This is a genomic window from Variovorax sp. Varisp53, from assembly GCF_059491555.1.
The window spans coordinates 5,116,437-5,170,335 of the sequence record NZ_CP168512.1 but is presented as its reverse complement, the minus strand read 5'-3'; the positions used below and the strand labels follow the sequence as shown (position 1 = coordinate 5,170,335).

At 62.1% G+C, this 53,899-nt stretch carries 64 protein-coding genes (2 of these 64 only partly in view); 39 read left to right on the top strand and 25 right to left on the bottom strand.

From position 1 onward, the window contains the following. On the bottom strand, positions 1-12 hold the beginning of the coding sequence (locus ACEOAB_RS24245; RefSeq protein WP_413747698.1) for a porin. Its footprint begins 1,107 nt before the window's first position; 12 of the gene's 1,119 nt are visible here — the first part of the coding sequence; the start codon lies at positions 10-12; its stop codon lies beyond the left edge, outside the window. Between the two features lie 142 nt (positions 13-154). Next, the gene (locus ACEOAB_RS24240; protein WP_413747699.1) at positions 155-1,189 is read right to left on the bottom strand and encodes a glycine betaine ABC transporter substrate-binding protein; all 1,035 of its coding nucleotides are present in this window, start codon (positions 1,187-1,189) and stop codon (positions 155-157) included. Between the two features lie 349 nt (positions 1,190-1,538). On the opposite strand from ACEOAB_RS24240, the gene ACEOAB_RS24235 reads away from it, so the two are divergent. From ACEOAB_RS24235 to kynB, 5 genes are all read left to right on the top strand, one after another. Continuing rightward, positions 1,539-2,063: a MarR family winged helix-turn-helix transcriptional regulator gene (locus ACEOAB_RS24235; RefSeq protein ID WP_413747700.1), complete on the top strand. Its 525-nt coding sequence runs from the start codon at positions 1,539-1,541 to the stop codon at positions 2,061-2,063. Between the two features lie 154 nt (positions 2,064-2,217). Continuing rightward, positions 2,218-3,441, top strand: a complete 1,224-nt coding sequence (locus tag ACEOAB_RS24230) for an amino acid aminotransferase (RefSeq protein ID WP_413747701.1) — start codon at positions 2,218-2,220, stop codon at positions 3,439-3,441. Next, a complete protein-coding gene (gene kynA / locus ACEOAB_RS24225) occupies positions 3,438-4,310 on the top strand; it encodes a tryptophan 2,3-dioxygenase (RefSeq protein ID WP_413747702.1) in 873 nt (290 codons plus the stop codon). Before ACEOAB_RS24230 ends, kynA begins: the two co-directional genes overlap by 4 nt. A gap of 28 nt (positions 4,311-4,338) precedes the next feature. Then, positions 4,339-4,719: a RidA family protein gene (locus ACEOAB_RS24220; RefSeq protein WP_413747703.1), complete on the top strand. Its 381-nt coding sequence runs from the start codon at positions 4,339-4,341 to the stop codon at positions 4,717-4,719. A 1-nt stretch (position 4,720) separates the two neighbouring features. Continuing rightward, positions 4,721-5,368 carry an arylformamidase gene (kynB, locus tag ACEOAB_RS24215; protein WP_413747704.1) on the top strand — a complete coding sequence of 216 codons (648 nt, stop codon included), beginning with the start codon at positions 4,721-4,723 and terminating at the stop codon, positions 5,366-5,368. Positions 5,369-5,452: 84 nt separating this feature from the next. On the opposite strand, the gene ACEOAB_RS24210 is transcribed toward kynB, so the two are convergent. From ACEOAB_RS24210 to ACEOAB_RS24170, 9 genes are all read right to left on the bottom strand, one after another. Next, positions 5,453-6,787, bottom strand: coding sequence for an NAD(P)/FAD-dependent oxidoreductase (locus tag ACEOAB_RS24210; RefSeq protein WP_413747705.1), 1,335 nt, complete (start codon positions 6,785-6,787; stop codon positions 5,453-5,455). A gap of 35 nt (positions 6,788-6,822) precedes the next feature. After that, positions 6,823-7,161 (bottom strand): hypothetical protein, encoded by a 339-nt coding sequence (locus ACEOAB_RS24205; RefSeq protein WP_413747706.1) that lies wholly within the window; start codon positions 7,159-7,161, stop codon positions 6,823-6,825. 81 nt (positions 7,162-7,242) lie between these two features. Beyond that, on the bottom strand, positions 7,243-8,070 hold the full coding sequence (locus ACEOAB_RS24200) for a betaine/proline/choline family ABC transporter ATP-binding protein (protein ID WP_413747707.1): 828 nt from the start codon (positions 8,068-8,070) through the stop codon (positions 7,243-7,245). Beyond that, positions 8,067-8,972 carry an ABC transporter permease gene (locus tag ACEOAB_RS24195; protein ID WP_413747708.1) on the bottom strand — a complete coding sequence of 302 codons (906 nt, stop codon included), beginning with the start codon at positions 8,970-8,972 and terminating at the stop codon, positions 8,067-8,069. The genes ACEOAB_RS24200 and ACEOAB_RS24195 overlap by 4 nt, the downstream gene beginning before the upstream one ends. 35 nt (positions 8,973-9,007) lie before the next feature. Continuing rightward, positions 9,008-10,258 (bottom strand): aromatic ring-hydroxylating oxygenase subunit alpha, encoded by a 1,251-nt coding sequence (locus tag ACEOAB_RS24190; RefSeq protein WP_413747709.1) that lies wholly within the window; start codon positions 10,256-10,258, stop codon positions 9,008-9,010. A 433-nt stretch (positions 10,259-10,691) separates the two neighbouring features. Beyond that, on the bottom strand, positions 10,692-12,248 hold the full coding sequence (locus tag ACEOAB_RS24185; protein ID WP_413747710.1) for a carotenoid oxygenase family protein: 1,557 nt from the start codon (positions 12,246-12,248) through the stop codon (positions 10,692-10,694). Positions 12,249-12,290: 42 nt separating this feature from the next. Further along, positions 12,291-13,190 carry an alpha/beta hydrolase gene (locus tag ACEOAB_RS24180; protein WP_413747711.1) on the bottom strand — a complete coding sequence of 300 codons (900 nt, stop codon included), beginning with the start codon at positions 13,188-13,190 and terminating at the stop codon, positions 12,291-12,293. 253 nt (positions 13,191-13,443) lie between these two features. Continuing rightward, positions 13,444-14,730: an MFS transporter gene (locus ACEOAB_RS24175; RefSeq protein WP_413747712.1), complete on the bottom strand. Its 1,287-nt coding sequence runs from the start codon at positions 14,728-14,730 to the stop codon at positions 13,444-13,446. A gap of 127 nt (positions 14,731-14,857) precedes the next feature. After that, positions 14,858-15,865 carry a DUF8021 domain-containing protein gene (locus tag ACEOAB_RS24170; RefSeq protein WP_413747713.1) on the bottom strand — a complete coding sequence of 336 codons (1,008 nt, stop codon included), beginning with the start codon at positions 15,863-15,865 and terminating at the stop codon, positions 14,858-14,860. Between the two features lie 212 nt (positions 15,866-16,077). On the opposite strand from ACEOAB_RS24170, the gene ACEOAB_RS24165 reads away from it, so the two are divergent. Beyond that, entirely contained in the window at positions 16,078-16,992 is a 915-nt protein-coding gene (locus ACEOAB_RS24165) for a LysR family transcriptional regulator (RefSeq protein WP_413747714.1), read from the top strand. A gap of 108 nt (positions 16,993-17,100) precedes the next feature. Beyond that, positions 17,101-17,865: a substrate-binding domain-containing protein gene (locus ACEOAB_RS24160; RefSeq protein WP_413747715.1), complete on the top strand. Its 765-nt coding sequence runs from the start codon at positions 17,101-17,103 to the stop codon at positions 17,863-17,865. Between the two features lie 75 nt (positions 17,866-17,940). Here the strand turns inward: ACEOAB_RS24160 and ACEOAB_RS24155 are convergent, their stop codons facing one another. The 3 genes from ACEOAB_RS24155 to ACEOAB_RS24145 all read right to left on the bottom strand — a co-directional run bounded on the left by ACEOAB_RS24155 (position 17,941) and on the right by ACEOAB_RS24145 (position 21,085). Then, entirely contained in the window at positions 17,941-19,350 is a 1,410-nt protein-coding gene (locus tag ACEOAB_RS24155) for an amino acid permease (RefSeq protein WP_413747761.1), read from the bottom strand. Between the two features lie 20 nt (positions 19,351-19,370). Continuing rightward, positions 19,371-19,697: a cupin domain-containing protein gene (locus ACEOAB_RS24150; protein WP_495653152.1), complete on the bottom strand. Its 327-nt coding sequence runs from the start codon at positions 19,695-19,697 to the stop codon at positions 19,371-19,373. Positions 19,698-19,759: 62 nt separating this feature from the next. Then, positions 19,760-21,085 carry an NAD(P)/FAD-dependent oxidoreductase gene (locus ACEOAB_RS24145; protein WP_413747717.1) on the bottom strand — a complete coding sequence of 442 codons (1,326 nt, stop codon included), beginning with the start codon at positions 21,083-21,085 and terminating at the stop codon, positions 19,760-19,762. Between the two features lie 231 nt (positions 21,086-21,316). Here ACEOAB_RS24145 and ACEOAB_RS24140 point away from each other — a divergent pair, with 231 nt between their 5' ends. Then, positions 21,317-21,958 carry a TetR/AcrR family transcriptional regulator gene (locus ACEOAB_RS24140; RefSeq protein ID WP_413747718.1) on the top strand — a complete coding sequence of 214 codons (642 nt, stop codon included), beginning with the start codon at positions 21,317-21,319 and terminating at the stop codon, positions 21,956-21,958. Positions 21,959-22,149: 191 nt separating this feature from the next. Here the strand turns inward: ACEOAB_RS24140 and ACEOAB_RS24135 are convergent, their stop codons facing one another. The 3 genes from ACEOAB_RS24135 to ACEOAB_RS24125 all read right to left on the bottom strand — a co-directional run bounded on the left by ACEOAB_RS24135 (position 22,150) and on the right by ACEOAB_RS24125 (position 24,561). Further along, complete coding sequence (locus tag ACEOAB_RS24135) at positions 22,150-23,094, bottom strand: MBL fold metallo-hydrolase (protein WP_413747719.1); 945 nt, start codon at positions 23,092-23,094, stop codon at positions 22,150-22,152. A gap of 96 nt (positions 23,095-23,190) precedes the next feature. After that, the gene (locus ACEOAB_RS24130) at positions 23,191-23,670 is read right to left on the bottom strand and encodes a PaaI family thioesterase (protein WP_413747720.1); all 480 of its coding nucleotides are present in this window, start codon (positions 23,668-23,670) and stop codon (positions 23,191-23,193) included. 3 nt (positions 23,671-23,673) lie between these two features. After that, the gene (locus ACEOAB_RS24125) at positions 23,674-24,561 is read right to left on the bottom strand and encodes a beta-keto acid cleavage family enzyme (RefSeq protein ID WP_413747721.1); all 888 of its coding nucleotides are present in this window, start codon (positions 24,559-24,561) and stop codon (positions 23,674-23,676) included. Positions 24,562-24,801: 240 nt separating this feature from the next. Between ACEOAB_RS24125 and ACEOAB_RS24120 the strand changes: the two genes are divergently transcribed. The 5 genes from ACEOAB_RS24120 (at position 24,802) to ACEOAB_RS24100 (ending at position 29,417) form a co-directional block, all read left to right on the top strand. Then, positions 24,802-25,800, top strand: a complete 999-nt coding sequence (locus tag ACEOAB_RS24120; protein ID WP_413747722.1) for a fumarylacetoacetate hydrolase family protein — start codon at positions 24,802-24,804, stop codon at positions 25,798-25,800. Positions 25,801-25,811: 11 nt separating this feature from the next. Further along, entirely contained in the window at positions 25,812-26,813 is a 1,002-nt protein-coding gene (locus ACEOAB_RS24115; RefSeq protein WP_413747723.1) for a fumarylacetoacetate hydrolase family protein, read from the top strand. 36 nt (positions 26,814-26,849) lie between these two features. Beyond that, positions 26,850-27,962 carry an FAD-dependent monooxygenase gene (locus tag ACEOAB_RS24110; protein WP_413747724.1) on the top strand — a complete coding sequence of 371 codons (1,113 nt, stop codon included), beginning with the start codon at positions 26,850-26,852 and terminating at the stop codon, positions 27,960-27,962. A gap of 38 nt (positions 27,963-28,000) precedes the next feature. Then, a complete protein-coding gene (locus ACEOAB_RS24105) occupies positions 28,001-28,567 on the top strand; it encodes a cupin domain-containing protein (RefSeq protein WP_413747725.1) in 567 nt (188 codons plus the stop codon). A 247-nt stretch (positions 28,568-28,814) separates the two neighbouring features. Beyond that, positions 28,815-29,417 (top strand): TetR/AcrR family transcriptional regulator, encoded by a 603-nt coding sequence (locus tag ACEOAB_RS24100; protein ID WP_413747726.1) that lies wholly within the window; start codon positions 28,815-28,817, stop codon positions 29,415-29,417. Between the two features lie 21 nt (positions 29,418-29,438). Here the strand turns inward: ACEOAB_RS24100 and ACEOAB_RS24095 are convergent, their stop codons facing one another. From ACEOAB_RS24095 to ACEOAB_RS24080, 4 genes are read right to left on the bottom strand one after another with little or no spacing between them, the layout of a single operon-like run. Continuing rightward, entirely contained in the window at positions 29,439-30,290 is an 852-nt protein-coding gene (locus ACEOAB_RS24095; protein ID WP_413747727.1) for an ABC transporter substrate-binding protein, read from the bottom strand. 5 nt (positions 30,291-30,295) lie between these two features. Then, positions 30,296-30,661 carry a Rieske (2Fe-2S) protein gene (locus ACEOAB_RS24090; RefSeq protein ID WP_413747728.1) on the bottom strand — a complete coding sequence of 122 codons (366 nt, stop codon included), beginning with the start codon at positions 30,659-30,661 and terminating at the stop codon, positions 30,296-30,298. 2 nt (positions 30,662-30,663) lie between these two features. Then, positions 30,664-31,602: a VOC family protein gene (locus tag ACEOAB_RS24085; RefSeq protein ID WP_413747729.1), complete on the bottom strand. Its 939-nt coding sequence runs from the start codon at positions 31,600-31,602 to the stop codon at positions 30,664-30,666. Positions 31,603-31,641: 39 nt separating this feature from the next. After that, a complete protein-coding gene (locus tag ACEOAB_RS24080) occupies positions 31,642-32,826 on the bottom strand; it encodes an MFS transporter (protein WP_413747730.1) in 1,185 nt (394 codons plus the stop codon). A gap of 277 nt (positions 32,827-33,103) precedes the next feature. Between ACEOAB_RS24080 and ACEOAB_RS24075 the strand changes: the two genes are divergently transcribed. The 9 genes from ACEOAB_RS24075 to ACEOAB_RS24035 all read left to right on the top strand — a co-directional run bounded on the left by ACEOAB_RS24075 (position 33,104) and on the right by ACEOAB_RS24035 (position 42,291). After that, the gene (locus ACEOAB_RS24075; RefSeq protein ID WP_413747731.1) at positions 33,104-34,606 is read left to right on the top strand and encodes an NAD-dependent succinate-semialdehyde dehydrogenase; all 1,503 of its coding nucleotides are present in this window, start codon (positions 33,104-33,106) and stop codon (positions 34,604-34,606) included. Positions 34,607-34,627: 21 nt separating this feature from the next. Continuing rightward, the gene (locus ACEOAB_RS24070) at positions 34,628-35,632 is read left to right on the top strand and encodes an ornithine cyclodeaminase family protein (protein WP_413747732.1); all 1,005 of its coding nucleotides are present in this window, start codon (positions 34,628-34,630) and stop codon (positions 35,630-35,632) included. A 32-nt stretch (positions 35,633-35,664) separates the two neighbouring features. Further along, positions 35,665-36,675, top strand: coding sequence for a dihydrodipicolinate synthase family protein (locus tag ACEOAB_RS24065; RefSeq protein ID WP_413747733.1), 1,011 nt, complete (start codon positions 35,665-35,667; stop codon positions 36,673-36,675). Further along, complete coding sequence (locus tag ACEOAB_RS24060) at positions 36,672-37,691, top strand: Bug family tripartite tricarboxylate transporter substrate binding protein (RefSeq protein WP_413747734.1); 1,020 nt, start codon at positions 36,672-36,674, stop codon at positions 37,689-37,691. The genes ACEOAB_RS24065 and ACEOAB_RS24060 overlap by 4 nt, the downstream gene beginning before the upstream one ends. Before the next feature lie 157 nt (positions 37,692-37,848). Then, on the top strand, positions 37,849-38,784 hold the full coding sequence (locus ACEOAB_RS24055; RefSeq protein ID WP_413747735.1) for a Bug family tripartite tricarboxylate transporter substrate binding protein: 936 nt from the start codon (positions 37,849-37,851) through the stop codon (positions 38,782-38,784). Positions 38,785-38,861: 77 nt separating this feature from the next. Continuing rightward, positions 38,862-39,815 carry an MBL fold metallo-hydrolase gene (locus ACEOAB_RS24050; RefSeq protein ID WP_413747736.1) on the top strand — a complete coding sequence of 318 codons (954 nt, stop codon included), beginning with the start codon at positions 38,862-38,864 and terminating at the stop codon, positions 39,813-39,815. Positions 39,816-39,832: 17 nt separating this feature from the next. Next, on the top strand, positions 39,833-41,506 hold the full coding sequence (locus ACEOAB_RS24045; RefSeq protein ID WP_413747737.1) for an FAD-dependent oxidoreductase: 1,674 nt from the start codon (positions 39,833-39,835) through the stop codon (positions 41,504-41,506). Between the two features lie 11 nt (positions 41,507-41,517). After that, positions 41,518-41,709, top strand: a complete 192-nt coding sequence (locus ACEOAB_RS24040) for a DUF2783 domain-containing protein (RefSeq protein ID WP_413747738.1) — start codon at positions 41,518-41,520, stop codon at positions 41,707-41,709. Between the two features lie 81 nt (positions 41,710-41,790). Then, positions 41,791-42,291, top strand: a complete 501-nt coding sequence (locus ACEOAB_RS24035) for a MarR family winged helix-turn-helix transcriptional regulator (protein ID WP_413747739.1) — start codon at positions 41,791-41,793, stop codon at positions 42,289-42,291. 24 nt (positions 42,292-42,315) lie between these two features. Here the strand turns inward: ACEOAB_RS24035 and ACEOAB_RS24030 are convergent, their stop codons facing one another. Further along, on the bottom strand, positions 42,316-42,462 hold the full coding sequence (locus ACEOAB_RS24030; protein WP_413747740.1) for a hypothetical protein: 147 nt from the start codon (positions 42,460-42,462) through the stop codon (positions 42,316-42,318). Between the two features lie 235 nt (positions 42,463-42,697). Here ACEOAB_RS24030 and ACEOAB_RS24025 point away from each other — a divergent pair, with 235 nt between their 5' ends. The 4 genes from ACEOAB_RS24025 (at position 42,698) to ACEOAB_RS24010 (ending at position 45,445) form a co-directional block, all read left to right on the top strand. Then, on the top strand, positions 42,698-43,114 hold the full coding sequence (locus tag ACEOAB_RS24025; RefSeq protein WP_413747741.1) for a hypothetical protein: 417 nt from the start codon (positions 42,698-42,700) through the stop codon (positions 43,112-43,114). A 60-nt stretch (positions 43,115-43,174) separates the two neighbouring features. Continuing rightward, positions 43,175-43,522, top strand: coding sequence for a DUF2958 domain-containing protein (locus tag ACEOAB_RS24020; RefSeq protein WP_413747742.1), 348 nt, complete (start codon positions 43,175-43,177; stop codon positions 43,520-43,522). A 97-nt stretch (positions 43,523-43,619) separates the two neighbouring features. Next, entirely contained in the window at positions 43,620-44,612 is a 993-nt protein-coding gene (locus ACEOAB_RS24015; RefSeq protein ID WP_413747743.1) for a DUF932 domain-containing protein, read from the top strand. A 122-nt stretch (positions 44,613-44,734) separates the two neighbouring features. Further along, complete coding sequence (locus ACEOAB_RS24010) at positions 44,735-45,445, top strand: YqaJ viral recombinase family nuclease (protein ID WP_413747744.1); 711 nt, start codon at positions 44,735-44,737, stop codon at positions 45,443-45,445. Positions 45,446-45,457: 12 nt separating this feature from the next. Here the strand turns inward: ACEOAB_RS24010 and ACEOAB_RS24005 are convergent, their stop codons facing one another. Beyond that, positions 45,458-45,691 (bottom strand): hypothetical protein, encoded by a 234-nt coding sequence (locus ACEOAB_RS24005; RefSeq protein ID WP_413747745.1) that lies wholly within the window; start codon positions 45,689-45,691, stop codon positions 45,458-45,460. A 202-nt stretch (positions 45,692-45,893) separates the two neighbouring features. Between ACEOAB_RS24005 and ACEOAB_RS24000 the strand changes: the two genes are divergently transcribed. The 7 genes from ACEOAB_RS24000 (at position 45,894) to ACEOAB_RS23970 (ending at position 48,569) form a co-directional block, all read left to right on the top strand. Then, positions 45,894-46,418 (top strand): hypothetical protein, encoded by a 525-nt coding sequence (locus tag ACEOAB_RS24000; protein WP_413747746.1) that lies wholly within the window; start codon positions 45,894-45,896, stop codon positions 46,416-46,418. Continuing rightward, on the top strand, positions 46,415-46,555 hold the full coding sequence (locus ACEOAB_RS23995; RefSeq protein ID WP_413747747.1) for a hypothetical protein: 141 nt from the start codon (positions 46,415-46,417) through the stop codon (positions 46,553-46,555). Before ACEOAB_RS24000 ends, ACEOAB_RS23995 begins: the two co-directional genes overlap by 4 nt. Next, the gene (locus ACEOAB_RS23990) at positions 46,552-46,812 is read left to right on the top strand and encodes a hypothetical protein (protein WP_413747748.1); all 261 of its coding nucleotides are present in this window, start codon (positions 46,552-46,554) and stop codon (positions 46,810-46,812) included. The genes ACEOAB_RS23995 and ACEOAB_RS23990 overlap by 4 nt, the downstream gene beginning before the upstream one ends. Beyond that, positions 46,793-47,053, top strand: a complete 261-nt coding sequence (locus ACEOAB_RS23985; RefSeq protein WP_413747749.1) for a hypothetical protein — start codon at positions 46,793-46,795, stop codon at positions 47,051-47,053. Before ACEOAB_RS23990 ends, ACEOAB_RS23985 begins: the two co-directional genes overlap by 20 nt. A gap of 222 nt (positions 47,054-47,275) precedes the next feature. Beyond that, positions 47,276-48,061: a DUF7227 family protein gene (locus tag ACEOAB_RS23980; RefSeq protein WP_413747750.1), complete on the top strand. Its 786-nt coding sequence runs from the start codon at positions 47,276-47,278 to the stop codon at positions 48,059-48,061. Further along, positions 48,058-48,285: a hypothetical protein gene (locus tag ACEOAB_RS23975; protein ID WP_413747751.1), complete on the top strand. Its 228-nt coding sequence runs from the start codon at positions 48,058-48,060 to the stop codon at positions 48,283-48,285. The genes ACEOAB_RS23980 and ACEOAB_RS23975 overlap by 4 nt, the downstream gene beginning before the upstream one ends. Before the next feature lie 146 nt (positions 48,286-48,431). After that, positions 48,432-48,569, top strand: a complete 138-nt coding sequence (locus ACEOAB_RS23970; RefSeq protein WP_413747752.1) for a hypothetical protein — start codon at positions 48,432-48,434, stop codon at positions 48,567-48,569. Positions 48,570-48,599: 30 nt separating this feature from the next. Here the strand turns inward: ACEOAB_RS23970 and ACEOAB_RS23965 are convergent, their stop codons facing one another. Beyond that, positions 48,600-48,929 (bottom strand): helix-turn-helix domain-containing protein, encoded by a 330-nt coding sequence (locus ACEOAB_RS23965; RefSeq protein WP_413747753.1) that lies wholly within the window; start codon positions 48,927-48,929, stop codon positions 48,600-48,602. A gap of 300 nt (positions 48,930-49,229) precedes the next feature. Here ACEOAB_RS23965 and ACEOAB_RS23960 point away from each other — a divergent pair, with 300 nt between their 5' ends. The 6 genes from ACEOAB_RS23960 (at position 49,230) to ACEOAB_RS23935 (ending at position 52,939) form a co-directional block, all read left to right on the top strand. Then, entirely contained in the window at positions 49,230-49,601 is a 372-nt protein-coding gene (locus ACEOAB_RS23960) for a hypothetical protein (protein ID WP_413747754.1), read from the top strand. A 29-nt stretch (positions 49,602-49,630) separates the two neighbouring features. Beyond that, positions 49,631-50,041: a hypothetical protein gene (locus ACEOAB_RS23955; RefSeq protein ID WP_413747755.1), complete on the top strand. Its 411-nt coding sequence runs from the start codon at positions 49,631-49,633 to the stop codon at positions 50,039-50,041. 53 nt (positions 50,042-50,094) lie between these two features. Next, positions 50,095-50,301 carry a hypothetical protein gene (locus ACEOAB_RS23950; protein WP_413747756.1) on the top strand — a complete coding sequence of 69 codons (207 nt, stop codon included), beginning with the start codon at positions 50,095-50,097 and terminating at the stop codon, positions 50,299-50,301. A gap of 13 nt (positions 50,302-50,314) precedes the next feature. Further along, entirely contained in the window at positions 50,315-50,653 is a 339-nt protein-coding gene (locus ACEOAB_RS23945) for a hypothetical protein (protein WP_413747757.1), read from the top strand. A 108-nt stretch (positions 50,654-50,761) separates the two neighbouring features. Next, on the top strand, positions 50,762-51,874 hold the full coding sequence (locus ACEOAB_RS23940; protein ID WP_413747758.1) for a J domain-containing protein: 1,113 nt from the start codon (positions 50,762-50,764) through the stop codon (positions 51,872-51,874). Positions 51,875-52,177: 303 nt separating this feature from the next. After that, positions 52,178-52,939 carry a MobA/MobL family protein gene (locus ACEOAB_RS23935; protein WP_413747759.1) on the top strand — a complete coding sequence of 254 codons (762 nt, stop codon included), beginning with the start codon at positions 52,178-52,180 and terminating at the stop codon, positions 52,937-52,939. 401 nt (positions 52,940-53,340) lie between these two features. On the opposite strand, the gene ACEOAB_RS23930 is transcribed toward ACEOAB_RS23935, so the two are convergent. Next, positions 53,341-53,899: the end of an AAA family ATPase gene (locus tag ACEOAB_RS23930; protein ID WP_495653151.1), read on the bottom strand. 1,304 nt of this gene lie beyond the right edge of the window; the window shows 559 of its 1,863 coding nt (coding positions 1,305-1,863); its start codon lies off the right edge, out of view — the gene reads right to left on this strand; the stop codon is at positions 53,341-53,343.

Genomic DNA, 53,899 nt, shown 5'->3' with positions numbered 1-53,899 from the left:
CAAAGTGTTCATGACGAATCTCCTCGAGTTGTTGCTTTGGTGGGGCAAGGCATTTGGCGACGGGCACGGCTGCGCCCTCGCTCGGTCAGCAAGCGGATTGACAAGAGCGGGGGAGGGCGAGCGCGACGCCGTTCGTTCGCGCTCGATCAGGCGGTTACTTCAGCGAGGACTGGACCTTCGCCGCGACTGGTGCAGGCACCCACTGTGTCCACACCTCGCCGTGCTGGCGAAGGAATGCCACCGCCATCTTGTCGGCGCCGGTCTTCTTGTCGGACATCTCAGCGATCACCCCATTGAGCAGCGGCATCTGGAGCCTGACCTTGCCAACCAGGGATGCGACGTCCGGATTCGTGCGCGCGAAGGCACTTGTCATCGCCACGCTCAGATTGGTGGCCGGCGATGCGGATCCGCAGGGACTGGGAACAGTCGACTCGTGGATGGTTTTCCAGCATTTCTCCGAGAACGCCGGCTCCTCCAGGCGAATGGCTTTGAACTTGCCGAGAATGCTGGATGGCGCGAAGTAGCTGAAAACGATGGGCTTGCCCCGTTGAAATGCGGAACTGATCGCGGACTCCAAGGCCGCGCCTGTGCCGGGACGGAAGTTGTTGTAGGTCGCCTCCAGGCCGTACGCCTTCATCCTCTGATTGTTGTCCTTCTCGCAGGCCCACCCTGTAGGGCAGTTGTAGATGCGGCCCTTGGAAGGGTCTTCCTCGTCCTTGAAGATTTCCTTGTACTTGGCCAGGTCGGACACTGTTTTCAGATCGGGCGCCAGCGCCTTGATGCCGCGCGATGCGTCACCCTTGACGACGAGCTCGGGCACGTAGAAGCCCTCGAGCCCCCCGCCTTCGACCAGTTCGCCGACGACCTGGATGCGACCCTCCTTGGCGCCGGTCTCGAAGGACTCCGTGCGGCCTTGCCAGTACTCGACGAAGACATCGAGATTTCCGGAAAGCAGCGCGGCCTGCGTGATCGGGCTCGAGCCGGTCACCGTGTCGGTCTTGCAGCCATAGCCTCGCTCGAGGATGGCGCGGATGATCTCGGTGTAGAACTTCCCGCTGTCCCAGCCGATCTCCGCGAATCGGATGGGATTGCCGCCGTTGCAGGCGGCCGGGGTCGAAGTCTGAGCAGAGGCGCCGAAAGCAGCGACTGCCATTGAACAGTAGGAAATCAATCGGACTAGCTTCTTCATGACGGTGGTGCCGGTACATTGAAAGTAGCCGCAAAAGTGAGCACGTCACCTCGCGGGCCCTTGAGGGACGTCGGGCATCGCTTGCCTGCGCCCAGCCATTCCTCGAATCGTGGTTGAAACTCTCGATGCCACGACCTGAGCGCAATGTAAGAATGGGCTAGACAGTTGACTAAATCAATTCTGCATAGTGAGCCCTGATCGCGGCGGCGCGATCACACGACGCGCATGCACCAGCCTGCGCGAAGAGGCGAGCTCAGGGTCAATCCTGATTCCGAAGCACCGGATTTGAACCAAACTTGAATGCTAAAGAACGCTGTCTATCGACAGGGTAGTACATCTCTCGTTTCTCTTGCTGGTCCGCACGATGAAAAACCCTCGGTCGATTGATATGGTCAAGACCGAGCCTTTGCGACGGCTTGCGTCATTGGATCCTCGCTGCTTGGGTGAGATGCTCGACTATCGTCTGTATCTGACCTATCGAGATTGCGGCTACGTCACCGAACGACTTCTTCGTACCGAGTTTGGTGTCAACCGTAGGCGGTGGCGGATCATCGCGATCGTGCATCAGTTGGAAGGCGCGACGCTGAGCGACATCGCCGAGGGCGCTGAATTGGACAAGGCCCAGGCGTCGAGAACGGTGGGAACCATGGTTCGGGAAGGCTTCCTCAAGCGGCTGTCGAACCCTGACAATGCTCGTTTCGCGAAGATCATTTTCACGGACAAGGGGCGCGAACTGTACGACGCCATACTGGCGCGCTACAGAGAGGCCAATATTTCGCTGGTGGCGTCGCTCACCTATGACGAGATTGCCATGCTGGACGGCATCCTCGAGAAACTGCGCCAGCATTCCACCCTGTTGATGTCTCCCCATTAGCTCCGGCGGTGTCCGAAGCGCGCGGCGCCTGGGCGATGCAATGCTGAATCCGGGCTGCCAGGGTTGACCCCGTCCAGTTCGCGCCTGCCGCGCCGGCGACTGCATTGCCGAGGTTTGATTTAGTCAACTGAACGACAGGCTCTTACGATGAGCCATGCCCTCTGCAAAGTCCCTATTCGCCCATGTCTTGCCGTTCCCCGGCGATCCCATTCTGTCGCTCATGGAAGCCTTCGAGCAGGACCCGCGTCCTGCCAAGGTCAGCTTGAGCATTGGCCTGTATTTTGACGAGGCGGGTCGCCTGCCTGTGCTGGACTCGGTGCGACAGGCCGCTCAGGCCCTTGCACAAGCTGGCGGCCCCTGCGGCTATTTGCCCATCGAGGGCATCGCAGCCTATCGGCAGCTGGTGCAGAACCTGGTGTTTGGCGACGACCACGAGGCCGTACGCGCGCAGCGCATCGCCACCGTGCAGACCCTCGGCGGCTCGGGTGCGCTCAAGGTCGGCGCGGACTTTATCAAGCATCATTTCCCCGATGCTGAAGTCTGGATCAGCGACCCGACTTGGGATAACCACCTTGCAATCCTGGAGGGCGCGGGCCTGCGCGTGCAAAACTATCCCTACTACGACGAGGTCACCGGAGCGCTGCGTTTCGACGCCATGCTGCAGACACTGCAGCGGCTTCCCTCGGGCAGCGTGGTGCTGTTGCACGCGAGTTGCCACAACCCGACGGGTGTGGATCTGTCGCGTGCTCAGTGGGAGGCGCTGATCCCTGTGATCGTCGACCGCGGCCTGATTCCCTTCGTTGACATGGCTTACCAGGGCTTCGGCGACGGCCTGGACGAGGACGCCTGGTCCGTGCGCGCCCTGGCCGACGCGGGAGCCCAGGCCCTTGTGGCGAATTCGTTCTCCAAAAACTTCTCGCTGTACGGCGAGCGCGTGGGCGGCCTCAGCGTGGTTTGCAACGATGCAGCCACGGCGAGCCGTGTACTGGGTCAGCTCAAGGCCGCAGTGCGCCGCAACTACTCATCGCCGCCGGCTCAGGGGGCGCGCCTGGTGCAGCAGGTCCTGCAATCGCGCGAGCTGAAGGAAGGCTGGGCCGAGGATCTGGCCCGGATGCGCGAGCGCATCAAGGCCATGCGCGCAAGCCTCCATGAAGCGCTGCACGAGCATTTTGGGGATCGGCGCGACTTCCGCTTCCTGCTGACTCAGCGTGGCATGTTCAGCTACACCGGCATCACCGAGGCGCAGGTCAACCGCTTGCGCGATGAGCACGGCGTCTACTTGGTGCGCTCAGGCCGCATGTGCATGTCGGGGCTGTCGCGCGCCAACGTGCGTTACGTTGCCGACGCCATCATCAAGGTGCTGGGAGAGAACCAATGAACATGACTCGAGTACCTGGAGTAGATGTAGTCGGTGTGACGGAACGCATCGTCGCCGAGGAGAGGGCGAAGCTGGACTTTAGCCAGGCCATGAGCTACGGCGACTATTTGCACCTGGATCAAGTCCTCGGTGCCCAGCATCCGCTATCGCCCGCGCACGACGAGATGCTGTTCATCATCCAGCACCAGACAAGCGAACTCTGGATGAAGCTGATGCTGCACGAACTCGATGCTGCTACCGCAGCGGTGGTGAACGACCAGTATGCTGCCAGCTTCAAGATGCTGGCGCGCGTCTCGCGCATCATGGAACAGCTGGTCAACGCGTGGACGGTGCTCTCGACGATGACGCCTCCCGAATACACGGCCATGCGCCCCTATCTCGCCAATTCCAGCGGTTTCCAGAGTGCGCAATACCGATGCATCGAGTTCGCGCTGGGCAACAAGAATGCCGCCATGCTCCAGCCTCATGCGCACCGGCCCGACTTGCTGGCCCGGGTTGAGGCCGCCTGGCGCGCGCCCTCGCTCTACGACGAATCGCTCCGGTTGCTGGCGCGGCGCGGACTGGCCATTCCTGCAGACCATCTCGATCGCGACTGGACTCAGCCCTACAGCGCCAGTCCCGACGTCGAGGCCGCCTGGCTGGTCGTCTATCGCGAGCCGCATGCGCACTGGGATCTCTACCAGCTCGGCGAAAAGCTCGCCGATATAGAGGACGCGTTCCGCCTCTGGCGCTTCCGCCATCTCACCACTGTGGAGCGCGTCATCGGCTTCAAGCGCGGTACCGGTGGCACGGGTGGCGTGAGCTATCTCAAGAAGATGCTCGACGTGGTGCTCTTCCCCGAGATATGGACGGTCCGGACGGCCCTGTGATGCTCCCTTCCTGCCATCAGCCAACACCATGAGGCATATCGTCGTCGACACCGACCTGCCGCCCCTCGATCAACCCTTCTCGTGGGCCGTCAAGGCCAGCGGGTCCATGCTGTTCACGGCCCATGGCCCTGTGCGTCCCGACGGTAGCATCGACACCGGGCCCATCGAAAAGCAGGCGCACCTGAGTTTTTCCAACCTGCGCAGCGCCGTTCACGCGGCCGGCGGCACGTTGGACGATGTGACCCAGGTGCTGATCTACATGACCGACGTGAGCGACATGCCGGCCATCGATGTAGTCTACCGCCGGTTTTTCGACGCACCCTACCCCAACCGCTCCAGCATGGGCGTCGCCGCACTCGTGGTTCCCGGCATGAAGATCGAGATCGTTGCCTATGCCATGCTCCGATGAAATGCCACGGGCCAAGTGCGCGAGGCCCCGGATCTGGGACATCTCCCCTGCTGTTCATGCGGCGAGCCCGGTTTTTCCGGGCGACACGCCTTACTCGCAGCAATGGTGCGCCACCATCGCCCCGGGCTGTCCGGTGAACGTGAGCGCGATCACCTTGTCGCCGCATGTGGGTGCGCATGCCGACGCACCGCTGCACTACGACCCGGAGGGCGCTGCCATCGGGAGGCTGGATCTGCACGCCTTTCTCGGGCCCTGCCGCGTGGTCCATGCGATCGGCGGCGGACCACCGATCACGTGGCGGCATATCGCCCACGCCATCACCGTCGACCTGCCCCCGCGCGTGCTGGTGCGCACCTATGCTCAGGTACCCGTGGCGTGGGATGGCGACTTGGCCGCGTATGCACCCGATACGGTCGGGCAACTGGCCGACCTGGGCGTCCTGCTGATCGGCATCGATACCGCCAGCATCGACCCGGCCGGCAGCAAGACCTTGGATAGCCACCAGGTCATCCGGCGGCGCGGCCTGCGCGTGCTCGAGAACTTGGTGCTGGACGAGGTGCCTGAGGGAGACTATGAATTGATCGCGTTGCCGCTCAAGCTCATGCAGGCCGATGCCTCGCCGGTGCGAGCGGTGCTGCGTGCTTGGTGAAACCCTGCGTTGCCGGTTAGGCATGATGGTGGGGAGGCCCGGCCCCACGCGACACAGGCCCCCGGCGCGTGGCCTCGAATCCCTCTATTTCTCGGATCGCCCTGCCCACTTCATGCTGGCAAGATAGGCACGCACGCCGATATCCAGGATAGGCCGATGCGGCAGCATGCCCGGAGCGCCGAGCGCGATCATGTCAGCGATCAAGGGGTGGCCGGTATCAGATGCCAGTTCGGCGATCAAGGCGCCCGCCGCAGTTTGTTTCGCGATCCCGACGCCATTGCAATTGACTGCGGCATAGACGTTTTCCGACAATCTTCCCCAGCCGGGCGCGCCGTTCTGAGTGAGCGAAAGAAAGCCGGCCCAGAAATGTTCAAGGGTCACTTGGCCGAGCATTGGGAATCTGGCTCGGAACAGCAATTCGTGCGCGTGCTTCATGCGCTCGCGCAACGACTCTGGGCAACGCAGCGCCGGCGCGAACTGGAAACCGTATCGAAACAGGATGCGAAAATCCTGGGTGTACCGCAAGGTCGCACCGGCGATGCCGTGCGCAGGCGTGATGCCCCAGTCGGCAGTGCCGCCAAGTCTCTTGCGTTCCTCAGGCGTCAAGGGCCGAGAAAGGCTCGCGAACAGCACGAACGGCAAGAGTTGCCTCTTGAAGTATCCGAAGCGGCTGATGAACGCGTTGTTGGTCAACACGGCTTTGCGAGCTGATATCTTGACACCGCCCGGCAACGTGGCTGTGACGCCAGGCGCGGTCTTGAGTGAGAGGACAGGCGAATTCTCGAACAGATGGACGTTCGGAGGCAGCGCATCCGCAAGCCCACGCGACAAGGCCGCCGGATTCATCAGTCGCGTTCCGGGCGTGTAGATGGCGGAATCGTAGTATCGGGTGCCGAGACGCTCGTGAAGGGCCTCTCCCTGCAGGAACTGGTAGGGTTCCCCGAGCGCATCCAGCTCGGCAGCTGTGGACCCGAGAATCTTGCGGGAGATCTCGGGCGAAACCGCGCAGTCATATCGGCCGCTTCTGCTCCACTGACAATCAATGTCGTGGGTGCGCACCAGTTCATCCAGGCAATCGATTCCATACCGGCTCAGCCGAATGTGCCGGAGCCCTTTCTCCATGTTGCTCGGATCGTGATCGTTGTTGTGCGGCAGGTCGATGGCAAACCCGGCATTGCGGCCCTGTGCGCCCTCGCCGACTTGTTGAGCCTCGAGTAGCGCAACGGTCTGGGAGGGGTTCAGCAGGGCTAGCCGGCTGGCCGCTGCCATGCCGGCATAGCCGGAACCGACCACGAGCCAATCGAAGTCGGCTGACTCCTGAGCTGCCGGGCGATGCTCACGCCTGGGCAGGATCGCCGACCAGCCATTGGTCTTGTCGTCCGCCGGGAGCAGCTTTTCGGGTTCTGGTGCAACGTTCATACGGGTACTCGATGCGAACGAATCGTGAAAGGGCATTAGATCGTTGTCGCGACAAAGAAGAACTCGGCGTCGGTGCCGAAATAGGTGACCGTCGAGCCGCGGCTGATGGAGAGAACCTCGCCCGCCGATGCACTCAGATCGACGCCATCACAGCCGACGCCCAGCGTGCCCTGCAGCACGTAGATCACCTCGTCGTAGTCCAGCGTCTTCGATGGCGTTCGGCCCTGCCTCAAGCGGCCGAATCCCGACGTCAGCGAATTCCCAGGCGAACGGGCTGCGTGTGCGATGCCACCGCCGTTGTCCTCCGCGCCACTGCGCAATTCCCACGCCGCTTCCGCAGCGCGAGTCAACACAACCGTTTTGAGTTCATTCATGCAAATACACGTCGAGATCACCGCCTCCGCATGCGGCGCGGGATGATGGAAGGATTGCCCAGAGAGCTTGCCGAGGCCGAATCAGGACGGCAGACGGTGCTCGGCGAAGCGTCGGACGTAGTCGTTTGCCGGGCGGGAGAGAATGTCCGCCGGCGTGCCGACCTGGACGACGGCACCGTCCCGCATGATTGCAATCCGTGAGCCGATCTTCACTGCCTCGTCGAAGTCGTGAGTGATGAACACGATCGTTTTCTTGAGATTGCGCTGAACGTCTATGAGCAAGTCCTGCATCTCGGCCCGAATCAGCGGGTCCAGTGCGCTGAATGCCTCGTCGAGCAAAACGACATCTGTTTCACCCACAAGCGCACGCGCAAGGCCGACCCGCTGGCGCATTCCGCCCGACAACTCATCGGGGTACTTGTGTCCGTACCCCTTGAGGTTCATCTTGCCGTTAATCCACTCTTCGGCCTTGGCTCGCGACTGCTGCACGTCGTCGCCACGCACCACCAGTCCGAACTCCACGTTCTCGACGGCTGTCTTGTGAGGCAGGAGGGCAAAACTCTGGAAGACCATGCTGATCTGCCGGCGCCGGACTTCGCGCAACTCGCGCTCGTCCAGCGTCACGATGTTGCGTCCCTGCAGCCAGATCTCCCCGGCGGTCGGTTCGATCAGGCGGTTCAGATGCCGGACGAGGGTGGACTTTCCAGAGCCTGACAGTCCCATGATCACGAAGATCTCGCCGGCGTGGATGTCAAGGGACACGTCGTTGACGCCCAAGGTGCATCCTGTTCGCTCGAGAACGTTCTCCTTGCTTTCCCCGCCACGCGCCATCTGGAGGGCCTGCGCGATGGCGTTGGTGCTCGGACCAAAGACCTTGTAGACGTTCTTGACCTGCAGTGAGCGCGTCATGCGGGCTCTCCCACGGCGGGAAGGGTACGCGCGCCGCGCAGACGGACAAGCTGCAATCGTTCGCGGCGGCTCCGGCCGAAGGCTTGGCTGATTCGATCAACCACGATCGCGAGGATGACAATTGCCAGCCCTGCCTGGAGTCCCTTGCCGATGTCGAGATTGTTGATGCCGGCAAGCACATCCTCTCCCAGGCCGCGCGCACCGATCATTGATGCGATGACGACCATTCCAAGCGCCATCATGATGGCTTGATTGATGCCCGCCATGATGCTGGGCCGCGCCAGCGGCAGCTGGACCTTGAACAACAATTGCAAACGCGAGCAGCCGAAGGACTGCCCTGCCTCGATCATGTCGGGAGGCACCTGCCGAATGCCGAGATCCGTCAGTCTGACGAGAGGCGGCAAGGCATAGATCACCGTTGCGATGACAGCCGGCACTTTGCCAAGGCCAAAGAGCATCAGGACTGGGATCATGTAGACGAAGGTCGGGAGCGTTTGCATCATGTCCAGCACTGGAGCGAGGCTGTTGCGCAGCAGCGAACTGCGAGACATCGCGATACCCGCAGGAAGTCCCAGGCAGATCGCAAGAAACGTCGAGACGAACAGGATCGCCACCGTTTGCTGGAGCTTGTCCCAAAGGCCGAAGCAACCGATGAGGTACAGCAGCAAGACCAGCACCGCGCTCGTACGCAGGCGTCGGGTGGCAACCCAAGCCAGCACGCCAACGATGGCCAGGAAGACGGCAGGGGGCGTTCCCCGCAAGACAGTCTCGATGGGCAGCAGACCCCATTCCAGAATGAAGCGGCTGAAGGCCTGGAAAAGGTCACCGAAGCGCTGAACGACGCCCGAGAACAAGGTGTTGACCCATTCCTCGAATGACAGACGCAGGAAGATTCCGTTCATGTTATTCCCTTCTGGCGATGCGCCATGTCGACCTCTCAGATTGCCAAGGCTTCGTCTTGTTGGGGATTAGCAGCGACGTGGGCCGCACGCATTTCCTTCATGTACCACTCGATGAAGGCCATGACGCCACCTTCGGATTCCGGAGAATAGGGACCGGGCCGATAACCGGGGGTATTGATCCCGAGCTGATTGTTCTCCGCCAGCTTGCGATCCTGATTGTTTGTGGCATTCCAGACGTGCGTCAGAGTGTCCAGGTCGTAGTCGACGCCTTCGACTGCATCGGCGTGTACGAGCCACTTCGTGGTCACGGCGGTCGTCTGTTCATCGATCGGCGTCACCCGGAAGGCGATGGCATGGTCGCCCAGCGCATGGTTCCAAGTGTTGGGGAAGTGCAGAAGGCGTACGGACCCGACATCAAAATCAGGTAACTCGCCCATCACGCGCCTGCTGGCAGGCTCGCCCGTCATGGTGAATGACTTTCCATTGACCATCGGCACGCGAACGATCTGCCAACCCTCGGGGTCGGCGATCAATGAGTAAGGAAGACCTTGCTCGTCCCAGCGAGATTCGTCGGCCATGAGCTTCTCTCGGTATCCCGGCGGACAGCGAGGGTCCGATGTGTCTTCCACCTCTGCAATCGTCCGCAGGAGCTCCGGATGACTCACCCTGCAGTGATAGCACTCACGGTTGTTCTCGATGACGAGCTTCCAGTTTGCCCGCTCGATCAGCGTGGACTCGTGGGCCACCTTGGCCTGCCCCAGTTGATGCCGGGCAAGATACGGGGTGACGCCTTGCACGAATGCATCGAAGCTCGGAGCCTGTTCGGCCAGAGAGATGAAGACATAGCCCGCGACCTCACGGATATGCACAGGCGTGAGCGAATAGTTGCTCTTGTCGAAGTCGTCTCCCATGTCGCGAGCGCGCATGAGATCGCCGGTTGCCGCGTAGGTCCATTGATGGTAGGGGCAGGTGAACGTGCGCGAATTTCCTCGTTCGGCCGAGCAAATGCGGGATCCTCGATGGCGGCAGGTGTTGTGGAAGGCTCGCAGCTCGGAGTTCTGGTCCCGTGTGACGATCACCGAGGCATGTGCGATGTCATAGCGAAACCACATGCCAGGCTTGCTGACCTCGCAAGCCATGCCCGCGAAGATCCATTGTCGATGCCAGATGGCTTCGATTTCGGCTCGAAAGACGGCCGCATCCGCATAGAAAGGCTGCGCAAGGCTGAAGCCGGGACGGTGGGAAGTAATGAGGTCGGCAACGCGACTTTCAGCGTGCTGGGGCATCTGGCGATCCTTTCGAGCTATGGGCGTCATGAGAAGACCATGACGTTGCTCTTGGGATGCTAGGGCTACTCCCCACAATTGACTCAATCAAATGTGGGCCCCTGCTCTTCGTTGGCCAGGCTTGTTCTGTGCTTCCTGTTCAACGTCGAACGTGCTCCTGCATCGCACGCTGCAATGGTGATGCTGTCATTGCGGTGAAAAGGGGCTGCGTACGCTCTTGCTTGGATCGTCTCCTTCGGTTGCGTCCAGGCCGTCGTCGCCAGCCGCAATCAGGGTCTTCGCCTTTGGCCGGGCTCGCAGTCAAGAGCCCGGATGGAACGGTGACGTTCCGATATCGTCAAGCGGAGTAATCGTCCTGGCTTCAAACCGGCTTCATCAAGCCGCCTGCGCCTGCCGCAGAGGGCTTTCCGGGCCAGCCGTTGTCGGTTGCTATTCAACCCGTCTTGCCCGGCACGCGAGCGTACCCGTAGCGGTGGGTGCGGAAGGTCTCCTCGGGAATCCAGTTGCCATGAAAGGTGGAGCGTACGCGCACGCCGACGTCGTACAGAGCGACGGGGCCTGCGGTCACGTTCAGCGCGTCCAGCACCGCCATCTCGGAGCGGCCCTCCGCCAGCCGGTTGACGATGACCAGCAGCCAACCATCACCTTCGGGGCTGTCGGGTCGGCGCGGAAGGAAGTGCGGTTCGTGGATGTTGGTGCACGGGCCGAAGGAGTAGCGGCTGATCTCACCGGTGCGCAGGTCGACATGTCCGACGTCGGCGTTGCCATTGAAAATGTCGATGTAGCCTTCGGGCACCTGGGCTGTGTCGCCCGCTAGGCCGGCCATCGTGCCTTGGAGCGAACTGTTCTCCACCGGCCCGGAGGGAGGATGTCCGACGAGCGTCCAGACATGGTTGTAGGAATGACCCAGCCAGCGATCGTCGACGCGCGCAAGTTCGCAGATCGTGCCGAATTTGGACGAAACTTCGAAACCGTGATTGTCGGGCGAGAGATCGATCTCGATGCGCCTGAGTCGCTGCGGGTCGGGCATCGAGGGCTTGGCTCCTTCCTCGGGGAAGTGGAAGGAGATCCAGTTGCCGCGCGAGAGCAGCACGTCGAGGTGAATCTTCGATCCCTCTTGGAAGGCGTTGACCGTGTGTACGAAGCTGACCGGTGGGCCCTCGAACCAGCGGATGTCGGCCGGGGTGCCGTGTCGTTTGACGACCGCAATCTTGGTGCCATGCTGCGGTCGCCATTGGTAGAACAGGCCCGTGCGCTTGACGGCTTCGAGATCGGTGACAAGGGGATAGAAGCCGAACACGACGTAGTTCTCGGTGAACGCGAAGTCGTGCACCTGGCCGGCAAAGGGGGCATCGAACCAGATTTCGTCAGTGACGCGGCCTTCGTGATCGAACTCGTAGAAGACCATATCCGACGTGCCATCGCCTTTGGCCTGGTTGCCGAAGCTGAGCAAAGTGTCGGCCACCGGATCGATCTTCGGGTGTGCTGTTAGGCGCAAGGCCTTGACTTGCCCGTCGTAGTCGAATCGCCCGAGCGTTTCGAGCGTGTGCGGATCCAGCGCCCAGGGGAGGTCGTCCTCCTTCAGGACCAGCAATTTGTCTCTACAAAGCACCGCGTTGGTGTTGGCCGTGCCACCGTGGACGTCAGCCGCCGAGGGGTCCTTGTCGAAAGTATTGCGGTACTCACCGAACAAGGAACGGCCAGCTTTCTCTTGAGCGCGGAAACGGTCATTGCGCACCCAGCGGCTGCGATAGCTGACGGCGCCTTCGTGGAAGCGAAAACTGTGGACCATGCCTTCGCCGTCGATGAAGGCGTCGTCGCCGTGGCGCGGGGGGAACTGGCGATCCGGCCCCACCTTGTACAAGGTGCCGTTCAGATCCCGCGGCGGTTCACCTTCCAGCAAGGCCAGTAGGCTCACGTCGGATTCGACTCGCATCGGACGTCCCCAACCTTGATAGAGCGGGAGTTTGGAAAAACGTACATCAGGCATTGTTGTCTCCTGGGAATTTCTGAGAAGGGCATGAGCCGCGCGTCAGGTAGCGCTCGCCTCATTGCTGCGTGGGGCCCGGTGCCGGGCCACAAAGGCTTTGATTTCTTGCGACAGCAGGTCATTCGGCCTGCCGACAGCCAGTGCCGGCGACAAGTGGTTGTGATCAGGTAGATACAGCAAGTGCGGCCACCCGCCGCGCTTGGTGAACCATCGTTCGACCAGCAGCTGAGCCTGCTGTTGGAACTTCGGGGGGTCGTACTCCGCGACGGAGAACATGCATGGCACAGGGGTCTCAAGCAAACCGCTTAACGATGACTTGGCCCCGAAGTCGGCTGGGTCGGCGCCGTAGTAGGCGGTCTCAAGCGGGCCGCGCTCAAAGGTCGCCAGATCGTACAGTCCCGACAGCAAGACTGCCCCCGCGACTGCGAATCCGCGATGCAATGCAGGCGTCGCCAGGTAACTAGCCACGTGCGCGGCGCCGGCCGATTGCCCGACGAGGAAAATCGACTGCGGATCACCACCGCGTGCGGCCACTTGTGCTTGCAGCAGGTCGAGTGCGGCCGCGAGATCTTCCGCCCCCGCAGGCCAGGGGTGCTGCGGCGCCAGCCGGTAGGTGACGGTGACACCGACCGCCCCCGTCAGCGCAGCCCATGCGCCGAAGTTGTCGTAGAAGGGCAGGCCAGGAGCACGCTTGTCGCCTTGCACGAAACCACCGCCGTGCACGTACACGAGAACTGGCTTGTCGCGGGCGCCGTCCGGCGCGTGAAACAGGTCAAGCCGATGTCGCTCGTGCGGGCCGTAGGCGAGGTCGCGTTCTGTGGTCAGGCCGTTCGGTCGCAACGCCGTCGGCGCCAGGATTGCGGCGGTGTCAGCGAACGTGGTAGGTGCGAGCGCTGTGCCCAGTTCGCGGATCTGCTTCCAGACGTTGTGGTCAGTATTCATAAGGCTTTTCCGTTTTCTAGTACCGTCGATGCATGAAAGGTTATGCGCGGTCATTCAGCAGGAGAAACTCTTTCGGCCGAAGCGACGATTCGACCCGCCGCAACTATCAGGGGTAAACCCGCGAACCGCCCGGTGCGATGCCGTGGGGCAAGGAGTCGTTGGCATTCGCCGTTGCCTTACCCCGAAAGGCGGCCGAGCCATGATGTTCGCGCTCCGAGAGCCGCGTTTTCAATCGACCGTTGTCGTTGGTACTTCAGCTGACCGGATTCGCTCTCGCAGGCGCTTCGGTGTCGGCACTTCGCGGCTTGCGCACGCCGAACGCCACCAATACGAGAGCGATCACGATCGCGATCAGCGCGATCTGCGGGACCACCGCGATGCCAAGGCGTTGCGCCAGCGCGCCGGCCAATGCAGGCGCCAGTGCGCCGCCCAGGATTTCGCCCGTGCCGACGACAAGGCCGGTTGCCGAGTTCGCCAGTGCGGCCGGAACCGCGGCGCTGGTCAGCGGCCCGAGGGTGATTGCTATCGCACCTGAGGTCATACCCAGTGCAACAAACAGGATGGCGAACAACGCCAACGGGTCTGAGCCTATCGATGGGAGCAGCCATAGTGCGGCGACGTTCAAGGCCAGCGTCGCTAGTATCACCGGCTTGCATCCCAGGCGATCGGAGATCGCGGGCACCATTACCATCCCGACCAGACTGCCTATGCCCTGCCCGGCCAGCACCAGTCCCATCTGATCGAGTGACATCTTCAGGTGGTCGGTGAGGTAGTTGGGCAGGAAGGCAGCTAGCGTGATCACGCTGGTCAGGTAGCACGCCATGCACAGTGCGTTGACGATCACCGCGGAGTAGCGCAGGACTGCGCGCACACGTGGCGGCTCGGTCGATGTGGGCCGGTATGCTGGCACGTCGTTCTTCAGCATGTGGGCGATCGCGAGCGCCAGCGCCAGACCGGGGATCGCGACAACGGCGAACACCCAGTGCCAACTCGGCATAACCTTCAGCAGGCCGACCGCGATGAGCGGCCCCAGGCCCAGGCCGAACAACGGCTGTGCCATCTGTTGGAGACCGGTGTTTAAGCCTATACGCGAAGGCTTGGAGACTGTAACCACGGAGACTACTGCAGCCGGCATGTACGCACCGTCACACAATCCCATCAGTGCGCGTATTACCAGCAGGCTTATCAGTCCGGAAGCAAGACCGCTGATCGCGACAAGCACTGAGAAGGCCAACAGAGCCGGCAGCAGTACCCTCTTGCGCCCGATACGGTCCGACAGTCCCCCGGCGAAGATGGACGCGCAACCGCAGGCCAGTGCAAGTGCGGCTGCGACAAGGCCCATATCCTGGTAGTCCAGGCCCAGATCCTTCTGCATTACCGGAAAGAGCGGATTGATGATGAAGCGATCCAGGCCAAGCAGGCCGAGGCCGATGGTCAACAGGCCGACGGCCTTGAATTCGTACTTCGCATCCCACGGGCCGTCAGCGGCGGGTGGTCTGCGCGAAGAAGTCTCCAACTCGCCCGATGCGGTTGACTGCATGTCTTGTCTCCGTGGGGTTGAGGAAGCCTCGATGCGAGGCTTGGGTGCCCGCGTCACCGGCTCGGGCAGGTACTCGGCGTGTATGGAAGCGTAGCGACGAGGACGCCGCGTGGCATATCGGTGCGGTTTACGGCCTCTTTTCGGTCACTCCACCGGACGCCTTGGTCCAGGGTGAGCGCATGTGATAAGGCACCTGTATGAAGACCGTTTCGATACTCTTGATCTGGCCCGCCTCGACTTTGAACATCTCGAGCAGGCTCCAGGTTTGAGGTTCCCGATAGGGGGATCTCATTTCCGTCCCGTCATTCAATCGGTAGCTTCCGACGCGGCCCTTGTGGTCGATAAAGGCGCGTGTTATGACGATGCCGCGGGTCTCGTCCACCAAGAAGAAATCACGTTCCCGGACTCGGTCATTGAACCGATAGAACCCATTCCGGAAGCCCTTCTCCACGTCGGGGAAAGCTGTGCCATTTTCCAGACGGCGGATATCGGGAGAAAAGCGTGTGTGCATGGTTCCATCGTTTCTCTCCAGCGTGCTGAAGTAGCCGTTGGCAAGTTGGATGAGGCTGGCTCGGTCCATCCGCTCCGCTGGCGCCGTCAGGCGCTCGAAATCGGGAGCGTGCCGGAAGCGCTCCACATCCCCGATCGACACAGGCGGGGCCAGATAGCGAGATGTGGCGACCACATGCTCCACGTCAGCGATTCGTCCGCCGCTGACCCTGAGCCGGATCGCGAGGAATCCTGGGACATCTCCTTGCATGATCGACGTGAAGACTCCGACATGGCCCGTCACCGGATCGGAAACCGTGAGTGCGGGTCCGACTTCGCGAGTCACTGTGTCCCATGTGCCATCGGGCAGAGCCATCTCGACGTTGTTTTCCGTGAAGCGCACGTGCGAAGCGAAAGGCGCACGTGCTGGATCGTGCGCCAGGTAGGCCGTGCGATAGCGCGTCCCGATTTCTTCTAGGCATGTGCTATCACACGAGATTTCCTCGGCGGAGGCCGGCCCGGCACCAACGAGAAATATCGCCAGTACCGCGAGCAGCCAGCGCACGATCGCCTTTCCCTGCCGATTGATCGTGCTATTGGTCGCGCGCGAGGGGTTTTCCCATTCGCTTGTTGGGGTCGATTGCATGTGTTGTCTCCTTGTGTGGCAAGCCTTGCCACGTCAAGCGTGGTGTGCCGGAGGCTATGCATTGCGCATCGCCAGGACAACTCCTTTCGGTCGAAGTATCGATTCGGTCCGGCGCAATGATTTGGGGTTAACCCGAGGGGCGGCGACGATCGCGGACAGCAACGACAATCCGTGCTTTGGACCATCAGCCCTGTCCATGAGGTGTGCCAGCCGTGCGATTCAACAAACTCGATCTGAACCTTTTGGTGGCTCTAGACGCCCTGCTGAAGGAGCACAGCGTGACACTCGCCGCGGAGGCTCTGAATCTCAGTCCGTCGGCCATGAGCAACTCGTTGGCGCGGCTGCGTGACTACTTTGACGATGATCTGCTGGTGCAGATCGGTCGCAAGATGGAACTGACGCCTCGCGCGATCAACCTGCAAGAGGCCGTGCGTGACGTGCTTCTACGCATCGACAGCACGATTGCACAGGCGCCGGCCTTTGACCCGCGAACGAGCGACCGGCTGTTCCGAATCCTGGCTTCCGACTACACGCAGATGGTGCTGGGGCCGGCACTGATGGCACTAGCGGCTCAGCGGGGCAGCACGGTGCGCCTCGAGTTCGCGCCGCAGATCAAGCAGCCGCAGCATCTGCTTGAGCGCGGCGAGGCTGACCTTTTAATCATTCCCGCCGGCTACACCTCGCCTGAGCACCCGCACGCACCGATCTATCGTGAAAACTTCGTCTGCATGGTTTGGCGCGAGGGCAGACTCGCGCGCGGTCCGCTGAGCTTCGAGCGCTACGTCGATGCCGAGCATGTCGTGATGCAGCCTCGTGACGGGCGCGTCGACATCTTCGACAAGTCGATCCTCAAGCGCCACGGCGTCAGCCGCAAAGTGGCGGTGGTCACTTACAGTTTCGTCGCGCTACCGGCGCTTCTGGTCGGCACAGACCGCATCGCGACCGTGCACGAACGGATCGCCCATCGCTTGCTTAACGTCTGGCCGCTGGAGACTAGGCCGATGCCCATGGCCTTCGATGCGATGGAGCAGGCGATGCAGTGGCACAAGTTCCGGTCCAAAGATCCGGGGCTGGCTTGGCTGCGGGGACTGATTACTGCGGCGGGGCAACGCATTGATGAGTTCTAAAAGGATTTTTTTGCAAGCGGGCGCCGAAAGGAGAGCAGAAGAAAAAAGATCAGTGCCATCCAGCGGTCGCCGGATGCATATCCTTCACGCTACCCGCACGCCCAGCAAATGGTGGCGCAAATGCGCCAGGCTGAAGAGGTGCTGGCGCGACACCGCGACGCCGATTCGCCGCAGCACCTCGTCATAGGCGTCACACCCTGGATTGGGCAGACCCTGCTCGCCCATGTGCTGCCGCCGTATCGGGCCGAATTGCCGCACGTGCAGTTGGAATTGTTCGACGGCCTGTCGCGCCTCGCTCTGCCACTGCTGCGCGATAGCAGCCTGGACCTGATGATCGGCCGTATCCCGCCGCCGGAGACCATGGAGGGCCTGCAGACCAAGGAGCTATTTACCTATGACGTGACGGTAGTCGCACGAAGCGATCATCCACGCGCGGGAGTTCGTTCCATCGCCGAACTGCTCGACCAGGACTGGATCCTGAATTTCACACCCAACGAGCGAGCCGCAGCAATGGAAAACTTGTTTGGCCAACATGGCTACGAGGCCCCCCGGCGTCGCATTCACTTAGCCCACTCGGTAGCCCTGTCGATGACACTGGTGCAGCAGACCGACATGCTGAGCCTGTGTCCTTGGCCGCTGGTGGAAACTGAAGGGCGCAACAGCGGACTGGTGCTGCTACAACTGCGCGAGCGTTTCCACGCCAGCCACGTCGGCGTGGTGCGTCGCGCCAACCAGGCGCTGCCACATGCGGCGACGCGTTTCCTAGCGCATCTCATGGAACAGACAAACGCCTGTCTGGCCTCGAACGATCCTCGGCCGAAGCGCGTATTCCGCTCGGTGGAACTGCTGGCGGAAGAACAACCAGCCAGTTAGTTCATCGATCAGGAGCGTCCGGTTCCGACACGCGGGTTGCCTTGGCGAAGTTCATCGCCATTTGCAAGCAAGCTATCAGCCTGCCTGAGATGGAACGGGATTTGTCGCCGCATTGCGTTGCGGAGCGCATCGATAGAGGACGTAAACGATCCCGATCCATGCTGGAAGAGCAATGACCGACGATCGGATGCCGGGCGTCATCCACATTACGACCAGCAGAAGAGCTAACGCGGCAAGGCACAGGTAGTTGGTCATTGGCGAAAACGGTGCCCGGAAGGTCCGCACGGTTCCCTTCGCTTCATGCACTTTGCGATACTTCAGATGCACCACGATGATGATGGTCCAGGTGAGGACGAGTGCTGCCACCAGGAGTGACATAAGCATTTCAAGGGCTCCGGCAGGAGCGACGTAGTTCAACACAATGCACAGTGCGGTAAAGACGGCGGGATACGCAATGGCCCGCACGGGAACGCCACGCGCGTTCACTTGCATCAACGACTTCGGGGCATCGCCTTGCAGCGCCATGCCGAAGAGCATTCGACTGGTGCAGTACACCATGCTGTTGTAGACCGACAGCGTGGCGGTGAGGATCACGAAGTTGAGCAGGTGCGCGGCCACATGCTTGCCCAGGCCTGAAAAGACCAACACGAACGGGCTGCTGCTATAGGTGCCGCCACCGGCCTTGAGCTGCGCGACCAGATCATTCCACGGCGTGAGTGACAGGAGCACGACCATCGCGCCGACATAGAACATCAGCACTCGGATGATGATCTGATTGATGGCCTTGGGAAGGACCTTGCGTGGCTCCTCCGTCTCGGCGGCTGCGAAGCTGAGCATTTCCACCCCGCCGAAGGCGAACATGACGAAGGGAAATGCCATCACCAGTCCGGTGATACCGTTCGGCAGGAAGCCACCGTGCGACCAGAGATTGTTCACGGACTGATTCGCATCTTGTGTGGTGCACAGGAGGTAGATGCCCATCACAATCATCGCGACCACCGCCACGAGCTTGATCAGCGCGAACCAGAACTCGAACTCGCCAAATGCCTTCACGTTGATGAAGTTCACTGCGTTGATGAGCACAAAGCAGACCGCGGCCGTCACCCAGACCGGTATATCTGGCCACCAGAACTGGATGAACTTGCCAACGGCCGTCAGTTCGAGCATGCCCACCAGAACACACATGGCCACATAGTTCCAACCGGACAGAAAGCCGGCGAAGCGGCCCACGTAGCGGTTGGCAAAGTAGCTGAACGATCCAGCCGTGGGCTCCTCGGTCAGCATCTCGCCGAGAAACCGCATGATGAGGAAAACGATCAGCCCGCCAATGGCATATCCCAGGATCACACCGGGCCCGGCGAGTTCGATGATCCCTGCCGAGCCAAGGAAAAGGCCGGTGCCGATCGTTCCGCCCAAGGACAGAAGCTGAATGTGTCGGTTCTTCAGCTTGCGCTCAAGCTGCCCGGTAGAAGTGGATGCATGCATGATGGTCACCCTTGCCGAGTTCAGTTGGTCACGAAGAAGAGCTTGGCTTGGCTGCCGAAGTAGGTGACGGTAGTCCCTTTGGGCAACTCGATCACATCGCCGGCCCTTCCTTCGACGCGGGCGCCGTCTTTGGCCTCCACGCCGAATGTGCCCTCAAGCACCAGAATGACCTCGTCGTAGGTCAACGTCTTGGGCTCGGTCACGCCCTCGCAGCCACCAAAACCACATGGCAGGACGGCACCCTCGTCGTCGCGGATGGCCCAGGAAATGTCAGCAGCGCCCTGGGGTGCGCCGGCACGGGCCTGCGTTTCGATGGCGTTGGCTGGAATCAGTCGAACGGTCTTCACGGTCATGTCTCCTCGGAGGGATGTTGGATGGATGGAAGGGGGGGAGCGCCCCGGTTCATTCGCTATCGCTCGGCTCGGCCACGCCACATGTCCCACATCATCGTGAGGCCGACGCCGATGTCGCGCAGCGGGCGCGGGGGGATGTAGTCGGCGGTTCCCTGAGCCAGAAAGTCCGCGATCAGCGGGTTTTCGCGGCCGGCAGCCACATCCGCGATGAGCATGCCAGCGGCGGTATGGCGCACGATGCCAGAGCCGTTGCAGCAGGATGCGGCAAAGGCGTTCGCAGCAATCTGGCCGAAGGCAGGTGCGTGGTTGCGGGACACGGCCAGCCACCCCATCCAGAAGTGCTCGAGCCCCATGTCTCCCAATTGAGGAAAACGTCGGCGCAGCAACCCCAGGTTCATTGCCTTCGCCTTGGTCCGACGCTCCTCGGTGGTGCGCAGGGTTGGCGAGTACTCGAAACCTTGGCGAATCATCAGGCGCCGGTCACGTGTCAGTCGGAGAGTGGATCCAGCAATGCTTTCCGCTGGGGTGACGCCCCAGGTGTGGTCGGTGCCCAGCATCGCGACTTGCGATTCGGTGAGCGTGGGCGTGAGGCTGGCGAAAAGCAGGATGGGCATCTGGCGTTCGCGGTACACGCCAAACGATTGTGAATAGGCATTCACCGCCAGAATCAGCTTGCGCGCACGGATTCGCCCCAGGGCGGTTCGCACCAGAGGGGATGGGCCATCGAGGTCAACCTCAATGGCCGGCGAGTTCTCGAACAGCTGCACCTGCGCAGGCAGACTGTCCGCCAGGCCGCGTATGAGCGCTGCGGGGTTCAGGAGATAGGTGCCCGGCGTGTAGATGGCGGCGCGGTAGTAGTTCGTGCCGAGACGGTCCTGGAGCTTCTTCTGGTCAAGCCACTCGTATGGCTCCTTCCAGGTGTCAAGGTTGGCGGCGTAGTTCTTGAGTGTTTGCGCGGCCACCTCGTGCGTCACGGCGACGTGGTAGCGACCGGACTTCTCCCAGTCACATGCGATCGCGTGCTCTTTGACGAGACCATCAAGCTCATTCAGGGCGAAGTGGCCGATGCGAATGGCGCGTCGGCCTTGTTCGGTGGCCTCTGCGGACGTGCCGGGCGTGTGCGGCAGATCGATGGCAAAGCCTGAATTCCGTCCAGATGCGTTTTCGCCGACGACACCGGCTTCGATCAGCGCAATCGAGGCGGAGGGCTGCAGCCGCGCAAGCTGACGAGCCGCGGCGACGCCCGCATAGCCGGCCCCGACCACGACCCAGTCCACGTCGAGGTCGCCCTGCAGGGGAGCGCTCGGCAGCCGCGCGGGCAGAAGCGCGCTCCATCCATTGGTGCGGTCATCAGCGGGAAGGCGGTCGACGAGACGGGGCATGGCGGTTTCGTGTGTTCTGCGGGCGAGCGGTGGCGCCCTCTGGGGCCGGATTGTCGGGGGTGCATGAGAGATATGCAATATTTAATTATTGTTTATTGGTAATGGTTTCACCCGATCGGCATCTGTAGAAATGCGAATCGGGGCGTAACCGGGCGGACTTGGTCTAGAGTGCATGCCGCGGCGACCAGCGTCGCCATCTGGAATGAATGACATATGCAAGGAAACAAGAGCATGGACACGATGCCTCGCATCGTCAGCCGACCGGTTCACCGCCGACGCAGCCAGGCCGAGCGAAGCGAAACGACGCAGCGCAAGATCATCGATTCGGCCGTTCGGCTGCTTCAGAGGGTGGGTTTCCAGCAGACCAACCTGCAGGACATTGCACGCGGAGCCAAGATTTCTCTGGGGGCGTTACAGCACCAGTTTGGTAGTCGGCAGGTACTCATGGAGAAAGTCGTCGATGAGGTCATGGCGCCACTCGCGCCCGTCGGAGCGGCTTGGCCGGAGGATGCGTCCGGCCTCCCATTGGAAACGCGTGCTCGCGAGTTCGTTTGCCTTGCGTGGCAGCGGGTCTATGCGCCGCCCAGTTACGTGGCAACGTGGGGTTTGTTCTTCGGCTGCAAGACGACGCCCAGGCTGTTCAAGCGTATCGACGAGCACCGGCAAAGGGTTGATCCGATGTTCTTCGCACAGTTTGTGGACGTCTTCCCCGAGATCTCCCGCAACCACCCGCAGCCTGAGCGTTTCGCCGCGGTGGTGTTCGCTGCCCTCAGGGGGCTCGCCGTCATGCGCCTGTTCAAGATCGACGAGGTAGCCACAGAGCAAGAGCTCGAGGTCATTTCGCAGATCATCGTGAAGGCTGGCGAAGCGTGAGGCCGGCGCATGGCTGCCGGTTTCATACGCGTTGTCCATACGTGTTCGACCGGTGTGCCAATGAGGAGCCTATGCTGAGAGTGCGGGCGGGAGCGCCCCACAGTGTGGCCTGTCACCTTGATGAGTTGCCCGGAACCCGAAGCTGATGACGGCTATGTCGGGCGGGATCCGGACGCCGCTCGCGCGGCGCTTCAGTAAGACATGAGGTCCCGGGCGACGTGGACCGGCCCCTGATAGAACTTGCGCACAGCGTCGATGAAGAGTGAGTCCGGCTCGCCCCGTCCTGGAATGAGATGGGTAAGCACCACTTCCTTCACCCCGGCGGCTTGAGCAAGCCGCCCAACGTCTTCAGCCGTGGTGTGATCCTGGACCATGTGCTGATACAGCCCCTGCGCCAGGAGCGGGGGAAGTTCCTGCAGCTTCTTCTTGATGGAGGGCAGGTCCACTACCTCGTGAACGAGGAGGTCCGCTCCTCGTGCGAGTTCGAGCATGGCCTCGCACTTTCCCGTATCGCCACTGAAGACGACGACCTTGTCCGGTGTCTGGAAGCGGTACGCGTAGGATTTGTCTTCGCTCCGTGTGCCGCCTGCGGGATCTGGATGGAAGTGGCAATTCTCCACTGCGGTGACGGTAACCAGTTCATCCTTGAACACCGACCCTGAACGCTGGATGTCGTGGGCCTTGAACATCTCCTGCGGCTTGCGCAGACCCTTGGAGTCGGCCATTCGGATGCGAGCGTTCGGTGCGAAGTACTGGAGGAACCCATCGAGCATGGATTCCGTGCCGGCCGGCCCCCACACGTGGATGTCCGCACGGCGGCCTGTGCTCCAGGCCAGCCCCATGATCGTGCCCCAATCGGCATTGTGATCGTCGTGATTGTGTGTGATGAAGATGTGGTCGATCTTGCGCACGTCGAGTCCGGCGGCCAGCAACTGGCGTCCGACTCCATTGCCCGCATCCACCAGATAGACCCGGTCCTTGACCACCACCGCGTTGGCGGGCTGGCTTCGTTCCAGAGAAAGCAGCGGGCCGCCGACGGTGCCCAGCGTGATGATGCGGGTCTGCGCCGCTGCGAGTGCCGCGTGCAAGCTGAGTGCCAGCGTGGCCAGCCCAACGGCGATTTCCCGAAATTTCATGGTCTTGTCTCCAGGGTTGTGAATCAGATTGAGTGGGAAGAGCCTGCGCCGGCCGTCGCAACTGGTGCGGCGCAGCGGGTTCGCGCTGCAAGGGGCTTACTTTTGAAGGGGGACTATCGCGAGTGACGAGATGGCATTTGCGATGACACGGGAGCTCTGTGCGTCGTAGAGCGTCGCGTGGGCGAACGTGACTTTCCGGCCAACCTTGTCCACGCCCGCCACCGCCAGGAAGTCGCCTTCCTGTCCGGCCGTCTGCATATTGACGGTCAGGCTGATAGTGGAGCAGGTGAACCCCGGCTCCAACCGCGCCAGGACCGTCATGGCCATGGCGAGATCAAGCATGCTCGCGAGCGTGCCTCCTCCCACAACGCCGTTACCTTGCGTCGCGGCGCGAGGTGCTGTGAACCGCAACACCAGCTCATCTCCTCGTACCTCGACTAGCTGCGCCGAAAGATTCGCTAAGGCCGGGTTGACGTCGAGTGGCACATGGCGTTGACCGCTGGCCACGGCCTTGGCCACATAGGCCCGGGTGGGGTTGTCTTCCTGCAGCACGAATGACGACGAAAGCGATTCCATCGGTCAAGCACCCAGCAACGTGCTACGAGCGTAGTCCGCCGTAGCCACCTCGTAGCCGAGGTCCTCAATGATCCTGGCGGCCTTGGCGACAAGTTCGGCGTTGTCGCGCGCAAGCTTTCCGGGCGACACATACAGGTTGTCCTCGAGGCCGACCCGCACATGACCACCGAGGATGGATGCGGTCGCCACCATCGGGAATTGTTCCGGTCCGATGCCGAAGGCACTCCAATTCGCTCCGGCGGGAAGCAGACGTTGCATCTCGGCGACGACGGTCGGCGTCGCCGGTGCGCCCCAGGGAACTGAAAGGCACAGCTGGAAATAGGCGCTGCGGGGAATCGCCCCCATGCCGATCAAGTGGCTGGCAAGGCGCGCGTGGCCGAGGTCGAAGATCTCCAACTCCATCGTGACTCCAGCCTTCGCGATCTCCGCTGCCATCTCGCGCAGGTGCTGCGCGGTATTCACAAAGGCCGCCTCACCGAAATTCATTGTGGCGACATCGAGACTGCAGATGTCGGGCTTGAGCTTCACCACGTGCGCCACGCGTTCTTGCGGGGTCATCAGCTCTGCGTCTTGGATGGCTGCAATCCGGAATGGCGGATCCGTGGGGATCGTCAGCAACGTGCCAGGCCCTGTGGTCAGGTTGATCAGGACGCCACAGCGCGAATCGCGGATGCGATGAACCACCTCCTCGTAGTAGGCGAACTGCGTCGAGGATTTGCCGGTCTGCGGATCGCGCACGTGGATATGCACGATGGAGGCGCCGGCACGGGCGGCGTCAATGGCTTGCTCTGCAATCTCGCGTGGAGTCACGGGTACTGCGGGATTTCTGGGGCGTGTGTCTCCAGCTCCCGTCAAGGCGCAGGAGATGATGACGGGAGGGCGTTTGCTCATGGTGTTTTCCGTTCAAGGGATGGAGGAAGCCGGGCGCAGGGCACCGCACGGCACGACCGTTTGTTTGAGATGTAGTCGATACGTATCGTATCGTTATTTATATTAATGCGTCGGCACTGGGCCGGTCAACGGTTGGATCGCCAAGATCTTGCTTAAGAGGCTAGGGGTTAGTACTGACGAATGAAGATTAAATCGAGACGTATAGTTTCGCAAATCTATTCACCTCATCACGGAGTCAAAGTGAAACTCGGAAGATTTGTGGTTCAAGGTCTTGATGGCCCCGTCCAGCGCATTTGCATGGTTCTGCCGGAGCAATCGCGTGTTATCGATTTGCGTGCGGCCGAGGCTTTGCGCCAGCAGGCCCGCGGCGCGAGCCGCGAGGCGGCTCTGCGCTACGCCTCGGTCGTATTCCCGGAAAGCATGTCGGCTGCCATCGCCTTGGGGCAGGAATTCCTCGATACGGCGGCGGAGGCTGCGCAAAAGTACGGGGACGAGGCTTCGCTGCCGTTCGACGGCCTGAAGTGGGCTTCCGCCTGTGATCCGTCGATCGTGCGCGACGGACTCACCTTCGTGAAACACATCCGGCAGTTCCACGAGCGTATGAAACTCACGCCTGCGCCTGCCCTGCTGCAGGTGCCTGGCTACTTCAAAGGTTCGCCGTGGACCGTGATCGGACACGAAGCCGAAGTGCCGTGGCCCTCCCGTTGCGACAAGATGGACTACGAACTGGAGATCGGCTGGGTGATCGGCCGCAGCGCCCACAACATCACGCCAGAGACCGCTCGTTCGCACCTTTTCGGCGTGACCATCTTCAATGACTTCTCGGCACGCGATCTGCAGGCCAATGAGTTCGCCATCGGCATGGGGCCCACCAAGAGCAAGGACTTTGCCTACGGCATCGGGCCGTGGATTACCACGATCGACGAGTTCTCCCGTCTCGACAACATTCGCATGTCCGTACGTGTTAACGGCGAGACTTGGGGGGAGGGCGACAGCTCGGAGCTGCTCTGGAGCGTCGAAGAACTGATCGCCTACGTCTCGCTGGGCGATCACGTGCAGCCGGGTGACGTCATCGGCTCGGGCACGATGGGCAACGGTTCGGCCCTGGAGCTGGGGCGCAGCCTCAATCCGGGTGATGTGGTGGAACTGGAGGTCGCCGGTGTCGGGGTCTTGCGCAACCGCATGGCGCAGCGCGAGCAGGGCACTTGGTGGCCGGAGCCGCGCAAGCCGTTCATGTGAGTGCCGCACAAATGAAATTCTCCCTGGGCACCTTTTCGCGGGATGGCGGATCGCGCTTTGCCGCTATCTGCTTCGAGGACCGTGTGCTACCTCTCAAGGAGGTGCATGCCGATGCGCAGCGTTGTGGGGCCGCCTGGTCTGCAGGGGCGTCTGTGCTCGACCTGCTGCAGGACTGGTCCAGGAACCTGGTGGTTTTGCGCGCCCTGGCGCAACAAGTGTCGGGGCTGCACCCGTCTGCCGTGGCCATGTCCACTTTGCGAGTGCATGCCCCTGTCGACCTGCCACGGCAGGTGCTCTGCACGGGGGCCAACTATCGCAAGCATGTCGTGGACCTCACGCTGGACATGGGCGTCGGTCCGCCGGGGCTCGAAGGAGAAGCGTTGCGCAAATGGGCCGAGGACATGATGGACGAACGGCTGGCCAACGGTGAGCCCTACGTGTTCCCGAAACTGCCGTCGGCCATCACTGGCGCCTTCGATCCGGTCGTGCTTCCCGCAACCACGCACAAGCCGGACTGGGAACTCGAACTCGCGGTGATCATCGGCCGGCGAGCCCGCAATGTGCGGCGCGAGGACGCGCTTGACCATGTCGCTGGCTACTCGGTGGTGAACGACATCTCGGCGCGTGACCTCATTGCACGCACCGACTACAAAATGCTAGGTACGGATTGGCTGAGGTCCAAGTCACCGCCCACCTTCATGCCCTTCGGTCCGACCTTGGTGCCCGCGTGCTTCGTGCCGGACCCGCAAAGGCTGCGCATGACGCTCAAGCTGAACGGGCAGACCATGCAGGACGAATCCACGGCGGACATGCTATTCGACGTCGCGCGACAGATCGAATACATCAGCTCGCATGTCGAGCTGTGGCCCGGCGACCTCATCGCCACGGGGTCGCCTGCGGGGAATGGCACGCACTACAACCGATTCCTGCGCGGCGGCGATGTGATGGATTCGGAAATCCAAGGACTGGGCAGACAGCACAACGCCTGCACGGTGGAATCGGCTGGCCGATGAAACATGGCCGTGCGAAGGCGGGCGAGGAGATATGACATGACACAGACAAACAAGATTCTCGTGGTGGGCAGCGGCATCGGCGGCGCGACGGTGGCCTATGCGTTGCGGCGTGCGGGGCTGGAGGTGCACTGCATCGACAGCAAATCCGCAACGCCAACGGCCGGCGCGGGCATCTGCCTGCTGCACAACACCATGCGAGCTCTGGCCACGATCGGGCTCGCCGAGCAATGCCTCGACAGCGGCATTGCGTTCCAGGTGTTCAAGCAGCATGACTTCACGGGCCGTCTGGTGGCTTCGAACCCGGCGCCCCCGGGATGCGGCATGCGAAGGCCAGAACTGGCACGCATCCTCGAGGGGGCGGCGGCATCCGCCGGGGCGCTGCTCGAGAAGGGGCTGACCGTCAGCGACCTCATTGATCGCGGTGACAAGGTGGAGGTCACCCTGTCCGACGGTCGGCAGCAGGAATATGACCTGGTGGTGGCTGCGGATGGCGCCTATTCCAAACTCCGCGACCGTGTATTCGGAACCGAGCACAAGGTGCGCTTCGCTGGCCAGAGTGCGTGGCGCTTCAATGCGCCGCGACCCGCCGAAGTGGATGGTTTCTGCCTGTACCGCTCGGCAGACGGCAAACGTACCGTCGGCGCGATTCCCACTTCGCGGGACACTTGCTATCTGTTCTTCCTGGAAAACAGCGCGGAGCACCTGCATATGCCGGAGAGCGAGCTCCACGTCTTGCTGCGTGAGCGGCTGGCAGGCTTCAGCGCTCCTGTGATCCAGGATTCACTCGCGTTGGTGTCTGGGCCCGCTCAGGTCCTGTTCCGGCCCTTTGATATCACGCTGGTGCCATCGCCGTGGCACAGGAGTCGCGTCGTGCTCCTGGGCGACGCAGCGCATTCGCCCACGCCCCAGATGACTTCGGGCGGTGGTATGGCGATCGAGGACGCTGTGGTGCTGGCTGAATGTGTCGCCGCCTGCGACAGCATTCCGCAAGCGCTGCAGGCGTACTCGCAACGACGCTTCGAGCGTGTCAAGGTGGTTTATGACGCCTCGCTGCAACTGTGCAACTACGAGCGTGATCCTGTGCCCAGTCCTCAGCAGACCGCCGCCTTGCTCCTGAAAACCTACCAGTACCTTGGCCAGCCGATGTGAGCATCCGGCCACCACCATCTCAACAGGAACCAACCACAGTGAATACAGAAACCATCGTCGACGGGATGCGGGAGAAGGCGCACCCACAATTGCGCCCCGTACGTCGCATCGTCACGGGCGAGAACGCGCAGGGCAAATCGATCTTCATCTCGGACGGGCCAACGCCGAACCACACCAGTGATCCTGGCTCGCCACCGGCCCATGTGGTCTGGGCCACCGGGGAGTCAGCCGCACCGGGCACCGATCCGGCGCCCGCCGGGCACGCGTTCGGATTCCATTCGAAGGGAGGATCCCTCCTGCGCATCGTGGATTTTCCGCCCGACGCCAGCTACGACACGTCGGCGCTGGCGCGCTTCCTGGACGATCACGGTGTTCGCGATCCCGGGAACGCACGGCACTTCTGGTTTCACAAGACGGCATCCCTGGACTACGCAATCGTGCTGGAGGGGGAGATCTATGCGCTCATGGATAACGGCGAGGCGCTCATGCGGTCGGGCGACGTCCTGATTCAGCGTGCCACCAACCATAGCTGGTCAAATCGTTCCAGCAAGCCATGCCGCATGGCCTTCGTTCTGCTGGATCTCGAGCCCGACGGGGAGGCTTGAGGCGATCCATGACGGCGTCATGCAACGTGAGTGCTACATCCGTCGGTCGCCGACAGCGCGGTTGTGTAGCGTCGGCCTGGTGAGTCCCGGATAATTAGCTTGTCATTGCAGATTGCACAGTACCTTGCCTACCAAGACTTCTTCCAAGGGAACAGCGGCAAAGCCCGGCGCACGTTCCTCCCCCCGTTCATCCGCTCGCCCCGCCACTGCGGGGGTCGGCGCGCCGCCTCCTCGCTCTCCTGGGCGAGTGCGCAGCGATGCTTCGCGCGTTGCCATCCTGGATGCGACGCTCAAGCTTCTGGGTACGACGCCGCTGCAGCAAATCTCCATCGAGTCGATCGCACGTGAGGCAGGCGTCGGCAAGGCCACGATCTATCGCTGGTGGAGTTCGAAGGCCGCGGTGGTCATCGAGGCGTTTCTGCACACGCACCTGAGCCACACGCCCATGCCAAGGGTCGGTAGCCCGAGCGAGGCACTGATCCGCCACATCCATCTGCTGATCGATGAGTACAACGGCTGGTCGGGGCGGGTCGTCGCCCAGGTCCTGGCCGAAGGGCAAGGCGATCCGGATGTGTTGCGCGAGTTCCGCGAGCGCTTCTGGTACGGCCGGCGCGCGGTCGTGCGGGAAGTACTCGAAGATGCGCGCCGCCGCGGTGAAATCCGAAGCGACATGGATGCGGAACTGCAGATGGACATGCTCTACGCGCCCATCTACTTTCGGCTTCTGGTGGGGCACCTCCCCTTGGACAAGAACTTCGCAGACACGCATTGTGCTGCAGTCATGCAGGTGCTGGCACCGCCGGAAACGGGGACTGTTGCGCCGCCGGCGCAGCGGCGCAAGTCTGCCTGATCCGCGCCGGGAGTGTGGTGTTCAACCTCGCGGCAAGACAGAGGTCTCGACCAGTTGTTCGTACGTGGTGTCTGCACCAGGAAGACCTGCCTTTCGGCGCTGCGTGATCAGCAGCTCTACGCCAACGCGATCCGGGCATAGCGACACCGGGGTCGTGGACAGCATGGCTTCCACAGCCGGCGCAGGGAAGCCCTCGCGCGCCAGCGCCTGTCGCGCGGCGTCGGGGTCGGCGCCCATGTGCTGGCGCGCGCGGTCCAATTCGGCCAGCCAGCTCGACAGGGCCGGTCGAAGCCGATGCAATTGGCGCGCGCTGACGACCAAGCCTTGTCCCGGGAATTCAGGATACAGCGCTTGCACACTGGCGAGGCGACTCAGGCCCGCCTCGAATGCCATGACGTCGAAAGGTGGTCCTAGCAAGGTGGCGTCGCCGCGACCAGCGACCAGCGCATCGAAGCGTTCCTTGACTCCACCCACCATTTCCAGCGCATAGGCGTCGGAGGTGATATCTCGTTCGGCAAGCATGGCGCGCAGCGCCACCACAAAGCCGTTGCGCGGCGCATCCACAAGCAGTGTGGCTCCGCGCAGGTCCTCCAGCGCGGCCAGGTCCCTCCGCCCCACGAGCGTCAGCGGGGTCGTGCGCTCCAACTGGGCGATCACTCGAAGATCCTGTGGTCCCGCGCGTAAGTTCCAATCCATCACGTTGTCGATTGCGGTGACGACCGCATCCACCTGGCCCGACGCAAGGGCCTCGAACTGCGCCTCTGACGAGGGGTTGCGCTGCGCGTGTAGCTCGATAGACGAAGTCAGAGCCCACGCTTCGGCAGCGACGGCCAGGGGGGAGGGAACGAACCAGTGCAGGTGAAGCGTGTGCATGAGTCTCAGTCTCTGTGTGGGTTCTCGACGATGTCGATCGCGGCAAGAATCCATCCCTGTGCGTCGATCTCCAGTTCGACCGGCGTCAGCGAACTGCCCAGACAAGGGCCGAGGGTGCAGCGACCCGATGCAATATCGAACTCTGCAGCGTGTCCGCTGCATACGATGCGATTCGCGTCGAGATTCAGATAGCCGTCGCGCCGCCACGCCATGGGGCTGCCAGGCCAGTGCGGGCAGTCATTCCGATAGCCGTACACCGTGCCTTCGTGTCTCACCAGGAACATGCTGTCTTGGCCGGGACGATCCCCCGCGAAGCCTTGGGCCGAGCCATCCTTCAGTTCATCGACGCGGCAGAGTCGCCGTAAGGCCATGGCTATTCGGCCTTGGGCGGCGGACCGCCCGGAGCCCACTTCTCCCGCCAATCGAACAGGAAGATCTGCGACATGTCGGTTTCGGCCGCCACCTCGCGTGGCACCCATCGGTCATCGTGAAGATCCATGTCGGCGTCGTACTCGATGTGGCAACCCAACGGGGAGTTGAAGTACCAGAACCAGTTGGAGCCAAAACGATGTCGACCCGGCCCCCAATACGACTGATAGCCCTTGTTCGCCAGATTCCATCCTGCCGTCATCAACTCGCTCGGACCACCCATGTGGAAGGTGAAATGTTCGCAACCCTGCATGTGCGGCGGCGTCTTGATCATGAAAAGGGTGTGATGCTCGATCGTGCCAGCGGGCCGAAGAAAGGGGCCCATGCCGATGAAGCGATCGCTGACTCGAAAGCCCAGGCGCTGCGTGTAGAAGGCTTCCGCCCGTTCGAGATCGGGAACGAAGTAGACGACGTGGGACAAGGTGCGCGGCCGCGGTTGCTCGCCGGACCCCGACGATGGCGAGACGGGCGTGTTGACCGGCCGATTCGGATCGCCTGGTGCGTTAACTCGCTCCGCGGGCAGATTGACAGGCTGTCGTCTGGACACCTTGAAACCCAGGACAAAGCCGACTTCATCGGTGCATTCGAGGGAGTCATCAGGCAGTTGCTTCACCTCGCGATCGCGACCGAGTTCTTCGGCGATCGCGCGAAGCGTGTCTGCGTCGGCGACGCCGTACACAGTCTTTCGCAGCATGTTCGCCGTTTCCAGCGTCTTAGGAGGAAGAGTGGGATCGTCCGCCGCCTTGATGACGACGGCCGTGCCGTCCAGGGCCTCGAAACGCCCCTGCCCGCGTGGCAGGAGACCGTAGTCGGCAAGGAATTGTTCGGCGGCGACGACGTCGGGAACGCCGAATACAAGCTCGTCGGGTCCGATGATGTTCATGAGGTCAACTTTCTTTGATGAATGCAATGGAGATGGCGCTCAGTTGGTGGCGGTTTCGGTGGTGGTCGCCACCTTACGCACCGTTCCTCGACCTGCCTGCATGAAGCAGAGCGCGCTGATCGTCGCCGCGACGGCAACTGCCCAGCCGATGCTGGTGTAGCCCAGGTTCTGGGCGACGACACCGCCGACGATCGGCCCCATGGCCGAGCCGGTCATCGTGATGACGGGGGTTGCTGCGACCGCTCGCGTGGAGGCGTCGTTGCGAGCGAGGAAAGCGAACACGAAAGTGTGGGTGAAGATCATCACTGCCGGGAAAACCGCGGCTGCAAAGGCGTAGGGGCCAAACTGCGACGACTGGGTGAGCGTCAGGCCCAGAATGACTTGCAGTAGGGGGCCCGCAACCATCACTGCCTGCGCGGACAGCTTGCGCTCAAGTACCGCGGCGAGAACGCCCGGCAACAGGTTCACGATGCCAACGGCTAGCAACACCCCCATCACCAACTGCTTGTTGAAGCCGTGCGCGTCGCCGATGCGTTCCATGTAGCTGAGCATCATCGAGTGGCTCAGCGTCATGAGGCTGGTGCCGACCATGGCGAACCAGACGCCGCGCGCGAGCGGCGCTTGCGGCACCTGCGCGATCTGCATGTCGACCCGGGAAAGTGCGCTTGCCCGCGCAGGAAATCCGATCACCGCGGCCAGAGCTGCCACGAGCATGATCGATCCCAGGACGATGAACAGCATGGACCCACCCTTGATGCTCACGAGCTGCGGCACTCCGCCGAGGAAGCCGAACGACAGAACGCTCAGCGCGGTGAATGCGATGGCGATCAGCCGGTGAGGATTGGCGCTCGCGCCGATGGTCGAATGGGTGATCGAAAGAGCGCATCCGACGCCCAGGCCGCCGATGACGTGCAACAGCGCCATCGTTCCATAGTCCTTCGTCGTGGATAGGGCGAAAAAGGCCGCTGCGGCCACACCAAAGGCCGCCGGGACCACCATCGGTCCCCGGATGCGATTGACGCGCGGCGAGACAAGAAGGCTGCAGGCGACGACCGCTGCCAGGAAGAGTGTGACCAGCGATCCTGCGCGCTGCGGTTCGAAACCAAACTGCCCGATCAGGACGATACCCACCCAGACCGGCAGCGCGACGATGTCGATCATGCCTGCGCAGTGGCCCAACACGAGAGAGGTGCGGCCTTTCAGGCCATCAATCGATCTGTCCATGGTGTCTCCAGGAAAAGAAGTTCTACTTTTAAATACGATACGACTAGTCTCGCTATGTGTGAATGGTAGATCGATCATCGGGTGCCGATATGGGGGCAAACCCGAACGATAGTGACGGATGTTTCCCATTGCCCTGGGGACAAGGCAAATGCAATCAGGGCGGGTTTTCCCTCGCTTCTCGCGATTAAATCACGCTTATACAATACGACCCGTATCGCAATGAATTTGGCGCCGTGCTCTTGTCGAGGAGCGCCCAGAAGCCTTGCTCGCTTTGGATATGAACCCCACCGAAAGGAATGCTGTGGCTCGCCACCTTCTCAAGAACCCGGATCTGTTCCGCGAAGCCGCGCTGATCGACGGGAAATGGATCACCGAGACAGCCCACGGCTACTCGGAGCTGCGCAACCCCGCCACGAACGACATCCTTGCAAAGCTGCCGCGCTGCAAGGAAGAGGAGGCCACACGCGCCGTCGTGGCCGCAGACAAGGCTTTTCGCGCGTGGCGTCAGACCACGGCCAAGCACCGCTCGCAGGTGTTGAGCCGCTGGTGGTCCCTGATCGTCGAGAACAAGGAAGACCTTGCAACGCTGATCACGCTGGAAGAGGGGAAGCCGCTGAACGAAGCGCGTGGCGAGATCGACTACGCCGCAGGCTTTGTGCAGTGGTTTGCCGAGGAGGCCAAGCGTGTACGCGGCGATGTGATCCCGGCGCCTCGGGAGACGCAGCGCATCGTCACGCTCAAGCAGCCGATTGGCGTGTGCGCGGCCATCACGCCGTGGAACTTCCCGGCCGCCATGATCACGCGCAAGGCCGGCCCGGCACTGGCAGCCGGTTGTTCGATGGTGGTGAAACCGGCGAGTCAGACGCCGCTCACTGCGCTGGCCCTCGGCGAACTCGCGCTGCAGGCGGGTGTTCCCGCCGGGGTCTTCAATGTCGTGACGGGCGGCGACACGCGAGCCATTGGGGGCGTGTTGACCTCTCATCCCCTGGTGCGCAAGGTCACCTTCACTGGGTCAACCGAAGTCGGCCGGGTTCTGCTGCAACAGTCTGCCTCGACGATCAAGAAATGCTCCATGGAGCTGGGAGGCAACGCGCCCTGCATTGTGTTCGATGACGCCGACATCGATACCGCGGTGGAGGGCATCCTCGTCGCGAAGTTTCGCAATACCGGACAGTCGTGCATCGCCGCCAACCGCGTGATGGTCCAGGCCGGCGTCTACGATGCACTCGCCGCGCGGCTGGCGCAGCGTGTGGAGCAACTCAAGGTCGGCAACGGGCTGGAGCCCGGTGTGCAGATCGGCCCGATGATCGACGCCGGCGCGGTGAGCAAAGTCGAGGAGCACGTCGACAACGCCGTGGCCGGCGGTGCGCGCGTACTGACCGGCGGCCGGCGCCACGCGCTCGGCGGTTGCTTTTATGAACCCACCGTGCTGGCGGATGTTGCGGCCGGCATGGCCGTGGCGGTGGAAGAGACCTTCGGCCCTGTGATGCCGCTCGTGCGCTTCGATAGCGACGAGGATGCCATCGCGATGGCCAACGATACCGAGTTCGGGCTCGCTTCCTACCTGTTCAGCAAGGACGCAGCGCGCATTTGGCGCGTGGCTGAAGCGATCGAGTCGGGCATGGTCGGCATCAACACGGGCCTGATCTCCAACGAGCTTGCCCCTTTCGGCGGCATCAAGCAAAGCGGCCTAGGCCGGGAAGGCTCGCACTACGGCATCGAGGAGTTCCTCGAACTGAAGTACCTGTGCTGGGACGGCCTTCATCCTTCCTTCGCCTGACAGACCACGGAGAGAAAACTCATGAGTACCCATCCAGACAGTCCAGTATTCGTTTCCGGCGAGGTCTCCCGCCAGGTGTTCACCTGGAGCGAAGCCATCGAGTCTCTGCGTGCTTCCTACCGGCTGCCCGAGCAGGCGGGTGCGACGCCGCCTCGAACCGTTGCCACCGTGGGCAAGGCGTGGCTGCGTACGCTGCCGGCCTTTCCGCCATCTGGGCGTTACTTCGGAGCCAAGTTGATGGCCGCGGGTGTTCAGGGCGTTGCCGCGGGCATCGAGTACGTGATCGTGCTGTTCGACCGGGAGACGAGCCGCATCGCGGCTTTCCTGGACGCCAATGCCATCACGGCCTTCCGAACGGCGGCGACGTCAGCCCTCGCGCTCGACGGATTGGCGCCTGCCACGCCAGCCCGCCTCGCGGTGCTTGGCAGCGGCTTGGAGGCCTCTCATCATGCGAGGGCCTTCGCGGCAGTCCGTGCCTTGAGCGAAGTGGTGGTGTACAGCCCGACGCCGGAACGCCGGGAGGCCTTTGCGCAAGCCCTGACGCGCGACCTGGGCGTGCCTGCGCGCGCGGCGGCTAGCGCAGAAGCGGCCGTGGACGGCGCCGACGTCGTGCTGGCGGCTGCGCGCTCCCAAGGGGAGAAGCCGATCCTGTTCGGTTCCTGGCTCAAGCCTCGGGCGACGGTCGTCTCCATCGGCTCGACCATTCCCCAGCAGCGGGAGATCGACGCCAGCGTCGTCGAACGCAGTGACCTGATCATCTGCGACAGCCTGGAAGAAGTGCTGACTGAAACCGGCGACATGATGGCCGCGAAGGCGGCCGGCCTGTCGTTCCACGACAAATCCTTCAGCTTGAATGACCTGGTGAGCGGCGCTTGTAACGAGCGCGTGCGTTCGGCCGACATCCGCATGTTCAAGTCGGTGGGAGGAGGGCTCCAGGACATCGTCGTCGCCGAACTCATCGTGCGCAAGGCGCTGGAGGCCGGCCTGGCCACATCGCTTCCCATCCAGTTCGAATCCAAGCGCTGACGCGCAAACCTGACACAACCAAGGAGTACCTGATGGCCCGATACCAACGCAATGAAGCACGCGAATGGGCGCGTGAGCACATGAACGGCGTCGCGAACGTGACGATCCCGACGATGACGTCCGACTTCAAGCGCATCAATACGAAGGCAGCGCGGCACGACGTCGAAACCGCGATCGGGCATGGCTTCGTCGGAACGCTCGCGTGCTCTGAGCACGCCATCACCCTTGCGCAATACGCCGAGTTCACGAGAGCCATGGTGGAGCAGGCGGCCGGGCGCATCATGGTGATCCACCATGCCATCTTCAATTCGCTCGAAGAAAACATCGAGGCGGTGAAGCTGGCCGAGGAGGCCGGCGCGGACCTCGTGCTGCTGGGCTATCCGCCCTTCTTCCATCCGAAGTCGCTCGACGACGTCTACGCCTACACCAAGGCGTTTTGTGACTCGACCCGGCTGGGGGTGATCCTGTTTCCAGTCCCGGCCTGGGGCTTTGGCAGCCTGCATCCGGCGGACATTCCGCTCCCATTGCTGCGCCGGCTCGTGGACGACTGCCCGAACGTGGTGTCGATCAAGGCGGAAGGCGGCATGCCGCACATCATGTCGGCCATCGAGGTGCATCGCGAATTCCACAAGGAGGTCGTGATTTCCTCGCCGCTGGAATACGAGTTCGTGCCCCTGGCGCAGGTGATCCCCATCCCCTTCTGCGGCACCAACTACTCGGCCTACTATGGACCGTGGCTGCCTCGCGTTCACAAGCTGATCCAGGCCGGGAAATACGACGAGGCCACCCAGGCCTGGTACAAGGTCGATCCGGCGCGAAAGGCCTTCGGCAGTGTGCCGATGGCGATGAGCGGGCTTATCAACCGGACCATCTGGAAATACCAGGCTTGGCTTCAGGGCTACAACGGCGGCCCCATCCCGCAGCCGACGCCGCGAATGCATGGGCGCGACATGGCTGTCCTTCGACGCGGACTGGAGGCCGCCGGCCTGGCGCCCACTTCGGATCCAGACGAGGCCTTCTTCATCGGAAGAAATCCGGAATGAAGATCCTGCACGAAGCCCGCTTGCAGGCCACGGGGCCGGCGCTATCGCATTCGCGTCGCCGACTGCTTGCGGCCATGGCTTCACTGCCAACCCTTGCGCTGGCTCAGGGTCGGGATGCCTATCCGTCGCGCCCGATCCGGCTGGTCGTGCCCGTGCCGCCGGGCGGACCTGCCGATCTGGCGGCGCGCGCGATCGCCGAGCGCCTTCGCGAGCAACTGGGCCAGCCGGTTGTCGTGGACAACCGCGCCGGCGCATCGGGTGCCCTCGGCACGGCCAACGTGCTGCAAGCGGCCGCGGACGGCTATACCTTGTTGCTCTCGCTGCCATCCGCGCAGATCACAGCGCCGTTGATGGCAGAGAAGCCGCCCTACGATGGCGCCAAAGACTTCACTGCGATCGGCCAGTTCCTTCGGACGAGTGCGGTTCTGCTGGTGAACAAGTCGGTGCCGGTCCGTGACTTCCAGGGACTGGTGAGTTACGTCAAGGCACGGCCGGGCCAGTTGAACTACAGCTCCACGGGAATCGGGAGCAATCCGCACCTCGTGATGGAACTGGTCAAGTTGCGAACTGGCATGGACATCGTCCATGTTCCCTACAAAGGCGGGGCAGCGATGTTGCAAGCCGCCGTTGGGAACGAGGTGCAAGCACTCTTCGGAGAGATCAGTACTTCGATGCCGTGGATCCAGTCCGGCCGCCTCACACCGCTTGGCATCGTTTCCAGCAAGCGATCGTCTTTGCTGCCCGATGTGCCATCACTGGTCGAGGACAGGGTGCTCGAGGCGCCGGCCGACTTCTGGATGGGACTTGCAGGGCCGCCACACATGCCGCCTGGTCTCGTGCAGCAGCTGAGCCAAGCTTTGGCCAAGGCCGTTGAACATCCCGAGATGAAGCAATTTTTTGCGAAGACGGTCACCGAACCGGCCTTCTCCGACCCCCCCGCGTTCCAGGCGTTGTGGCGGTCGGAACAGGGCCGCTGGGCTGAAGTCATACGAGTTCGACATATCCGGGCTGAGTAGCGCGAAGAACGGCAGCAAGGGCCGAGGCGCAACCTTGTCGTACAGGCCCGCACATTTCAACCGGCGGCCGTCCAAGCCAGAGGCAGGGGCGCCAGTGGAGACGATAGTGATAGCAATTTCAAGAAGGCATGCGCTCGGCGCTGGAGCTTCCCTGCTGATGTCCGGGCTGGCCAGGAGTGCATTTGCCCAAGACTACCCCTCGAAGCCCATTCGGATCATCGTGGCCAATCCTCCGGGATCCGGACTGGACGCGGATACGCGGTTCTGGGCTGCAGGCTTGACCAGCGTCCTGGGTCAATCGGTCATTGTCGACAACCGGCCCGGTGGCGCTACGACGATCGGCACCGCGTTGGCCGCAAAGGCACCTGCTGACGGGTACACACTGCTCATGGGAATTCCAAGTTCGCTTTGCTACATGTCGGAGCTGTACACGCATCTTCCCTACAAGCCGACGGACTTCGAAGCGATCAGCCAGCTCACCGCGCTGCGCAGCGTACTCGTGGCGCACCCGAGCCTGCCCGCTTCCAATGCGACCGAGCTGGTTGCATTGGCGAAGGCGAAGCCCGGCAGCATCAATGCGGGGACTGTAGGGGTGGGCACCTTCCAGCACTTGCTGGGTGAATGGTTCGGTGCGATCACAGGCACCAGCTACAAGTTCGTCCCCTACAACACGACCAGCCCCTATGTGGCCTTGTTGGGCGGCGAAACGCAGGTGATGTTCGACGGACTTCCTGCCTCCATGAGCAACATTCGAGCCGGAAAACTGAAGGCCTTGGCCGTCACCGGAAAAGGGCGGCACCCACTTCTCCCGAATGTTCCGACCTTCGAAGAACTCGGCTTCGCCGACTACGACGCGTCAACCTGGTTCGGTCTTCTCGCCCCTGCAGGGACACCAAAACCCATCCTTGAGAAGCTGGCCGCTGCGTGCACCGCCGTGGCACATCGGCAGGATGCGGCACAGCGCTATCACGAGTACGGCGGTGAGCCCGTTGGGAGCACGCCGGCCGAGTTCTCGGCATACATCAAAGCCGAGCGTGCGAAATGGATCCCTGTCGTGAAGCGATCCGGCATCAAGCTGGAGCTGACTTCCTGACCCCATGCCGCCAGCAGTCGCCCGAGAAAGATCCGACGGGGCCAGTCCAAACACCATAACGAGCAGCAGCAACGATCATGAAAAAAGTTTTCGCTTCCCAGGCCGATCTTCAGGAGAAGCCTGTCAGTTTTACCAAGCTCTCCGACAACGCCTACGCCTACACGGCCGAGGGCGATCCGAACACCGGCGTGATCATTGGCGACGACGCGGTCATGGTCATCGACACGCAAGCCACGCCGGTGATGGCGCAGGACGTGATACGCCGCATCCGAGAAGTGACCGATAAGCCTATCAAGTACGTGGTACTCAGCCACTACCACGCGGTACGTGTGCTTGGCGCCTCGGGCTACAAGCCAGATCACATCATCGCCAGCCGCGACACCTACGACCTGATCGTGGAGCGTGGCGAGCAGGACAAGGCCAGCGAGATCGGCCGCTTCCCGCGCCTTTTCCAGGCGGTGGAGTCTGTGCCGCCGGGCCTGACCTGGCCCACCATGACCTTCGAGGGAAAAATGTCCATCTGGCTGGGCAAGCTCGAAGTGCAGCTCATCCAACTGGGCCGCGGGCACACCAAGGGCGACACCGTGGCCTGGCTACCGCAGCAGAAGATCCTCTTCTCCGGCGACCTGGTGGAGTTCGACGCCACGCCCTATGCTGGCGACGCCTACTTCCAGGATTGGCCCCGCACGCTCGACAAGCTCGCTTCGCTCGAACCGCGTGCGCTCGTGCCCGGTCGTGGCGCCGCCCTCACGTCTCCGCAAGCGGTTGCGCAGGGGCTGGCAGGGACCCGTGCATTCGTCGAGGATGTCTGGAATGCCGTGAAGGAAGGCGTGGCAGGCGGCAAGGAGCTGAACGCTGTTTACAGGGAAACGTACGCACGCCTGAAGCCCAAGTATGGACAGTGGGTGATCTTCGACCACTGCATGCCATTCGACGTTACCCGCTGCTATGACGAAGCGACGCTCCATCCCGACCCGCGCATCTGGACGGCGGAGCGTGACCAGCAGATGTGGGACGCCCTCGAGGGCTGAGGCGCAGAGACATCTCCATGAGTTCTATCGACTATCAGAACGCAGTATTTGCCTACTGCCGCAGCGCGGATCAGGATGCGCTGCGCCCATCGCACCATCCGGTCGTGGTGATTGGAGCCGGTCCCGTTGGTCTTTCGCTGGCCATTGACCTGGCGCAGCAGGGCGTGGCCGTGGTTCTTCTCGACAACGACGACAGGCTTTCCTCGGGCTCGCGCGCCATCTGTTTCGCCAAGCGGACGCTGGAAGTCTTCGACCGTCTCGGCTGCGGGGACCGCATGGTCGACAAGGGTGTCTCCTGGAGCGTGGGCAAGGTATTTCTGCAGGAGGAGATGGTCTACCGCTTTGACCTGCTGCCTGAGGCGGGACACGAGCGGCCTGCCTTCGTCAATCTGCAGCAGTACTACGTCGAAGGCTTCCTGGTCGATCGCGCACAAGAACTGCCGCTGATCGACTTGCGATGGAAGACGGCCGTCACAGGGCTGAACCAACACCAAGACCATACCGAACTGACTGTGGAAACCCCGGATGGCCCCTACGTCCTGAAGGCCACGTACGTGGTCGCGTGTGACGGCGCAAGATCCACCATGCGCCGCCTGTGTGGCCAGGAAAGCCACGGCCAGACATTCCGGGACCGGTTCCTCATCGCTGACGTGAAGATGAAGGCGGACTTTCCGGCCGAGCGGTGGTTCTGGTTTGACCCGCCCTTTCATCCAAACCAGAGTGTCCTGCTCCACAAGCAACCCGACGATGTATGGCGAATCGATTTCCAGCTCGGCTGGGACGCGGATCCTGAAGTCGAGAAGCGGCCTGAGAAAATCTTGCCTCGTGTGCGTGAGCTTCTGGCCTACACGGCCATGAAAGATGCTGGTTTCGAACTGGAATGGGCAAGCGTCTACACCTTCTCCTGCCTTCGAATGAACAGCTTCCGGCTCGACCGGGTGTTCTTCGCAGGTGATTCTGCCCACGGGGTCTCTCCCTTTGGAGCGAGAGGCGCCAACTCGGGCATTCAGGATGCCGAAAACCTTGCCTGGAAGTTGGCGCATGTGTTGCAAGGCAGGGCCGCCCCCGAGCTCCTGCACAGCTATGACAGCGAACGCATCCAGGCGGCGGACGAGAACATACTGAATTCCACTCGCGCGACTGACTTCATCACGCCGAAGAGCGAGATCAGTCGGCTCTTCCGCGACTCGACGCTGCGTCTCGCGCGCGATCACGGGTTCGCTCGCAGTCTGGTCAACAGTGGTCGTCTTTCCGTTCCGTGCATCGTTGATGTGTCCGAGCTCAACACACCCGACGGCGAGGTCTTTGACAGCGTCATGCGACCCGGGGCGGCAGCAGCGGATGCGCCCGTGATCGTGGCTGGGCAGCCAGCCTGGTTCCTGCGGCAGATGAACTCGAGCACCTTCACACTCCTCGTGTTCGGTGGGCCAAGCTCAGCCACATTGATCCGCGATCTTCAGGCTTGCGCAGAAGGGCAGGCGCCTGTGCAAGTGTTGCTGGTCGGCGAAGGGGCTGTTGACGGCGTGCGGATGCTTGACGATGCACAAGGACTGTTATCGGTGAGATTCGACGGCCAACCGGGCACGGTCTATCTGCTTCGGCCGGATCAGCATGTGTGCGCACGCTGGCGCTCGCCCAACGCCAACGCGGTTCACGCGGCCATGCGACGAGCATTGGCACGCCCTTGCTGAAAGGCGCTTCCATGGAACTGAAAGCTGATCTGAACCTTGAGGCGCCAGATGACTTCTATCAAGCATTGATCGAGGCTCACCGAGACTTGAGCACGGATCGAAGCCACGCGATGAACGCACGCCTGGTGCTTCTTCTTTCGAATCACATCGGCTCGATGAAAGTGTTGCAAGAGGCACTGGATCGCGCTCGGAATGCTGCGTGAGGAACTCGGATCGCTCGCTGCGATGAGCATTTGGCCGCGGCGTTCGCAGGCGCTGGACCTAGGAATTTCTCCGAGAAACAGATGAGTGCCATGTTTCCGCCAAAATCGCCTCCGTCCAGCTTTTCGGACTATGACGTCGAAGGAGATCCGAATCTCCTGATCCGCAGAATCCTGGCGCTTGCGAGCCTTTCCGTGAATGCGCGCTTGCGCGATATCGATGGACCGACGGAGTCTCAATGGAGGCCACTGCACTGGCTGTACGCACGTGGCTCCTTGCGCGTGATCGAATTGGCTCGACTTTGCGAAATTGATCCCGCCGGTATGACGCGACTGATTGATCGGCTGGAGCATAAAGGGCTTTGCCGCAGATCGCGCTCAGCTTCGGATAGGCGAGTCGTCGAAGTTTTCCTCACGGATGCCGGCCTGGAATCTGCCAAGCGGGTTACCCCTGTGCTTGAGCGTATCCAAGTTGAACTGCTGATGGACTTCGACACGGAACAACAAAGGAATCTGCTTCGCCTATTGGCTCGGCTAGCGAATAACGCGCAATCTTGCGGCCAAGCTTTGACGCGATCACAGTGATTTCCATCGTGACGAACTCGAAATCTAGTTCGGTTCGTCGTCCATGCGCGGCTGTGATTCGTGCGTGAGCGTCTTGGCCAGCAACCGCAAGGTACTCGCGGAGGCTGTAGTGGCCTCGGAAAGAATGGCGCCGCGCCGATAGGCCAACCCCAGGTCCGACAAGATAGTCACACCCACGTTCTGTGCTCACGAGACTGCGCACAGCACGCAACGAACCGCTCGCCAACCCGAAGACTCCAGATTTTTTCAGCCACATATGACTGTATTGGATAGACGGTAGAACGTCCATCTCAGCCCAACAAAGCCCAGCCCGGCCTCACCGCCGCGCTGGGCTTTGTGCCGTCTGGCATCGCCAGGCGTGTTTTCGCTCTTTCATCCAGAAGGCGCTCTTTCGCATTCCCCGTTCATGGACCACGACTTCACATCCACCACATTCGACGATGAACCCTTTGCCCAGCACGAGACGCTGGCACCGCCGCCGAACCTCGCCTGCCCTGCCTGCCAGTCACGGCGAATCATTCAGCGCGACACCGGCAAGAAGGCCGGCGCTGCTATCGGCACCGTCGCCGGCGCTGCCGGCGGCATCTCCGGTGCGCTGTCCGGCGCGATCACTGGTGCCGAGATCGGCATGGCCATGGCAGCTTCTGCCGCCGCAGCCATAACCCCGTTGGGCCTCGTAGCGGGAGCCGTCCTCGGCGGCCTGAGCGGCGGCATCGCCGGCTGCGCCGTCGGCGCGGCCCTCGGCGAGGCGGTCGACGACGCGCTCCTGCGCAACCGTCGCTGCCTCGGCTGCGGTCACACCTTCTCGGCACCGCTGCGCTGATCGCCATTCCTTTGCCTCTGCTCTTCTGTTCCCCTCCAACCCCTTCATTCCGGATTTCCCTTGGACCTCATCACTCCTGACCTGCGCGTGCGGTTGCTGGCCAATGGCCACGCCGCGCGCAACAACCCACACTTCGATCCCTGGCCCGTGGTCAAGTGGTTCAACCCCTGCGGATCTGCGACCTGGCTGATCACCGAACTCGACCCCGACGACGAGGATCTCGCCTGGGGCCTCATGGACCTGGGCATGGGTAGCCCCGAAGTGGGCCATGTGTCCGTGCGGGAGCTGACCTCCATCCGACTGATGCAAGGCGCCTTGGGCATCGAACGCGACCTGAATTGGCGCGCCGACAAACCCTTGAGCGCTTATCTGCGTTTGGCTCAAGCCGCTGGTCGCATCGTCAGCTGAATCCGTCGGTCCTGCCGCTCAACGGCATTCCTCCTCTGAAGCCCGCCTCCGTGCGGGCTTTTCTCTTTCTTCATTCCCCCGCAAAGAACATCTCCCCATGGCACATCTCATCGAAAACATGGCCTACGTCGGCGACACGCCCTGGCACGAACTCGGCCGCCAGCTGCCTGCCAAACAGCCCATCGAAGTCTGGGCCCGCGAAGCGGGTATGGACTGGACCATTAAGGAAACGCCCGTGCGCTTCATGAGTGAAGGTGCTGACGATTCCCTCGAGATCCTCCAGCCGTTTGCCGACCACAAGGTGCTCTACCGCAGCGACACCCATGCTCCGCTGTCGGTCGTCAGCAATCGCTACCAGGTCGTGCAGCCGCGCGAAGTCCTGGAGTTCTACCGCGACCTCACCGAGATCGGTGGCTACGAGATGGAAACCGCCGGTGTTCTCAAGGGCGGACGCAAGGTCTGGGCGCTGGCACGCACGGGCAAGCAAGCCGTTCTCAAGGGCAGCGACACCGTCAACGGCTATTTGCTGCTGGCGACCTCCTGCGACGGCACGCTGGCCACCAGCGTCACCCCGACCACCGTGCGTGTCGTGTGCAACAACACCCTGGCCATCGCGCTGGACAGCACCAGCAACGTCATCCGTGTGCCGCACAGCACCAGCTTCGATGCCGATGCTGTCAAACGTCAGCTCGGCATTGCCATCGGCCAGTGGGACGACTTCATGTACCGAATGAAGATCCTGGCCGGTCGCAAGGTCAAGAGCGACGAGGCTTTGCGGTACATCGAGCGGGTGCTTTACGGACCGGGGGAGGTGAACGGCGCCTCCTCTGCATCCCCAGCGACTGCGGATCCCATCCCGCGCGCCTGGGCGGCCCGTAAGGCCCTCGAGCTGTACGAGGGCAGGGGCCGTGGTGCCGAACTCGCCGCTGCGCGAGGGACGACCTGGGGCCTTTTGAGCGCCATGACCGAATTCGTCGACCACGAGCGCCGGGCCCGCAGCCGCGAGTACCGGCTCGACAGCGCGTGGTTCGGGCAGGGCGCTGCGTTGAAGCAGCGTGCCCTCGCGCACGCGCTGGAGCTTGCTGCGTGAGGCTGTCACTCGACAGCCGATCCCTTTCACTTCCATCCCCTTCACCCAAGCCCCACCTCTGCATCCAGAGGGCGGGGCTTCTTGCTGGGGCGACCGATTTCAACCATTCAAGGAGAGAAACCATGACGAATTCAGAAATGCACAGTTTGCGACGCGCCCCTGCGACCCCCGTGCGCTCGCGTACGCCCGTCTTGCAGTTGGTCCAGACCACCCGCGCGCAGCCGGCGATTCTCGAGCGCTGGCCGAACCTGCGAGAAGCCGGTGTCGGAAACCTCGATGCGGCTGCGGCCGTGGGCCGCGATCCCTTCAAGTCCCAGATCCGGCTCTGGATGGAAAAGACCGAACGCCAGGATCTGCTGCAGCCGGTGCCCAACGTTCCGCCACTGCCCGACAGCGCGGCCTATTGGAATCGGCTGCTCGAACCCATCGTGGCGGCGCACTACACGCTGCGTACCGGACGCCAGGTGCGACGCACCAGCACGTTGATGCGGCATCCGCAGCACCCCTGGATGTTTGCTGGTCCCGGTCGCGAGGTCGTCGGCGCCTGCGACGTCCAGCTTCTGGAGTGCCGGTGCGTGGGTGTGGATGAAGCAGTCCTGTGGGCCGAAGGTCTTCCCGGCTACGTGCAGATCCAGATGCTTCATCAACTGGCCGTCGCGGATGCCAAGGCCATCGATGTCGTGGCCCTGGTTGGCGGCCAGGATTTGCAGATCCACCGCGTCGAGCGGGATGAAGCCGAGATCGCCCGGCTCATCGACGCCGAACGCGAATTCTGGTGCTGCGTGGAGCTCGATCAGGCGCCGCTTGCTCGAGACGGCGAGGCGTTGCCGTGATCTTCGATGGGGTCAGTTGACTCGCCAGAACCGCCACCACCGACGCTGGGTTGCCGCACGCAGTTCCAGCGGGCGCAAATCCAGGGTGTCGTAGTTCGTGAACGATGCGCCGGCACGTCGGCGCATCTCCGTTTCGAATTCGTGCGCGATACCCCGTGCATGCAATTCGCCCTGCAGTGCCTTCTTGCGCCACTCGCTGGCGAGGGCTTCCAGCTCCTCGTCGGACAGCATCTCCTTCGTCGTCATGCGAGGGATTGTGCCGCGTCGCCACCGCCGGAATTTTCCGATCCACCCATCGAGCCCGCCTTGCGCGGGCTTTTTTACGTCTGTCTCATGCCCAACACCACTTCTCTCACAAGGATCTGCGCAGACCTTGCGTCCATCCCCTCATCTCACCGGCCCTGCGCTGCCGTTGCCGCGCCTCGCGGGTTTCCCTGGAGCCACTGACATGGGAAGCATCGTCTACCGCGCCACCAAGGATCAGGCCGTCCATGACGAGCTGCAGAACGTCGGGGCCTTCGCCTTGGTGCTCGCCCATCGCGCAATCGGCAACCGGCTGTGGTTCCTGGCGCAAAACCGCTCAGGTGAACACGCCGGACGGATCTGGATCGGCCTGACCCTCATCGACTGCAGGAATGGCCAAGCGGCCGTCAAGAACATGGACGAGAGCTGCGGCCCGTACTACTTCGACTGTCCGTTGGCGTTCCTGGATCGCGCCGATCCTCCGATCGGGCCTTACGCGGGCCCATGGCGGGAGAAGGTGCGCGAGTTCCACGCGAACCGGGCGGCCAAACGAGCCGCCATCCGCCCAGGCCTGCGCGTCTCGTACGGCGATCACACCTACGTGCTGCGCCGCTGCCTTGGCCGCCGCGGGTGGGACGTCGCGCGCGAAAGCGATGGGCTCATCTTCCGCCTGAAATCCCGACAACTTGGCGACGCGACGGTGTTGCCATCACCAGAGAGGCATCCATGACAACCAGTTTCCAGCGGCACCCCACAGTGCCGCCCCGTACCCGGGATCCCTTCACCCAGGGCAAGTTCAAGTGGTCGGCCGACTTCGACGTTCCCCCGGTCGGCGAAGGCGTGATCAAGAGTGGGGAGGCCGCATGAGAGGCGTACTGTCCACACCCCGCACGGTGCTGGTGTTCAGTATCGAGCTCGCGGTCTTCGACGAGGAAGCGCTGGGTCGCGCCGCCAAGGTACGCGCACGCGAAGATGGCCTGAGCGACGAGGCGTGGACGTCGATGCGCTCAGGCATGTCCGACGACTTGGTCATGCTGCTCGATCCGGGCCTCATGGCCGATGCGGGCTTCGAGATCTTGCAGTCAACGTGCGAGGTGAGCGCGCATGCCATCGACCAACGTTGAATTCGTCACTGAGTTGATGACGTTCAGCGACCATGGCGCGCTCATCCAGGCGTTCGTGATGCAGGCGCTGCAGCGGTACGCCACACGGGTGGCTGCAATGGATCCAGAAGCCCTGGACACGCCGATGGTCAGCGGCCGTGCCTGGCATGGCTGCGCCGTGGAAGTGCGGGACAAGTTGGCCAGAAGGCTTGGCCACGACGACGAAGACCGACCGACTACTGCGCCCACGCAAGGGCGTTGACCTTCGACGGCAGCTGGCTTGCCGCAGCTGCACACACAAAGAGATGGCGAGAGAGGGGCGGCCCGCGCCCCGATCAGTTCTCCCAATCCGCCTTTTTCCCCGCGCACGCATCCACCACGCCCCGGCCTCACTGGCCTGGAGCGTGGTGGATGCGCGCGTGTGGGGCTGGCACTTCATGGCGTTGCCGTCCACGGCTGCGCTCACAACATAGAGGATTCAACTTTGTCCATTCCGATCATGGCGCGGGCACGAGCTTGCCCGTACCCCCACCGGCCGCCTCCAAAGCGTCCGAATCACGCGCCCGGAACGCCTGCCGAGCAGGACGTCTGCACCTATCACCTGGTGCGCGTCAGCCGCAACCGCAAGACCGGTCCGATGCCGGTGACGACCACGAGCGCGAACTCGTGCCCACCTGGCTGCAGCTTCAAAGGCAACGGCTGTTATGCCGAAGGCGGTCCGTTGGCCGTCCATTGGCGCAGCGTGTCCGAGGGACGACGAGGCCACAGCTTCGACGAACTGCTCCAGGAAATCGCCACGTTGCGGCGCCATGCCCTGTGGCGCCACAACCAGGCGGGGGACCTGACGCCCGAAGCACCCGGCGTCATCGACAGCCGCAAGCTCACGAGGCTGGCCATGGCGAATCGGGGGCGTCGCGGATTCACCTACACCCACTATCCGCCAACGCCAGGCAACCAGGCGGCGATCCTCAACGCGAACCGGCTCGGCTTCACCGTCAACCTGAGTGCCGAGACCTTGGCGCAGGCTGACGCGTATGCGGGTCTTGGCATTGCGCCCGTGGTGGTCGTGCTCCCGCAGGGCGTTACCCGCTCCATCCGTACGCCGGCGGGGCGTCAGGTGATCGTCTGCCCCGCCAGCACCGGCAATTCCGATTGCCTGAACTGCGGCATCTGCCAGCAGCGCGACCGTGCATCGATTGTGGGGTTTCCGGCCCACGGGACAGGCGCGAAGCGCGTGCAGGCGATTTTCTTCGAGGGGAAGTCCTCATGAGAAGACTTCCGAATGAGGCTACCGCGCCGGGCACGAGCAACCCGAACGAGGTGGTGTTCGACGAGGCATTTCTTCAGCGGGTGGATCGCGTGATGCTGCAGCGCAAGCAAACCGATCCGTTCCGATGGGAAGCAGTGTGGCGGGCCACCGAAGAGGAGGCGCGGCTCAGGCACCTGCAGTTGCCGGATGAGGGCCAAGACCCTGTTCGAGGCAATCCGCGATGAACGGGCCTCCCGCCGGGACTCGGGGCGCTTTCCCATCTATCTCTGCCCCGAGGGCACAAACCCCGGCGCCCTTCAAGGGGCCGGGGTTTGTTTCTTGGGAAGGTGGAGACCTGACCGATCAACCATGAAAAAGAAAGAACATCACCATGAATATCTGCTACGGGCCCATCGATTACCTGACGGCCTTCGCATTCGTGCTCGCGGCGGGAATCCTCTGCGGCTTCGGGCTGGGGTGGCATTTCCGCGAGCACTTCCGTTGGCGCTTGTCGCGCGCGTATCGCTGAGATCAGGTGGCCCCGCCCGAATGAAACCGATTACTGAACTTGCGAGAGCTTGCTCGCACATTCGACGAGCGACTTTCGTTGCTTCAGGTTCAGCTGCCCAAACCACAAGATGAGCTTGGCCAAGTCGTCATCCGGAGCATAGAAATATGCGACCGGCACGTTGAGCTCAGAGGCCAATCGCTGAGCGAACGCCATGTTGGGCTCGTGAATTCCGCTCTCGTAGCGCGAGATGCGTGCGCTCGCGGTGCCTTCGTCCAACCCTGCCTTTACCCCTAGCTGGTCCTGCGGCAAGCCGGCGGCGATCCTCGCCATGCGAAGGCGTATTCCAAAAACGGAACGAGCAGGACTGAGAGATGGCACCTTACGATATTCGTAACAAGATGCGGTCTCGTCTCTACGTTTAACGTAGAATTTTTCGCACTAATACCCCGAGGAAATGCAGTCAATCACCACCACGATCCTGCCCCGCGTTTGCTGGCCACCCCGTTGGTCAGGCACAGAGGGGGAATCGGCACGGTTCTCTTGATCCTGAGGAGGCTCCACACGCTTTTGGCCACGACACAGACAACTAAGAGGAGCGGCTCGCGCAGAACCGGAAAGACCGGCCCTCAAGCCGCTCAAGAGCTTCGAAGAGAAGCATCCAATTTTTGGAACTCACCAATGAATATTCACTTCACCAAGAACAACCAAACCCGCTTCGTCAAGCACGGCTTCTCGTGGCAACTGAGTCTTTTCGGCCCCATCGCCTTCCTGATGCGCGGCCAGTGGCCCCTGGCGCTGCTGTGCTCGGTCTTCCTGGTTGTCGGCGTTTTCCTGGTCGCCGCCTTCCTGATCCTCGTGTTCGATGCGCCGGACGGGATGGTCGATCTGCTGAGCGTCGGCATTCCCTGCGCGCTGGTGGGCCACTTCGGCAATCGCATCTCGGCACGCAGCTATATCAAGAACGGCTGGGTGCCTGTCGCGGATTTCCCGGCCGACTGGAATATCCCGCAGTTGATCGCGCCGAAGACCAGCGGCACCACGTCGACCTGAGCATCCTCTTTCTTCTTTCGAGACCACCCATGAAAACCTCACTCGGCGCCGTCTTCGCAGTGCTCATCGCCATCGTCTTGACGCCCTTGGCTCTCGCCAAGGGCGGCGATCCGCTCATCAACCCCGATGCCGTGAAGCACCAGATCGACCGCTCGGCCATGGAAATCCAGATCCAGGGCTGGAGCCGCGACCTCAAGTACCCGGTCTATCCGATCCAGGTACAGGCCGGCGGCAGCGGCGTGTACTACACGACCACCGAGCGCGTGAAGACCTACAAGGAGTTCGACTTTGACGAACTGCGCTGCGAGATCGGGGATGCCGACCGCGCTGTGCTGAAGACACCCGGCTACGCCTGCGCCGACGGCGTGTGCATGACCAAGGAGGGCGCCGTGCTCGGCACCGATCCGCGACGGCCGGTGAACAAGAAGCATCGCTGCTGACGAACGGTCCCGTCAAAACCCCATCCCCTTCACCTTTTCATTCCATCTCGACAATGACTCTCAAAGCAAAGCTGATCGCAGGTTACGGCGCCATGGGCGCCCTTGTTCTTCTCTACCAGTGGATCTTCGTATCGGGTGCAAGCTTCGGCGTAGCGCTCGGCAAGGGATTGGTCTGGCCGGCCGTGATCTTCCCTGCACTGGGCGGATTCATCGGCGCCATCCTCCTGGTCGCCATCCTTGTGGCCATCTATCTCGCTTGAGATGAGGCCCGGCATGCTGTCGCGCTCCCTGCGCCTACCTGGCCTCGTCGTTGCGTTTGCACTTGGGTCTGTGGGGCTGGCGGCCTGCTCCGGCGACGAAAGCCGCATCTATGACGCCTACAAGTGCGGCAACGTCGCGCAGATCCTTGGACGCCATGCGCAGGCGGCCGCCGCCGTCATGAAAGTCAAACCGCTTCTGGATCAGAAGACGGGTAACCCTGGCCAGTACATGATGGGTTTGAGGGACAAGTTGACCGACGACATGGCGCTGTACAAGCTCAGCCCTCGAGGCCAGGCGGAAAAGATCAACGACATCTACGAGTCTGGCACCTGCCAGAAGCTCTACCAATAGCCACAGCCGGCCACGCGTGACCTTCGGGCCGCGCGTGGCCGGTATGCCTTCTTTTTTGGATGCCTGTCGGGCATCTATCAAGCAATCGGCCTTTGCCTATTCCAAGTCATGAACTACTACGACGTGCTGGGCGTGCGTCCCAGCGCCTCCCTACAGGAAATCGAGCTCGCCTACCGTAGCCGGCGCACCCAGTACCACCCTGACAAGTACGCCAATGCCGATGCCGACACGGTGAAATGGGCGACCCACAAGATGCAGGAGGTCAATGTCGCATATGCGGCGCTGTCAGATCCCGACAAGCGAAAGGTCTTCGATTCGAGTCCCCCGGCAGATGGCGAACCGAAACCGCCACGCGCGAATCAAGAACGACCGACTCGCATGAGCTTGCAAGAGCTTCTCCGCCTGCGGCTGGCTCCGTATGCCGGTTTCTCGCGCATCTACTTCGCTCCCCGCATCCCGGTCAAGAAGATCAGTGCGGCTCGCGGCAACTACGCCGCCGACATCAAGGAGACAGACGTTGTCGCACTCATCGACACCACGGTGTTCGGCGGGGCCAAGGAAGGCATTGTCCTGACCGAGGAAGGTATGCGGATCAAGGAGCTGATGTCGGCACCTATCGACTGGCCGTGGCCCGATATCCGTTCTCTGGACATTCGGGGGACGGCCATCTGGGTCAACGGTCGTCAGGTCGCCGACTGCCCCATGGTCGACAAGCCGGAAGTGGAGCGGCTCTTCACCGCCGTCCGAGAGTTTCTGAGCGAGGCAGGTCCGAGCGGTTCGAGTGCAGCCAGCAGCGTTTCGCGCGCGGCGGCTTCCGAAGCACCGTGGACAGACCCGGAACTGAGCCAAGAGGTCTACCTGGCGGCGAAGCAGCGTCTCGTCGAGCTGTCTGATCTGTTGGAGCCCGTTGAGCGGGAGGTGGGAGAGCAGTGGCTGGACCGGCAAGCACTCGCGAAGCTCTTTGAACTGTCTCGTGACGCGCTGGGCGATCCCAAGAAGGCGAGGCTGGCCTATCGGTGGGTGCTGGAGGTCGGGCAACTGTGCGAAGCGGCGGTCACTTCCTTGAACCAGGGAGGGAAGTCGATCGATCCGGATCTGTTTCAGGGAAGCTGGGACGAGCCCGTTGCGATCCGGGACCTCCGATTGATGCTGAAGAACCTTTTCTCGACGATCCACGAGGAGCGCGAGAAGGAACGAGCGGATCGGTTCTTTGAAAGATAGGTCGCCGGCAGCGTAAGGAAACAGCGAACACATGTTGACCCAGAGTCGCCGATGTAGCGGGCTTGTGCCCGCTTAGATGAGGCGGGCAGATAGATGCTTTCAGAATGGGCTTGATGGGCCGGCCTCGTCGGCATCACCACAGCTCGGAATTCATAGTCGCTCGCTAGTTCTGTAGCAGTAGGTTGTTGGGGTTCGTGCATTTTTAAATCACTTATCGCTATGAATTGAGACGACGAACTCTTGCAATGGTGAATGAACCTAAAGGTGGGGGCGAACTATTGCTTCAAGAAGGTGAGTGAGAGCATGTTCACTTACCCTTTCTCGTCGTCTCTTAATTCTAACGAGGAAGGACGAGCGAAGATGGCGATATTTCGACTGGAAGTGAAATCTCACGGTAAAGGCAAAGCGGAGCGGCATTCGCGCTACATCAATCGAATTGGTGCAAAGGCAGCAAAGGATCTCGTCGCCCGTGGTCATGGGAATTTGCCGTCATTTGCAAACGATGAGCCCAGTGCATTTTGGGTGGCAGCCGATAGCTTCGAAAGGGTAAATGGGGCGGCAGCTAGAGAATATATTGTCTCTTTGCCTAAAGAACTTTCTGACGAGCAAAATACCTCTCTCACCCGTGAAATTGCTCAATTATTAGCTCCTAATCTTCCTTACGAATTCGCCCTCCATAGACCGAGAGGCGCCATCTCTGGAGAAGATCATCCTCATGCCCATATTTCAACTTCGGATCGAGCGCTTGATGGAATTGAGCGGCCGCCGGAACAATACTTTAGTCGAGCGCATCCAACGCGACCAGAAGCCGGTGGGGCACGAAAAATCAGCGGAGGAAAACCCCCCGGACAATTGTCAGCCGAACTCCAACGGAAAAAAATGATGGTAGCCGGGCTGATCAATGCGGCACTCACTCGAAATGGCCTGCACGAGCAAGTAGACCACCGCAGCAATGAGGAACGAGGGATCAAAAAAGTGCCTGAGCGTCGACTTCATCCAGCCGCTGTTCGCCAACTCGGGGTAGAGGAACTGGCGCTTATTCGGCAAAGGCGTCGCCAAATGTGAGCGCGGGGGGACATTCGACTTCGGGGGGAATATTCACCGCTGGAGTATTTTCTTGGCGGGCTTTGGAAATATTCACCTTCGAAACGGCGTGTGCGTTTGATCATCGTAGCCGTCGGGATCGACGTCTTCAACCGATGCTCTGTGCACAACTGGGGTAGGCGTGCATCCGGACCCGGACGATGGCCAATTGGATGCTTGGCGCGAACTGCCCGTTGCAACCGCCATCCCAACGGCACCTTTGCAAGGATGCTGGTAGGGAGGGGTTGCTAGGGCTCTCGATGATCGCGTGTGCTTCTCATGAGGCTGTAGGGTGGGTGCCGCGACGCCCGCCACCGCCGTCTTCGCACACAATTCAAGCAAACCACGGGAGTCACTGCCGCCGGGGATCTATTTCCACGCTTTCAAAAGCATGCCATCAAGGCGTCTCGATAGCGTGTCTCATTCCCGATCGATGCGCAGTAGTGATCCAGGACTTCATCGATTACTTGAGCAATCAGTTCGTCACGATCTTCGGCTGCAGCCAGATGCTCGTTGGTCAGGAACTTCTTGCACTCCTGCAGGCAACAGTCATAGACGGCCATGTCAAGAGATTCGTAAAGCGTCGCCTTGGACGGCGCCTGCGAACTCAGTCGGGACGTCGGGTCGGCCAGCGCGTCGGTCTGGTGACCCTCGGAGCCCGGGCCGTAAACTGGGGTCACTTTGATTACCGTCTGGGTCAAATCGGGCTCACCGGCGGCAACTGGACGGCTGTAGACCACAGGGCCTGCGGCGCTTGTTACACCGTACTTGGCTTCCCCCTGCGAATAGACTGGATGCGGCTCAACCGGCTCAACCGGCTCAACCGGCTCAACCGGCTCAACCGGCTCAACCGGCTCAACCGGCTCAACCGGCTCAACCGGCTCAACCGGCTCAACCGGCTCAACCGGCTCAACCGGCTCAACCGGCTCAACCGACTCAACC

Bases quoted from the DNA above. Each gene is read 5' to 3' on its own strand.
- ACEOAB_RS24240 (WP_413747699.1), bottom strand. From the start codon at position 1,189: ATGAAGAAGCTAGTCCGATTGATTTCCTACTGTTCAATGGCAGTCGCT.
- ACEOAB_RS24230 (WP_413747701.1), top strand. From the start codon at position 2,218: ATGCCCTCTGCAAAGTCCCTATTCGCCCATGTCTTGCCGTTCCCCGGC.
- kynA (WP_413747702.1), top strand. From the start codon at position 3,438: ATGAACATGACTCGAGTACCTGGAGTAGATGTAGTCGGTGTGACGGAA.
- ACEOAB_RS24220 (WP_413747703.1), top strand. From the start codon at position 4,339: ATGAGGCATATCGTCGTCGACACCGACCTGCCGCCCCTCGATCAACCC.
- kynB (WP_413747704.1), top strand. From the start codon at position 4,721: ATGCCACGGGCCAAGTGCGCGAGGCCCCGGATCTGGGACATCTCCCCT.
- ACEOAB_RS24210 (WP_413747705.1), bottom strand. From the start codon at position 6,787: ATGAACGTTGCACCAGAACCCGAAAAGCTGCTCCCGGCGGACGACAAG.
- ACEOAB_RS24205 (WP_413747706.1), bottom strand. From the start codon at position 7,161: ATGAATGAACTCAAAACGGTTGTGTTGACTCGCGCTGCGGAAGCGGCG.
- ACEOAB_RS24200 (WP_413747707.1), bottom strand. From the start codon at position 8,070: ATGACGCGCTCACTGCAGGTCAAGAACGTCTACAAGGTCTTTGGTCCG.
- ACEOAB_RS24195 (WP_413747708.1), bottom strand. From the start codon at position 8,972: ATGAACGGAATCTTCCTGCGTCTGTCATTCGAGGAATGGGTCAACACC.
- ACEOAB_RS24190 (WP_413747709.1), bottom strand. From the start codon at position 10,258: ATGCCCCAGCACGCTGAAAGTCGCGTTGCCGACCTCATTACTTCCCAC.
- ACEOAB_RS24185 (WP_413747710.1), bottom strand. From the start codon at position 12,248: ATGCCTGATGTACGTTTTTCCAAACTCCCGCTCTATCAAGGTTGGGGA.
- ACEOAB_RS24180 (WP_413747711.1), bottom strand. From the start codon at position 13,190: ATGAATACTGACCACAACGTCTGGAAGCAGATCCGCGAACTGGGCACA.
- ACEOAB_RS24175 (WP_413747712.1), bottom strand. From the start codon at position 14,730: ATGCAGTCAACCGCATCGGGCGAGTTGGAGACTTCTTCGCGCAGACCA.
- ACEOAB_RS24170 (WP_413747713.1), bottom strand. From the start codon at position 15,865: ATGCAATCGACCCCAACAAGCGAATGGGAAAACCCCTCGCGCGCGACC.
- ACEOAB_RS24160 (WP_413747715.1), top strand. From the start codon at position 17,101: ATGGTGGCGCAAATGCGCCAGGCTGAAGAGGTGCTGGCGCGACACCGC.
- ACEOAB_RS24155 (WP_413747761.1), bottom strand. From the start codon at position 19,350: ATGCATGCATCCACTTCTACCGGGCAGCTTGAGCGCAAGCTGAAGAAC.
- ACEOAB_RS24145 (WP_413747717.1), bottom strand. From the start codon at position 21,085: ATGCCCCGTCTCGTCGACCGCCTTCCCGCTGATGACCGCACCAATGGA.
- ACEOAB_RS24140 (WP_413747718.1), top strand. From the start codon at position 21,317: ATGGACACGATGCCTCGCATCGTCAGCCGACCGGTTCACCGCCGACGC.
- ACEOAB_RS24135 (WP_413747719.1), bottom strand. From the start codon at position 23,094: ATGAAATTTCGGGAAATCGCCGTTGGGCTGGCCACGCTGGCACTCAGC.
- ACEOAB_RS24130 (WP_413747720.1), bottom strand. From the start codon at position 23,670: ATGGAATCGCTTTCGTCGTCATTCGTGCTGCAGGAAGACAACCCCACC.
- ACEOAB_RS24125 (WP_413747721.1), bottom strand. From the start codon at position 24,561: ATGAGCAAACGCCCTCCCGTCATCATCTCCTGCGCCTTGACGGGAGCT.
- ACEOAB_RS24115 (WP_413747723.1), top strand. From the start codon at position 25,812: ATGAAATTCTCCCTGGGCACCTTTTCGCGGGATGGCGGATCGCGCTTT.
- ACEOAB_RS24110 (WP_413747724.1), top strand. From the start codon at position 26,850: ATGACACAGACAAACAAGATTCTCGTGGTGGGCAGCGGCATCGGCGGC.
- ACEOAB_RS24095 (WP_413747727.1), bottom strand. From the start codon at position 30,290: ATGCACACGCTTCACCTGCACTGGTTCGTTCCCTCCCCCCTGGCCGTC.
- ACEOAB_RS24090 (WP_413747728.1), bottom strand. From the start codon at position 30,661: ATGGCCTTACGGCGACTCTGCCGCGTCGATGAACTGAAGGATGGCTCG.
- ACEOAB_RS24085 (WP_413747729.1), bottom strand. From the start codon at position 31,602: ATGAACATCATCGGACCCGACGAGCTTGTATTCGGCGTTCCCGACGTC.
- ACEOAB_RS24080 (WP_413747730.1), bottom strand. From the start codon at position 32,826: ATGGACAGATCGATTGATGGCCTGAAAGGCCGCACCTCTCTCGTGTTG.
- ACEOAB_RS24075 (WP_413747731.1), top strand. From the start codon at position 33,104: ATGAACCCCACCGAAAGGAATGCTGTGGCTCGCCACCTTCTCAAGAAC.
- ACEOAB_RS24070 (WP_413747732.1), top strand. From the start codon at position 34,628: ATGAGTACCCATCCAGACAGTCCAGTATTCGTTTCCGGCGAGGTCTCC.
- ACEOAB_RS24065 (WP_413747733.1), top strand. From the start codon at position 35,665: ATGGCCCGATACCAACGCAATGAAGCACGCGAATGGGCGCGTGAGCAC.
- ACEOAB_RS24060 (WP_413747734.1), top strand. From the start codon at position 36,672: ATGAAGATCCTGCACGAAGCCCGCTTGCAGGCCACGGGGCCGGCGCTA.
- ACEOAB_RS24055 (WP_413747735.1), top strand. From the start codon at position 37,849: ATGTCCGGGCTGGCCAGGAGTGCATTTGCCCAAGACTACCCCTCGAAG.
- ACEOAB_RS24050 (WP_413747736.1), top strand. From the start codon at position 38,862: ATGAAAAAAGTTTTCGCTTCCCAGGCCGATCTTCAGGAGAAGCCTGTC.
- ACEOAB_RS24045 (WP_413747737.1), top strand. From the start codon at position 39,833: ATGAGTTCTATCGACTATCAGAACGCAGTATTTGCCTACTGCCGCAGC.
- ACEOAB_RS24040 (WP_413747738.1), top strand. From the start codon at position 41,518: ATGGAACTGAAAGCTGATCTGAACCTTGAGGCGCCAGATGACTTCTAT.
- ACEOAB_RS24035 (WP_413747739.1), top strand. From the start codon at position 41,791: ATGAGTGCCATGTTTCCGCCAAAATCGCCTCCGTCCAGCTTTTCGGAC.
- ACEOAB_RS24025 (WP_413747741.1), top strand. From the start codon at position 42,698: ATGGACCACGACTTCACATCCACCACATTCGACGATGAACCCTTTGCC.
- ACEOAB_RS24015 (WP_413747743.1), top strand. From the start codon at position 43,620: ATGGCACATCTCATCGAAAACATGGCCTACGTCGGCGACACGCCCTGG.
- ACEOAB_RS24010 (WP_413747744.1), top strand. From the start codon at position 44,735: ATGACGAATTCAGAAATGCACAGTTTGCGACGCGCCCCTGCGACCCCC.
- ACEOAB_RS24005 (WP_413747745.1), bottom strand. From the start codon at position 45,691: ATGACGACGAAGGAGATGCTGTCCGACGAGGAGCTGGAAGCCCTCGCC.
- ACEOAB_RS24000 (WP_413747746.1), top strand. From the start codon at position 45,894: ATGGGAAGCATCGTCTACCGCGCCACCAAGGATCAGGCCGTCCATGAC.
- ACEOAB_RS23995 (WP_413747747.1), top strand. From the start codon at position 46,415: ATGACAACCAGTTTCCAGCGGCACCCCACAGTGCCGCCCCGTACCCGG.
- ACEOAB_RS23990 (WP_413747748.1), top strand. From the start codon at position 46,552: ATGAGAGGCGTACTGTCCACACCCCGCACGGTGCTGGTGTTCAGTATC.
- ACEOAB_RS23985 (WP_413747749.1), top strand. From the start codon at position 46,793: ATGCCATCGACCAACGTTGAATTCGTCACTGAGTTGATGACGTTCAGC.
- ACEOAB_RS23975 (WP_413747751.1), top strand. From the start codon at position 48,058: ATGAGAAGACTTCCGAATGAGGCTACCGCGCCGGGCACGAGCAACCCG.
- ACEOAB_RS23970 (WP_413747752.1), top strand. From the start codon at position 48,432: ATGAATATCTGCTACGGGCCCATCGATTACCTGACGGCCTTCGCATTC.
- ACEOAB_RS23960 (WP_413747754.1), top strand. From the start codon at position 49,230: ATGAATATTCACTTCACCAAGAACAACCAAACCCGCTTCGTCAAGCAC.
- ACEOAB_RS23955 (WP_413747755.1), top strand. From the start codon at position 49,631: ATGAAAACCTCACTCGGCGCCGTCTTCGCAGTGCTCATCGCCATCGTC.
- ACEOAB_RS23950 (WP_413747756.1), top strand. From the start codon at position 50,095: ATGACTCTCAAAGCAAAGCTGATCGCAGGTTACGGCGCCATGGGCGCC.
- ACEOAB_RS23945 (WP_413747757.1), top strand. From the start codon at position 50,315: ATGCTGTCGCGCTCCCTGCGCCTACCTGGCCTCGTCGTTGCGTTTGCA.
- ACEOAB_RS23940 (WP_413747758.1), top strand. From the start codon at position 50,762: ATGAACTACTACGACGTGCTGGGCGTGCGTCCCAGCGCCTCCCTACAG.
- ACEOAB_RS23935 (WP_413747759.1), top strand. From the start codon at position 52,178: ATGTTCACTTACCCTTTCTCGTCGTCTCTTAATTCTAACGAGGAAGGA.